The sequence below is a fragment of the Thalassolituus sp. UBA2009 genome, assembly GCF_002335285.1.
Classification (GTDB): domain Bacteria; phylum Pseudomonadota; class Gammaproteobacteria; order Pseudomonadales; family Oceanobacteraceae; genus Venatoribacter; species Venatoribacter alkanivorans.
This window is the reverse complement of the sequence record NZ_DDCJ01000067.1, coordinates 1-57,671: the sequence shown is the minus strand read 5'-3', so window position 1 is coordinate 57,671 and position 57,671 is coordinate 1. Positions and strand designations below refer to the sequence as shown.

The window sequence follows — 57,671 nt, the reverse complement described above, 5'->3', positions numbered from 1 at the left end:
CGAACCGGCGGAGTGCCCGGCGATGAAAGCACAGATATGTCGCAGCGATACGGGGATGTGAAGGTAACAATAATGGATTGCCACTGGTGCCTGTGGTCTGAAAATTGATCATGCGATCGAGTGGGGCGCTGTCAGGCACAAAGGCGGTAATGTCGCGACTGAAATCCGCTCGGGTCACTGGAGTTATGTCGGTAAATTGGGGCACTTGTCCCTGCGACCGGTAAAATGGGACGTCGTGATACACGTTATCAACAAATGTATTCAGCCATTGTGGAAGTTGACGATCATTCCAGTCGACGCTGCTGTTATTCAGTTTTCGCTCGTAGTCAGCCAGCAGGTTCAGGTCGTCGGAGGTCAGCTTATTGCCGCTACTATTGCGGTAGATTGGTGCCTGCGGATGTTCGCGAAGAAATTTGAGCATCCGGGCGCCGTCTTCGCTCAGAGTAGGATAACGTTCCGGGTCGAAATACGAATTCATTCCCGTGTCCACTTGTCGGCAGATTCTGCAGCCGCCTGCTTTGCGAGAGCTTCACGGATAGCCCGTGCGCGGGCTTCTGCTTCGCGACTTTCCTGCAGCAGACGATTGCGCTCAGTCGTGCTCAGGGCACTGAGACGATCTGTCGCTTGTGTAATACTTTCGCCAGCGGGGCGGTAGTCGAGACGCGCCAGAAGGAAACGCGCAAATTCTTCACGGCGATCACTGTCATTAATGTATTTGGTTGCCGTACAGACATCGGCGAGTTGCTGTATCGCCTTATCGAGCAGGGACAGCAGTGCATCGGCATCATGTAATGTGCTCTTAAACCACTCATCGTTCAGTACCCAGATGGCCAATGCTACCAACCTCAGTCGGTTGTGATCCTTTTCTGCATGACTGCCAATGAATCTCTGCAGTTGTTCAACAGTGGCCTGATGGCCGACCTGGCGGAGAATATCGTGCACCAGCGCGGCAACTGCGAGGTCGCCACGGCCATGCACCTTCGGATCATCCAGAAAATCTGCTGGTGTGGCAGATATCCGGCGCAACAGGTGTTGCAGATCTGGTCCAATGTTATTCACGCTGAAATCCTTGTCATTGAGTTCACCGGGATTATTCCGCGTTAAATTTGGCTGATGGGAGAGTAACTGAGCGCTGACCATAGTGCCGGTGGGAGAATTCACGGGCAAATTCGAGCAATTGAGCAAGATCTGTCACGGCATAAATCTCCCAACCTTGCTGATCCCGTGCCTTGCGCAGGTCGTTTGCGTAGGTGGCGTTCTGTGTTGTCCATTCGCGATACAGGTTCAGAGCCATGGTGCCGCCGGCACGGCCCTTTTCCAGAGCCATTGCAGCGATATCCCAACCGCTGTTGCCCCGCTCATCCTGATCAAACATGGTGGTGATACCGTCATCGGATATGTGCAGGATATGACAGTCGCGATCCTGGACATCACGCTGGGCAAAGGTGTCGCGCAGTTTGTGAATCGGAAACGCTGTAGCCCCTCCGAAATGGCCGGTTAATATACTCAGAATGCTGTCTTCGTCACGAACGAATCCTGTGGTGGAGATACACTGGTGTTTGCCGCTCCATAACGTGGCTTGCACGCGCGCTCCGCTGCGTAGAGCCGACAGACAGATAACGGCTCCCGCGAGAGCCATATAAGAAATACGTTGCTGCGGGGTTGGCATAGAGCCTGAGCTGTCGACATAGATATCCAGATCCACTGGGCGTGTCGCAGGTTCTGCACTCGCCACCATGCCATACCGGCGTTTCAATGTGGTAATTCCTGGCACTGGCTGTGGTGAATAGCTGAGGCTCTGTAGCCAGTCGATTTCGTCCAGAGCGTCACCCATCTCCCATACATCGAGTCCTTCCATCAGTGGCTCCAGAGTCTGTGGTGCCGCACGTTTAGGAAATGGGATCAGATAGGGTAAAGCGGCTTCGCGGTAGTAGCGGACAGCCAGTTCATGGTCGGTGAGCTTCAGGCCTGCTGCACGCAGAATTTCGCCATATTCGAACGGTTCCCGGCGTTGTCCCCGGCCGGGAATTATCTGTTCATCCCGTGGAGTGTCTGATGCTGCTTCTTCATCGGGTTCAATGCCTGTGATCAGAGGGTCTTCCGACGGGTGTAACTGCGGCACCTTTTCATCATCGTCAAAATCAATCAGACCTGTGGGTTCGCAGTCCTGACTTGCTGATTGAGTATCCATGAGTTGTTGAAGAGCTTTTTCCTGCGCTTCTTTTTCCTGCTCTGCCGCATGCAGATAGGGCAGCAGTAACGCGGCAAATCGCGCTCCACCGGTCAACCAGTCATTGGCGTACACCCGCACCAGACGCGCTCCCAGCCACGCATGAGTATTGAACAGACTGTCTTCGACCATTACGCCGAGCGCACCGCGATCAAGTTGCCATAAAACTTCGTAAATCCGCAGGTAGAGGGCCCATACTCTTGGCTTCCGTATAGGATCGTCATGATCGACCAGGCGTTGATAGATGGCGTGCATACGCAGCCCGCTTTGTCGTTGCAGGCGATCGTTGATCAGCAGGTCGGTATAGAGGTTCGCCACCATTGGCGCGTGTTGCTCAAGTGTTGGCAGGCCCTGGCGGATTCGTGCCAGCAGTCGATAGTGATCACTGGCGTTGGCCGGAGCTAATACATGGTGGCCGATTTCGTGGGCCAGAACCTCTACTGCATAATCTTCCAGTTTCAGCCTTTCTATGCCTTCGAGATCGACGACCACACTCTGATCGGATAGCCGGATCATGGCGAAACTGCTGGTTAATCCTTCTTTGGCTGCAGTTACGGACGATTGACAGAGGTTAGGATCAGACAAGCGCGTGAATTGACTCCAGACGGCCAGAGCCTGCGGCCATGCTGATTGCCAACGTTCCAACAGTGAAAGGGGCTTTGCAGATCCAGTCATAATAAGGGCACGATACTGATGGAAAAACTGTAGGGCGAAGTCAGTGCAGCAGTGTATGCATTCCAGGCCAGTTGTAACCCATCGGCAGGTAGCGGAATGACAATCGAAGAATTCGCATAGATCAGAGTATTGGCACTTAGCTTGGGTGATCTGCCTTCCCTTGCCGCATGTCCGGCACTGACAAATTCAGCTAGGGTCGCCGGTAGCAATACAGCACCAAAGCCATCGGCGATCAGCTGGAAACAACGGTCGCTGCTTTTGACGATAAAGCCATCGTTGGTTGCACGTACTTCGGGTGGCTCTGCAAACTGTCCTCCAAGCCCGGTGAACGCGCCTACCTCAAGAGCCTTGTCTGAGCGCGCTATCAGCCAGGGATTCTGTTCTGCAAGTCGCAGTTGTTCCTGCACGTCACGCTCTGGCGCCAAATCAAGCAGCGTGCAACCGATATGTGGAAGACGTGCTGCCGCTTGTAATGCAGGCAAGCGGAAGTGAGCTGCACCAGCGCGCCAGGCCGCGAGCACTCCGAGTTGCAGCAGATCATCGGGAGCGGTAAGGCTACTACCGTATTTTTTGAGTAGTTCCAGCCATTGATTAGGGCGGGCAGCGGGCAGAGCTTCGAGATTGAGCAGTGCATTGCACAAGGCGCTGATCAATCTCGAAGGGCGGTCAGCCATAGCCGATGTCAGGGTTGGTAGGGTGTCTTGCCATAACGCTGCGAGTAACTTCCCCCGGGGGTGAGCGCCTGTCAGTTCGCGGCCCACGAGATCCAGCGCAATGTCGAACGCCGAGCTGGCAAAAGCACCGCGGTTTGCCGCGTCGATACTGACGATCACCGGATCGACGCACTCTTGCAGAAACAGGCTGAATACATCGGTATTAAAACCGCGGTAGCGGTGGCGAGCTTCGGCGACCCGGGCATTAAACTGCGGCCTGCCAGCACGCAGCAGTTCAGCAAATTCGGTAGAAATACTCATCGTCGCAACTGCAGCCAATGCAGATAATTGGTGTAACGCTGGTGCAGATATTTCAGTTTGAGTAAGTCATCGTAGATATGGCCATAGAGCTTCCGGCCTTTACACCATTCTCCGACCAGTCGCTCGATTCTGCCTATTCTTGTCCGGACTTCACTTTCCGTGAGCCCATCTAACCCAGCAGAAAACTCGAGATCAAGTTGTTGCACCGGATCATCGTGATCCAGGCCCAGACGTTCAAATTCTGCATTGGAGAGATCAAACAGATGGCGTAGCCAGCTTATGCTGTCTGAACGGAAGGCGGCATTTTGAGGTAACGCGAAAAACGGTGCATCCAGGTCGGGCGTCAATTTGTCGTTCAAAACGAACGGCAGAATCTGACGCAGATCTTCGAGCTCGACAGAGGTGTTGCCGCGGAAATAGGCCAGCGACTTAGCGTAAATAATAAGCGTCATCAGATTGCGCACCGACAGGCCATTCAGGGTCTGGCAGCCGAGGTCTTTGAGACGGTCACGACCGTTATCGGCCGCGACCAGTTGTGCCCAATCGATGGCCGCTAATCGGGCAGTGTCTTTGGTCATGTACTCGAACTGAGCACCGGCGGCTTCTGACAATTCAAACTGACTGGAGAAAAACTCCAGACGGCGGCGCAGCGGTGGCGGCAGTTCGATCTTAAGAATATCCGCGTTCATCTGATCAATTTCGGCTTCAGTGAACACAATGTCTTTCGGAACCACTTCTTCTGGTCGCAATCCTTCTTCTATTCGCACCAGTAGTTCGCCAAGAAAGCGTGGATTGAACGCCAGTGCCTGTACTATCACATCAATACGGTCGCGCAGTGCCTCAATTACCTGATAGGTGCCGCCACCCTGATCGTCATTTGCGGTTAGATACCAGGCGGAATCCGGGCATTCGAAAACATGGTTCAGCACTTCGGCGTAGTTGTCGCCCATGACCGTTAGCAGTGCGCTCTGAGTGCGGGTTGGGATGCGGTTATATTCGTCGATGATCTTGACCCGCATGCCCAGCCAGTTGCGCCAGGCTATACGGATGTCTTCCATACGCTGGGCACCGACGAGATCCGCGGGTAGAGGATTTCCCAGCAGATCCGCGATCGTCATTTGTGGATGGCCGTGCTGCATGGCCCTGCGTACTTCTTTTACCGGGTATCCGGCGAGTACGCCCATGAGAATGGCACTGGCTGTTTTACCGCGCCCCGGACCGCCGACAAACAAACACTTACGCCGGGTAGCGAAGGTAAGCAGAGGGAGTAACACGTAACTTGAATAGCTCTGTGCTGACGGCAGTGTAAGGCGTCTTTTGCTGTCACCGACAATGAAACTCTGTGGTGGAGTGAGGTTATATTCAATGTCGTAGTGCGGACTGATGATCGCACTGTTCACAATCCAGAAATACGCCTGACGCAGCTTCTCATCCAGAGCGATGGCAGCTGGTGCCGGATCAAACTCGGATTGCAAAGGGCCCTGATAGAGATCCGCCACATCAAACTGCTTCGGTTGGGTGACTCGTTGCGGATTGGTGGGGGCAGCAGAAACGCGTTGGAAAATTTTGAAAGGCATCAACTATCCCTTTTGCGGTACTGTATTCGCATTTTCTTTTAAACAAGGATGATGCGTCAGCTCGCTTAGATTCGCAATTGGGCCGGAGAGTTATTGGGGCTGCATCGAGATATTTAAATTAAAAATTATCATCAAGTTTGACTCGTCAGGTTCTATTCATTTGCTAGATTTCATAAATATAATCAAGAAAATAAAAAGCCCCTGATGCGAGTTCTATGGGGGATTGCACTCGGTATATCAATGTACCTCGCCCTTCGGGCTGCTTCGCAGTGCAAAACGGCTGTCCAGCCTTTTTTGGAACCCAACTGTGGCAGGTGCAGAATCCCCGCTTCAGCAAGTAAAAAAGGCCCGGCGCTTTCGCGTCGGGCCTTCTCTATTTGTATGGTGGAGATGGCGGGATTTGAACCCGCGTCCGCCAATCCTCCACTAGAGGATCTACATGCTTAGCCGTCTCTATTGATTTAGTTCGTCACGGGCCGAGGGGCAGGCCGTTCAGAACGAGCTCGATTAAGTTTAACTCTTTGGCTACGAGCGAAGCCTCCAAGCGATCCTATAAGACGTCGCCCTCGTCCCCCGGCTATAGGAACCCGAGTTCGGAGGTAAGCGGGCTTAAGCCGCTAGTGCGTAAGTTTCGTCGTTTGCGACTATAACTATGTATAACGTTTATTTACGAGATCGCTATACACTCTCGGCATGCACCCATAGCTTTGTAATCAACGTCGAATCCTAATCATCCCCGAATTCGTCGCCTGACAACGTGCTCAGGTCTTAGTGTCTTATATGAGGACAAACCGGTGTTTTTCAACCCCTGCCTGTCCGCAAACAAGATAGGTGAGCTTACCACAGTTTCCTGACGGCTGTCAGCGGGTGGTGTGCTTCATGATCCGTTCTTTTTGTTTGGCCCAGTCGCGGTCTTTGGATGCATCGCGCTTATCGTGGCTTTGCTTACCTTTGGCCAGAGCAATTTCTGCTTTGACGTTGGGGCCTTTCCAGTAAATCGCAGTGCAGACGCAGGTGTAGCCTTTGGCCTGAATTTTCTGGTTCAGACGGTCGATTTCACGACGATGCATCAGCAGCTTACGTTCGCGCCGTGGCTCGGTAACGATATGCGTTGAGGCTTGTTTCAGCGGAGTGATCAATGCGCCGCTCAACCAGGCTTCGCCTTTGTGCATGACGATATAGGAATCAACCAGCTGACATTTGCCTTCGCGCAGTGCTTTTACTTCCCAACCGGTCAGCACCAGTCCGACTTCCAGTTTGTCTTCCAGGAAGTAATCGTGACGGGCTTTTTTGTTGAGGGCGATCGTGCCGCCATTCGTTTTGGGTTTTTTCTTGGTGCTCATGATCGCGAGTATAACTGACGAAGTGTAGAAAAGGCAGTAGCTGTCGTGTGGCTTTGGGTTGAGGCGAACGAGCAAATCCCGGACAATACGCCGAAATGAGGATTGGGTAAAAAGAACGATGAGCGCAGACAAACGCGGAATGCACGGGATTTGGGGTAATCGCTGGACATTTATTCTTGCCGCAACCGGATCAGCTGTAGGCCTGGGGAATATCTGGAAGTTTCCTTATATGGCAGGCGAGAATGGTGGTGGTGCCTTTGTATTGATGTACCTCCTTTGTATTCTGAGTGTCGGTATACCGGTGATGATGGCCGAGGTATTGCTGGGTCGCAAAGGTCGTATGAGTCCGATTAATACGATGCGGGAAATGACCAATAAAGAGAATGCTCCACATGCCTTTCGCGGCATCGGCTGGATGGGTGCCGTTGCGGGTTTCTTTATTCTGTCTTTTTACAGTGTGATTGCCGGGTGGACTCTGGCGTATGTGGGGAAAATGGCCAGCGGTGAATTTTCCAGCGCTACGGCAGAAGTTACCGGTGATGTTTTTGGCCAGTTGCTGAGCGATCCCTGGATGCTTACCGGCCTGCATACAATCTTTATTTTGATGACAGGTGCCGTGATTGCCCGTGGGGTTAAACATGGCCTTGAGAATTCTGTCCGTATTCTTATGCCGCTTTTATTCGTGATGCTTGTACTGTTGCTTGGTTACAGCATGACAACACCTGGTTTTTCGCAGGGGTGGAGTTTTTTGTTTAATTTTCAGACAGCGGCGCTTACATCCGATGCACTGGTCTCTGCTTTGGGACATTCCTTTTTTACCCTGAGTTTGGGCATGGGCGCCATCATGGCGTACGGCGCTTACATGCCTGCCAATGCGTCGCTGGGCAAAACCATATTAGCGGTTGGTGTTCTTGATACGCTGGTTGCTCTGACGGCCGGTCTGGTCATCTTCCCTATTGTATTTTCTTATGGGCTGGAACCGGATTCCGGTCCTGGTTTGCTGTTTCAGACCCTGCCTATCGCCTTTGGTAATATGCCGGGCGGAGCAATGATTGGTACGCTGTTTTTCCTGTTGGTACTTATTGCGGCCTGGAGCTCGGCCATTTCAATTGCGGAACCTGCCGTTGCATGGGCGGTTGAACGTGGCTGGGGTCGCCTGCGGTCAACCATCATTGTCTGTGGTTTTGCCTGGTTGCTCGGATTAGGAACGGTGATGTCGTTCAGTGATTGGAGCGGCAAGCAAATTTTTGTGACTGAAACCGTCAGTCATGCCGTGAATGCTGAACTCGTGGCAGAGGACGAAGCCGCGACAGAAGCGGAGGTTGTGAGTACAAAGTTTCATTGGTACGCCGATGTTAACGAGCTGAAAGCTGCAGCGGCCGAGGGTTTCGTTGTTAAGACCGAAGGTAAAACCTTCTTTAATGTGCTTGATTTTCTGACCACCAATCTGATGATGCCGCTTGGCGGATTGCTGATTGCGATCTTTGTTGGCTGGTTTATGACACGGGAATCGGTCGCTGCTGAAGCGCGTGTTAAAAGCCCGGTACTGTTTAATCTCTGGCGGTTTATGGTGCGTTACATTTCACCGGTCGCTATTTTCTTTATCTTTATAGAAGGCCTCGCCTGAGGCTTCGGAGCAGTTGGCGCGAATGACCAGTATTACGCGTAGTGCGTTGGTAATGTATAGCGCTGAGCAGATGTTTGATCTGGTCAATGATGTGCGTCGTTACCCTGAGTTTCTTAATGGCTGTCAGGCGACCGAAGTGCTGGCCGAGGGCGACGATTTTATCGAAGCCCGGCTGACCATCGCCAAGGCCGGGGTGAACCAAAGCTTCAGCACCCGTAACACGTTACAGCGTCCGCTGCGTATGGAAATGCGTTTGGTTGATGGGCCTTTCTCGCACTTTCATGGTGTTTGGCACTTTCAGCCGCTGTCGGACGAAGCCTGTAAGGTTTCATTGGATATGGATTTCAGTGTGGGCAATAAGCTGGCCGGAGTGGCACTGGGAGCGGTTTTTAAACAGGTCGCCAATATGATGGTGGATGCCTTTGTTAAGCGAGCAAAAGAAATTTATGGCTGACATGATTCGCGTTGAAGTGGCTTATGCTTTGCCGCACAAGCAAAAAATCCTCAGTGTTGAGGTAGAGGAAGGCACCAGTATGCTTGATGCTGTGCGCCAGTCGGGTATCGAAGCTGAGTTTCCGGAGCTGGTGCTGGCAGAGGCTAAATTCGGGATTTTTGGTAAAGCTTCACGGGCACCGGAAAGTGATGTGGTGCGTGAAGGTGAGCGTATTGAGATTTATCGACCGTTGCTCATTGATCCTAAGCAGGCGCGGGCTAACCGGGCGGCCAAAGCGCAGAAGTAAGTGTGATACACGCCAGTGAGCACAGACACATAGTATAAAAAAGCCAGGCGCTGCCTGGCTTTTTTATGGCTGAAATGGCTGCTCTCAGATGTCTGTCGGTACGGTATTCACTGACGTTTCTTCTTTTGGCAGCGTTTTCAGTTGATCTTCTTCTTTAAATCCCTGATCGGGCAGGGTGCCGGTATAGTGGGTGTAGTTACCCTGGGCATCAAAGTAGACACTGATGGTATAGTTTTTAATCACTTTATCGCGCTGTTCCAGAGTGTAAAGGTAGTCCCAACGCTGTTGCTCGAATGGATTGCGTACCACAGGATTACCCATAACATACGCCACCTGACGGGCATTCATGCCGGGTTTAAGCTGTTCCAGCATGTCGGCGGTGACGATGTTGCCTTGCTGCACGTTCAATTTGTAGACCCCTGGGAAGACACAGCCGGAAAGGGTTGCAAAACCGAGTAAAAGGGTCAGAATTGAGATTCGCATAATAATAGGTGTTGTCTCTTAGTGCGTTGTAGTTGCATTGTTGTTGCGTTGTGACTTAGACCCGCGATAATACCCGATAATTCAAGTTGCTGTGAAATATTCGAGGAAAGCAATGTCCGATCAGAACGTGGAGTTGCGTAAAGCAGGCCTTAAAGTCACTTTGCCACGAGTGAAAATCCTGAGCATTCTGGAAACCAATATCGACGCTCATATGAGTGCCGAAGATGTTTATAAATCCCTGATTGAAGCGGGTGAAGACGTTGGCTTAGCAACGGTTTACCGGGTTTTAACTCAGTTTGAAAGCGCAGGTCTGGTGACCCGTCATAACTTTGATGGTGGTCATTCTGTGTTTGAACTGGCGCGTGGTGAACACCATGACCATATGGTGAATGTTGATGATGGTACGGTGATCGAATTTACCAATGCGCAGATTGAACGTCTGCAGCATGAAATTGCTGAAGAGCACGGCTTTGATCTGGTTGAGCACAGCCTGGTGCTGTACGTTCGCAAAAAGAAATAAGCCTGTATTGTTGTGCATAAAAAAGCAGCCACTGGCTGCTTTTTTTATGCGTGTCGGTTAGCGCTTCTGTGTGTCAGTATCGCCGTGCTGGCACCTGTCTACCTGACCAGCGCCAACATTTCCTGCGCATGCGCCAGGGTCTGTTTGGTGATATCGACACCGCCCAGCATCCGCGCAATTTCCTCTGAGCGCTGTTTCTCACTCAGTTCACGAAGCTGGGTGTGGGTTGCGCTGTCACCACTGATTTTACTGACCTGATAGTGCTGGTGTGCTTGTGCAGCAACCTGTGGCTGGTGCGTTACACAGAGCACCTGGCTGTCTTTGCCGAGGGTGCGTAACAGGCGGCCGACTCGTTCAGCCGTACCGCCGCCAATGCCCACATCAACTTCATCGAAAATCAGGCTTGGCGTTTCGCTCACCGCTGCGGTAACTACCTGAATCGCCAGACTGATGCGCGCCAGCTCGCCTCCGGAAGCGACTTTGGCCAGCGGGCCACCGGGCATGCCGGGGTTGGTCTGAACAAAAAACGCAATCTGATCAATACCATGCTTATTGCCATGTTCGGCAGTGCCGCTTTCAACCTGCGTAATAAATCGGGCGCGGCCCAGGGCTAAAGCTTCAAAATGAGCTTCGACTTCGCTGTCCATGCGCGCGGCTGCCGTCTGGCGTGCGTTACTTAACTGTTGTGCCAGCGTACTGTATTCGGCTTGCAGTGCCTGCACCTGTTGTTCGAGTTCGGCCAGATCGTCGTCGCTGAGGTTCAGTCCGGCGAGTGCTTCTTCCTGTTCCTGCCAGTAAGCATGTAGTTGTTGCGGCTGAATCTGATGTTTACGCGCCATGCTGTAAAGATCGCTGAGGCGGCTTTCAACCTGCTGTAGCCGATGCGGATTGATATCGACCAGCTCCAGATAATGCTGCAATGAACGCCCGGCTTCTTCCAGCTGGATTTGTGCTTGTTTTAGCAGTTCGCGGGCTTCGTTCAGCAGTGGGTGCTGGTCATCAATGTTATCGAGCCGGGTAATGGCCTGATAGGCCAGTTGGGTTGCCGCCAGTTCGCCATTGTCGTCACCGTAGCAGGCGGCCATCGCGTATTGGCCGTTAAGCAACATATTCTCAGCATTGGCCAAACGCTTGTGTTCGGCTTCCAGCTCTTCGAGTTCGGTTTCGCCCGGTGCCAGCTGGCGCAGCTCTTCGACCTGATAGGTCAGCAGTTGGCGTTGTGCGGTGACTTCGGCGCTTTCTTCCTGCAGCATGGCCAGGCGTTTGGCATGTTGTTGCCATTCGGACCACACCAGAGAAACTTCGGTTGTCTGCAGCTGCAGGCCGCCAAAGGCATCGAGTAGCTGACGCGGGGTGTCTTTTTGCAGCAGACGCTGATGCGCATGCTGGGAGTGAATCTCAATCAGACACTGGCCGATGTCTTTAAGATCGTTAGCGGAGGCTGGGCGGCCATTGATATAGCCGCGTGAGCGTCCCTCGGCGGAAATAATGCGGCGCAGAATAATCAGGTCGTCATCGGTCGGAATATCGCGTTGCTGCAGCCATAGCCGGGCCTGTTCATTCAGTGTGAACGAGGCCGACACCTCCGCCTTCTCGGCACCGTTGCGGACGCAGCCGGCATCGGCCCGTTCGCCCAGAGCAAGCCCCAAGGCATCCAACAAAATGGATTTGCCAGCGCCGGTTTCACCGGTAATAACCGACATGCCGGGTTGCAGTTCGAGTTCCAGTTGGTCGACTAACGCAAACTGGTGAATGGACAGATGAGCCAGCATAGGGATGCTCCGTATCTGAATGGATATACAGTGTTTTTATATACAGTATCTGATTCTGTCAAGAGAATGTTGTTGCTCAGCCCTTGAATCTCATCCATTCGTCCCCCATATAGCGGACAGTTTCGAAAATAGTGACCGAGGAAAGATACATGTCGGAAGAGCAGAAAGTTCAAGAAGAACTCCAGGAGCAACTGGATACTGAAACCCTGGTGGATGCAGCGGATGCCACGGCAACAGATTCTGCTGATGATCAGACTGCCGCACTGGTGGCCGCAGAGCAGGAAGTGGTAAACCTGAAAGAGCAGGTGCTGCGTGTTCAGGCAGAAATGCAGAATGTCCGTCGCCGTGCTGAGCTGGATGTGGAAAAAGCCCACAAATTCGGGGTTGAGAAATTTGCCAACGAAATGCTGGCAACGGTTGATAACCTGGAGCGTGCTCTGGCGGCCGCCGTTGCTGATGATGAATCAACCCGGGCACTGCGCGAAGGTGTGGAAATGACACTGAGTGGTCTGGTCGCGGGTTTGGAAAAATTCAAAGTAGAAAGCGTTGATCCGGTCGGTTCTGCGTTTAACCCTGAATTTCACCAGGCAATGGCAATGGTTGAAAATCCGGATGCCGCACCCAATACCGTGATTGCCGTGATGCAGAAGGGTTACACCTTGCAGGGACGTCTGCTACGTCCGGCAATGGTCGTGGTGAGTAAAGGCGCACCACAAATCGACGAAAACGCCTGATTTTATTCGTGCTGTCCCTGCACTTACTCCCGCAGGGGCTGACGTGAAAATCTGATCCAGACAGATTTTTATTGTTACCGGGGGCCTTGAAAGCCTGTTTCCCGGACTTATATAGAAAGCAACACAAATACAACGGTTAATAGTTCACGCAGCGTAAGCTGCCATGAATGGAGAATTGAAAAATGGGTAAGATTATCGGTATCGACCTGGGCACCACCAACTCCTGTGTGGCAATCCTGGATGGCGACAAAACCAAAGTGATTGAAAACTCTGAAGGCGACCGCACCACACCTTCTGTCGTTGCTTATGCTGACGGCGAAGTACTGGTTGGCCAGTCTGCCAAGCGTCAGGCCGTTACCAACCCAAACAACACGTTGTTTGCGGTTAAGCGTCTGATCGGCCGCCGTTTCAAAGACGCTGTGGTGCAGAAAGATATTTCCATGGTTCCTTACAAAATCATGGAAGCGGATAACGGCGATGCGTGGGTGGAAGTCAAAGGCGAGAGATACGCGCCACCACAAATCTCTGCTGAAATTCTGAAGAAAATGAAGAAAACCGCAGAAGATTATCTGGGCGAGAAAGTAACCGAAGCGGTTATTACCGTACCGGCTTACTTTAACGATTCCCAGCGTCAGGCAACCAAAGACGCCGGTAAAATCGCTGGTCTGGAAGTTAAGCGTATCATCAACGAGCCAACCGCTGCGGCTCTGGCTTATGGTATGGATAAAGAAGGCGGCGACCGCACCATCGCAGTATATGACTTGGGTGGTGGTACCTTCGATATTTCCATTATCGAAGTGGCTGACGTTGACGGTGAAAAACAGTTCGAAGTACTGGCAACCAACGGTGACACTTTCCTTGGTGGTGAAGACTTTGACCTGCGTCTGATCGAATATTTAGCGGCTGAATTCAAGAAAGAAAGCGGCATCGATCTGCACAACGATCCACTGGCTCTGCAGCGTCTGAAAGAAGCCGCAGAAAAAGCCAAGGTTGAGCTGTCTTCTTCTCAGCAGACTGACGTTAACCTGCCGTACATCACGGCCGATGCGACTGGTCCTAAGCACTTAAACGTGAAAGTGACCCGCGCCAAGCTGGAGTCTCTGGTTGAAGAGCTGGTAACCCGCTCGCTGGAGCCTTGCCGTATCGCACTGAAAGATGCCGGCCTGAGCTCTGGTGAAATTGACGAAGTGATTCTGGTGGGCGGTCAGACCCGTATGCCACTGGTGCAGAAGAGCGTTGCTGACTTCTTCGGTAAAGAGCCACGTAAAGACGTGAACCCGGATGAAGCGGTGGCTGTTGGTGCTGCGATTCAGGGCGCGGTTCTGTCCGGTGATGTTAAAGACGTTCTGCTGCTCGACGTAACTCCGCTGACTCTGGGTATTGAAACCATGGGTGGCGTTGCGACTGCGGTTATTGAGAAAAACACCACGATTCCGACCAAGAAATCTCAGGTGTTCTCAACCGCCGATGACAACCAGACTGCGGTAACCATTCACGTGGTTCAGGGCGAGCGTAAGCAGGCGGCGCAGAATAAATCACTGGGTCGTTTTGACCTGGCCGATATTCCGCCGGCACCACGCGGTATGCCACAGATCGAAGTAACCTTCGATATCGACGCCAACGGTATTCTGAACGTGAGCGCGAAAGACAAGGCTACTGGTAAAGAGCAGTCGATCGTCATTAAGGCTTCTTCTGGTCTGAGCGATGAAGAGATCGAAAAAATGGTTGCTGATGCAGAAGCGAATGCGGATGCTGACCGTCAGTTCGAAGAACTGGTGCAGGCACGTAACACCGCCGATGGTCTGATTCACGCAACCAAGAAAACTCTGGAAGACGCGAAAGACAAGGTAACCGATGACGAGAAAACCGCCATCGAAAAAGCCATCGCCGATCTGGAAGCTGTGATCAAAGGCACCGATAAAGAAGAAATCGAAGCCAAGACTCAGGCTCTGACTGAAGCGTCCAGCTCTCTGGCTCAGCGTCTGTATGCCGAGCAGGCTCAGGCCCAGCAGGGTGGTGCGGAAGCTCAGTCCGGTAATCAGGACGATGACGTTGTTGACGCCGAGTTCGAAGAAGTTAAAGACAAGTAATTAACGGCTGCATCAGTCGTTAAGCGGACGCGGCAGTTTTCTTTCGGAAGCTGTCGCGTTTTGCTTTGTTATCACACCTCAGAAACGCCTGTGCGCGTGCTGGGTTTGTTCCTGTCGCCAGCGTTAATCAGCTTGTGGCGGCAGACAAAAAAACAGGTGAAGTATGTCTAAGCGAGATTATTACGAGGTTCTGGGCGTCAGTAAGGACGTCGATGGACCAACACTGAAAAAAGCTTACCGTAAGCTGGCGATGAAATATCACCCGGACCGTAATCCGGACGATAAAGATGCGGATGCCAAATTTAAAGAAGCAACCGAAGCTTACGAAGTGCTGGGCGATGAGCAGAAGCGCCGTGCCTATGACCAGTACGGTCATGCCGGTGTGGATGGTCAGGCTGGCGGCGGCTTTGGCGGTGGCGGTGCTAACTTCAGCGATATTTTCGGTGATGTATTTGGCGATATTTTTGGCGGCGGTGGCCGTGGCCCGCGTGGTGGCCCGCAGCGTGGTTCTGACCTGCGTTACACCATGGAGCTGACACTGGAAGAAGCAGTGCGTGGTGTGGAGAAGAAGATCCGCATTCCAACCCTGACCGCCTGTACTACCTGTGACGGCAGTGGTGCCAAGCCAGGCACCAAACCAAAAACCTGTAATACCTGTCATGGTGCGGGTCAGGTGCGTATGCAGCAGGGCTTCTTCTCGGTGCAGCAGACCTGTCCGAGCTGTCGTGGTCAGGGTACGCAGATCGATGATCCCTGCACCAGCTGTCATGGCCGTGGCGTAAAAGAAGAAACCAAGACCCTGTCGGTGAAAATTCCTGCTGGTGTTGATACCGGCGACCGTATCCGTTTATCCGGTGAAGGTGAAGCGGGAGCCATGGGTGGGCCGGCCGGTGATCTGTATGTGCAGGTCAGTGTGCTGGAGCATAAGCTGTTCCATCGTGATGGCCGTAACCTGTATTGCGAAGTACCGATCAGTATCGTCGATGCGGCACTGGGGGCTGAACTGGAAGTACCAACGCTGGATGGCCGGGTGAAACTGAAAATCCCGGCAGAGACCCAGAGTGGCAAACAGTTCCGTCTGCGCGGTAAAGGTGTGCTGCCGGTGCGCGGTGGCCCGGCGGGTGACCTGCTCTGCCGTGTACAGGTCGAAACACCGGTCAGCCTCAATGCTGAGCAGAAAGATCTGCTGATGAAGTTCCAGGCTTCTCTGACCGGTGAGAAACACTCACCACAGAAGAAGAGCTGGTTTGAAGGCGTGAAGAAGTTCTTTGAAGAAATCTGAGCGGCTTTAAACCCTGCAGGCGCAGCCTTAGGGCTGCGCCTCGCATCTCCTGCCGAATCGCTATATCCTTAGCGCCATTCTGAAATTCTGTCTGGGTATTTTTACATGACACGCATTGCAATTACCGGTGCTGCCGGACGTATGGGGCGGGTGCTGATCGAAGCAGTCCGTAATGCTGACGACGCAGAACTTGGAGCAGCCATCGTTCTGGCTGATGATCCGCTGGCGGGTGTTGATGCCGGTGCTATTGCTGGTTTGGGCGTTACGCTTAATGTTGCTGCGGCAACTTCTGTTGAAGCCGTGCTGGATCAGTTTGATGTGCTGATCGACTTTACCGCACCGGCGGCCACCATGGCCAATATCGAACTGTGCCGTAAGGCTGGTAAAGGTATTGTGATTGGTACCACCGGCCTGACTGACGAACAGAAGGCTGAGATGAAAGCTGCAGCAGCGGATATGAGCATTGTCTTTGCGCCAAATTATTCGGTTGGTGTGAATCTGTGTCTGAATCTGCTGCGCATGGCTGCTTCTGTTATGGGTGAAGACAGCGATATCGAAGTGGTGGAAATGCATCACCGTCACAAAGTCGATGCGCCATCCGGTACCGCATTGCGTATGGGCGAAGTCGTCGCAGAAACCCTCGGCTGGGATTTAAAAGAAGTGGCTGTGTATGGCCGTGAAGGTTACACCGGTGCCCGTCCGCAGAAGCAGATTGGTTTTGAAACCATCCGTGGCGGCGATGTGGTCGGTGATCATACCGTGATGTTTGCTACCGAAGGTGAGCGTGTGGAAGTGACGCACAAAGCACAAAGCCGTATGACCTTTGCCAAAGGTGCAGTGCGTGCCGCTAAGTGGGTCAGCACTCAGCCAAATGGTCTGTACGATATGCAGGATGTATTGGGCTTCTGATACCTTTCTGAATATAAAAAAGCCGCTCAATGAGCGGCTTTTTTATGGCTGGGGGGCAGGCCTCAGGCTTTAACGCCCAGCATATGATCGAAACCTCGCTCGACCATTTTTTCCATGCCGCGCGGTTTGCCGTTCGGATCAAATACCATCGATACCAGCATCTGGGCATTACCAAGCGCCCAGCGGGCACGTTCTTTCGGCGCCAGCCCCTGCTCCAGGATACCTTTCTTGATGCCTTTGTCGATTTGCTTGGCAATCAGCTCCAGTAATTTATTCTGGAATTCCAGATACTGTGGCCAGATTTCATCACGTACCGAAGCGCTCCATTCCAGCCAGACTTTAATGTAATCCGGGTTTTCTTCGCAGGCATTCAGGAATGCTTTAACGTGTGAACGGATGGCTTCCAGAGGGTTGTCTTCTTCTGCGTAAACGGACTCGGCCAGATTCAGCAGAAAGTTTTCTACTTCTTCCAGAACGGCTTCAACCAGAGCTTCGCGGGTTTTAAAGTAATTAAATACCGTTGCTACGGATACTCCACCGATCTCGGCAATCTCTGTATGACCGCCCCGGCCGATTCCGCGGCGGGCAAATACTTCAACAGCATTGGTTAATAATAAGCGCTTACGCTCTTCCGGTTGCAGACGACGACGACCATCTACGGCTACAGGCATGGGGCAGACCTCTTCATTTTGGTTTTAATTGTTGTTGTCCTTATTTTTTGACTTATCAGTCAGATATTTAATTGTTTAAAAATATCTTTAACTGTTAATAAGCCAGGCAGTAGTTTTCCCTCTCAATAGATAACAATGAAATGACTCATTTGATTCTGAGTGAAGTAATATTAAGTGTATATTTGTATGTTACAGAATGTAATCTTATGTAACTCGCTATTTAGTACCAGAGTTATCAGTAAATTTCAGGGGCCTTGTCTGGTGTTGCTGACCTTCGGGGAGTGCTCGTTCTGGCTTGCTTTTGGCTCAGCTTGCAGGTGAGGGATGGGGGAAATACGGAATGCGGCCGGCTGGTGCACTGTTAACGCACAATCCACCACCTTTAATGGACACAAGACCCTGTTTTCAGTATCATTTAGGGTTAGTTTATACACGCACTGCGGTGATCGTTTTTTGTCGCCGGAATCCGCTATCAGTCCATAGCGAGTCATAAGCGGGATGGAGTCAATTTGTCGCCATTCCGCTTTTTTACGACTGCAGATTCTGGTTCTGACCTCCTCCGGCCCGGTGCGGTAGTCTGCAAGTTTATTCTTTGTTCGGGGATTTAGCCTTGTCTACGCCAGCCATTCTAGCTCTTGAGGACGGCAGTATCTTCAAAGGTACCAGCATCGGTGCCGAAGGCCTGTCAGTGGGAGAAGTTGTTTTCAACACCTCCATGACCGGTTATCAGGAGATTCTGACCGACCCTTCCTACGCCAACCAGATCGTCACTCTGACCTATCCACACATTGGTAACTACGGTACCAACAGCGAAGATGAAGAATCCAATGGCATTTATGCCAAAGGTCTGGTGATCCGCGACCTGCCGCTGATCGCATCCAACTTCCGCAGTGAACAGGCACTGGATGTTTACCTGAAAGAGCGCAATGTGCTGGGCATTGCCGATATTGATACCCGCCGCCTGACCCGTATTCTGCGTGAAAAAGGCTCCCTTAATGGCTGCATTCTGGCGGCTGCAGATGCGCATTCTGAAGAGAATGTGGCGAAGGCGCTGGCCGAAGCCAAAGCTTTCCCGGGCCTGAAAGGTATGGATCTGGCGAAAGAAGTGACTGTTAAAGAAGCTTACAGCTGGACTCAGACTGACTGGACGCTGGGCAAGGGTTATGGCGAGCTGAGCGAACCAAAATTCAAAGTCGTGGCGTACGACTTCGGCGTTAAGCGCAATATCCTGCGTCTGCTGGCTGAGCGTGGTTGTGAGCTGACTGTTGTTCCGGCACAGACTCCGGCTTCTGAAGTGCTGGCAATGAATCCGGACGGTGTTTTCCTGTCCAACGGCCCTGGCGATCCGGAGCCTTGTGATTACGCCATCAAAGCGATTCAGGAGATTCTGGAAACCAATATCCCGGTGTTCGGTATCTGTCTGGGTCACCAGCTGCTGGCTCTGGCCTCCGGTGCCAAAACCATGAAGATGGGTCATGGTCACCACGGTGGTAACCACCCGGTGCAGGATCTTGAATCCGGCAAGGTGATGATTACCTCACAGAACCATGGTTTTGCGGTAGAAGAGAGCACGCTGCCAGCCAACCTGAAGGCGACCCATAAGTCGCTGTTCGATGGCACGCTGCAGGGCATCGCCCGCACTGATAAGCCTGCCTTCAGTTTCCAGGGTCACCCGGAAGCCAGTCCTGGCCCGCGCGATGTCGCGCCGTTGTTCGACCACTTTATTGATTTGATTGTTGCTGCCAAGGCCGCCCAATAACAGGACAGACTGAGTTATGCCAAAACGTACTGACATAAAAAGTATTTTGATCATTGGCGCCGGCCCTATCGTTATCGGCCAGGCCTGTGAATTTGACTACTCCGGCGCTCAGGCCTGTAAGGCTCTGCGTGAAGAGGGCTACCGTGTAATTCTGGTGAACTCTAACCCGGCGACCATCATGACCGATCCGTCGATGGCGGATGCAACCTATATCGAGCCGATTACCGTTGAAGCGGTTGCCAAAATCATCGAGAAAGAGCGTCCGGATGCACTGCTGCCAACCATGGGTGGCCAGACCGCACTGAACTGTGCGCTGGGTCTGGAAGCGGCTGGTGTACTGGAAAAATTCGGCGTGGAAATGATCGGTGCAAACGCCGACACCATCGACAAAGCTGAAGACCGTAACCGCTTTGATAAGGCGATGAAAAAGATCGGTCTTGAGTGTCCGCGCGCCGGTATTGCGCACAGTATGGAAGAAGCCCGCGAAGTACAGAAAACTCTGGGCTTCCCGTGCATCATCCGTCCGTCCTTTACCATGGGCGGCACCGGTGGCGGTATTGCTTACAACAAAGAAGAATTCGAAGAAATCTGTACCCGTGGTCTGGACCTGTCGCCAACCAACGAGCTGCTGATCGACGAATCCCTGATCGGCTGGAAAGAATATGAGATGGAAGTTGTGCGTGATAAAAACGACAACTGCATCATCATCTGTTCCATCGAAAACTTTGACGCCATGGGTGTGCACACCGGTGACTCCATCACCGTTGCTCCGGCACAGACCCTGACCGATAAAGAATATCAGATCATGCGTGACGCCTCTTTGGCGGTACTGCGTGAAATCGGTGTGGAAACCGGTGGTTCTAACGTGCAGTTCGGTATGGATCCGAAGACCGGCCGTATGGTCGTGATTGAGATGAACCCGCGTGTATCCCGTTCTTCGGCACTGGCTTCCAAAGCAACCGGTTTCCCGATTGCTAAAGTGGCGGCCAAACTGGCTGTGGGTTACACCCTGGATGAACTGCAGAACGATATTACCGGTGGTCGTACTCCGGCATCGTTTGAGCCGTCGATCGACTACGTGGTTACCAAAATTCCACGTTTCACCTTCGAAAAATTCCCACAAGCCGATGGTCGTCTGACCACGCAGATGAAATCTGTCGGTGAGGTAATGGCGATTGGCCGTACTCAGCAGGAATCTCTGCAGAAAGCACTGCGCGGCCTGGAAGTCGGTTCTACCGGTTTTGATCCGAAAGTGGATCTGAACGACGCCGGCAGCAAAGACAAAATTATCTCTGAACTGCGCGTGCCTGGCGCTGACCGTATCTGGTACGTGGGCGATGCCTTCCGTGCCGGTATGAGCGTTGACGAAATCTATCAGCACTCCGGTATTGATCCGTGGTTCCTGGTGCAGATCGAAGATCTGATCAAAGAAGAAGGCAATGTTGCGCAGAGCAGCCTGACATCAATGGATGCCGACCGCATTTTCCGTCTGAAGCGTAAAGGTTTCTCCGATGCGCGCCTGTCAGCACTGCTGGGCGTGACCGAAAAAACCTTCCGCAAGCAGCGCCAGAAGCTGGGTATCCGTCCGGTGTACAAGCGTGTGGATACCTGTGCGGCTGAATTCGCCACCGATACGGCTTATATGTACTCCACGTACGAAGAAGAGTGTGAAGCGAATCCGTCTGATCGCGAGAAAATCATCGTTCTCGGTGGTGGTCCGAACCGTATTGGTCAGGGTATCGAATTCGATTACTGCTGTGTGCACGCCGCACTGGCAGCGAAAGAAGAAGGTTACGAAGCCATCATGGTTAACTGTAACCCGGAAACCGTTTCTACCGACTACGACACATCCGACCGTCTGTACTTTGAGCCTGTGACTCTGGAAGACGTACTGGAAATCGTTGACCGTGAAAAGCCAAAAGGCGTAATCGTACAGTACGGTGGTCAGACTCCGCTGAAACTGGCCGACGAGCTGGAAGCCGCGGGTGTGCCGATCATCGGTACTTCCCCGGAAGCGATCGACCGTGCCGAAGACCGTGAGCGTTTCCAGCAGATGATCCAGCGTCTGGGTCTGAAGCAGCCGGTTAACGCCACTGTTACTTCGGCTGAAGAAGCGGTAATTAAAGCTGCAGAAATCGGTTACCCGCTGGTGGTTCGTCCATCTTATGTTCTGGGTGGCCGTGCGATGGAAATCGTCAACAACGAAGCCTCGCTGCGTCGTTACATGACTGAAGCGGTAAAAGTATCCAACGATTCTCCGGTACTGCTGGATTACTTCCTCGACCGTGCAGTAGAAGTCGATATCGATGCGATCTGTGACGGTGAGCAGGTTGTTATCGGCGGTATCATGCAGCACATCGAACAGGCCGGTATTCACTCCGGTGACTCCGCCTGTTCTCTGCCGCCATACAGCCTGCCGGCTGATGTTCAGGATGAAATGCGCAAGCAGGTTGCGGCGATGGCGCTGGAGCTGGGCGTTGTTGGCCTGATGAATACGCAGCTGGCATGGCAGGATGGCGAGATCTACGTGATCGAAGTTAACCCACGTGCTTCCCGTACCGTGCCGTTTGTGTCCAAGTGTATTGGTACCTCTCTGGCGGCGGTTGCGGCCAAAGTTATGACCGGCAAAAAACTGTCTGAACTGGGCTTTACCAAGGAAATTATTCCACCGTATTTCTCGGTAAAAGAAGCGGTATTCCCGTTCAATAAATTCCAGGGTGTTGACCCGATTCTTGGGCCGGAAATGAAATCCACTGGTGAAGTAATGGGTGCCGGTAAAACCTTCGGCGAAGCCTTCTTTAAGGCACAGCTGGGTGCCGGTGCCAAACTGCCGGACAGCGGTGTGGCTTTTGTATCGGTACGTGATGCCGATAAAGCCGGTGTGGTTGCCGTTGCTGAAGGTCTGATCGAGCGCGGCTTTAAACTGGTTTCTACCGAAGGTACCTGCAAAGTGCTGCAGGCTGCTGGTGTAGCCGTTGAGCGCGTGAGCAAGGTGACCGAAGGTCGTCCACATATTGTGGATATGATTAAAAATGACGAGATTTCTCTGATTGTGAATACCACCGATGGCCCACAGGCCATTGCAGATTCTGCCGACATCCGTCGCAGCGCGCTGCAGCACAAGGTGTATTACACAACGACTCTGGCCGGTGCTGAAGCCGTGGTTGAAGCGCTGCGTTCAGAGGGTCTGAAAGAAGTTCGTCGTCTGCAGGAACTGCATGCGACCATTTAATGGTCGCATTCAATTAGGGAGTCAGAATATATGCAAAAGTATCCAATGACTGTTGAAGGCGAAGCCTCACTGCGTGAAGAGCTTCAGCGCCTGAAAACAGTTGATCGTCCGCGCGTTATTGCGGCGATTGCAGAGGCGCGTGAGCACGGCGACCTGAAAGAAAACGCTGAATACCACGCCGCCCGCGAACAGCAGGGCTTTATTGAAGGCCGTATTCAGGATATTGAAGGTAAGCTGTCTAATGCTCAGGTTATCGATATTAAAACCATTCCGCATAGCGGAAAGGTTTTGTTCGGTACTACGGTGCGTATCATTAATGTGGATACTGATGCAGAAGTGGAATACCGCATTGTTGGTGAAGACGAAGCGGATATTAAAGCTAACCGTATTTCTATTTCTTCACCGATTGCGCGTGCGCTGATCGGTAAAGAAGAAGGGGATGTGGTTACGGTTCAGATTCCGAGCGGTACCGTTGAGTATGAAATTGACGAAGTAAGACACGCCTGATTTCTGCTTTTCAGTCCATAAAAAAACCGCGCAATGCGCGGTTTTTTTATGCCCTATTGGTAGCTGATCAGGGGCAGGGAATCAGCGGTAAATCATCAAAATCATCAGAGCCATCATCCCGCTCAATCGCACGCATCATTGCCTGCAATTTCTTCTGCGCTTCACGGCGTTTCAGTGCTTTGTTCCAGCGGCGGATCTGAACTTCGTTTTTTAATTCCAGTTCCGGTACCGGAGTTGGTTTGTTGTTGTCATCCATGGCAACCATGGTGAAAAAACAGGTATGAGTATGGCGCACGGTGCGTTGCTTAATATCTTCGGCGACTACTTTAATGCCGATTTCCATCGAGGTGCGACCGGTATAATTTACCGTAGCAAGGCAGGTGATGAGCTCGCCGATCAGAATGGGTTGTTTGAACAGAACGTTATCAACGGAGAGGGTCACGGCATAATGACCGCTGTAACGCATGGCACAGGTGTAGGCAACCTTGTCCAGCAGCTTGAGTAATTCGCCGCCGTGCATATTGCCGGAAAAGTTAGCCATATCCGGAGTGACGAGTACGGTCATCTCGGTTTGTATGATCTGTCCCACAAAGATTCCTCACTGAATGATAAAGCCAGTTTAACGGAAATCGATGCAGAGAGAACGGGGGAATATGTTCAGGATCAGACTCTGTCAACAATGACAGAGTCTGATCACTAATTATTTGAACGGGAGAAGAAAATCAGAAATTTTCGGTGGAGGTGAAAAGCCCTACACGCAGATCTTTGGCGGTGTAAATCTCACGGCCATCAACTTCCATGGATGCGTCGGCAATACCCATCACCAGTTTCTGTTCCATCACGCGCTTGATGTCGATACGGTAAGTCACTTTTTTCGCGGTTGGTAATACCTGGCCACGGAATTTCACTTCGCCACAGCCCAGTGCACGGCCACGGCCAGGGTTACCGCGCCAGCCAAGGAAGAAACCAACCAGCTGCCACATGGCATCCAGGCCCAGACAGCCAGGCATTACCGGGTCAGTTTCAAAGTGGCAGTCAAAAAACCACAGCGATGGATCAATATCCAGTTCGGCAATAATTTCGCCTTTACCGTAAGCACCACCTTCGCTGCTGATGTGCGCGATGCGATCCATCATCAGCATGTTAGGCAGTGGCAGCCGTGCATTGCCTTCACCAAACAGTTCACCGTGGCCGCAGGCCAGCAGTTGTTCACGGTTAAAGGAGTTTGGGTGAGTCATGCAGTTTCCTCTTCTGGTCTTGGTCTTTAGGGTCATTATAAGTATGCCGGTACACTGACATATTTACAGCATGATAGCCAATGAAGGTTTTTTGAATAAAAGGAATTAATGGGTAGTATTTCCGGCGCAGGTTGCGCCGGGAAACTGGTTTCTGATCAGAGTTTTTCGACCAGCAGACTGCCGATGGAATAACCGGCGCCAAAAGAACAGATCAGGCCTTTATCGCCAGCCTTGAAATCATCTTTATAGCGGTGGAAAGCAATCACTGAGCCGGATGACGCTGTGTTGGCAAATTCGTCCAGTACCACTGGTGCTTCATTACCTTCAGGCAGGCGGCCGAGGAGTTTTTTAACGGCAAACAGGTTCATATTAACGTTTGCCTGATGCAGCCACATACGTTTCAGTGAAGAAGCTTCCAGTTGGTTTTCGGTCAGCAGATTTTCAATAAAATTAGTGACCAGAGGCAGCAGTTCTTTGAATACTTTGCGGCCCTGTTGTTTGAAGGCGTAGCGGTTGGCCGGTACGTTTTCAAAGCAATAATCGGCGTAAGAGGCATCGCAACGGATATTATCCGAGTATTGGGTAAATTGTTTGGTGCTCAGAATGCGGAAAGTATGTTCTGACGTTGCCGTCTCGGCAGGCTCCAGAATCGCTGCGGTAGCAACGTCACCAAAAATAAAATGGCTGTCGCGATCTTTGAAATCCAGTCCCGGGGTGGTGAATTCCGGATTTACAAATAACACACATTTGGCGGTGCCGGCTTTTAATGCGGTGTAAGCATTGATCAGACCGAAGGTTGCGGATGAGCAGGCAATGCCCATGTCATAAGCAAAACCTTTAATTCCCAGTTCGCGTTGAATTTCAACCGACATACCCGGGTAGTCACGCTGGCGGAAGGTGCTGGATACAATGATCATATCAATGTCATCAGCGGTTTTACCGGCCTGTTCCATGGCTTCGCGTGCAGCAGCAACACCCATGGTAACCATTTCCGGGGTGGCGCCTTCCTGTGTCATCGGAAATACAGGGTGCATGATGTCCGGGTTGACGATGCCATCTTTGTACATGGCGTAGCGTGCTTTGATACCGGAAGCCTTCTCAATAAATTCGCTGCTGGACAGTGGCAGTGCTTCAGTTTCGCCGCTGGCAATGGCGTCCGCGTGCTCTTCGTTAAAGCGGTTTGCGTAGGCATTGTAGGCTTCTACCAGTTCATCGTTGGTGATGGTAAAAGGCGGGATGAACAGGCCGGAGCCGGAAATTACGATATCGGACATGAGCATTGAAACCTTACTTTTTTCGCTATTATCACCGGAACGGTCCGGTCTTCCAACTCCCCTTTGGTGTAAGCTTGTTAACACAGGTCTGATATGGGCAGTCAGGCCACGGATTTATCTTTCCTCTGCACTTATCCGGAGTATCCGGACGGAGTCATTAACATGGTCCGGCATTATCTGATTTTATTCCGCACGTTCTGGTTGGGTGGGTTATGGGCTTGTGCGTATGTGGTCAGGCCATTGCTGGAACACCGCGGCTTTTTTCCGCAGCACGGTATGGATGTCATGCATGTAATGGTAGGGCTTGGTGCGGTCAGCGGAGGGCTTATTCTGTTGTTGGGGTTATTGTTTCGTGCTCTCAGCTGGCGTCAGTTACCTGTGCAGCTGGTATTGATTATGACGTTTCTGTCACTGGTGTATTTCGCATTCATGCCATGGTGGAAGCTGCAAATGATACTGGTACATGCCATATCACTTTTAGGATTGGTCTGGCTGCTGATTGCGCCGCTAACGGTTATCCGCCGGGATGTTACGCCGGCGGAATGATAAAACGATCAGCGCTTCAGGTTGGACAGCTTTGGATTCGCTTTGGGGTTGCGACGCAGTAACAACGCGGTGTTACCTATCTGTTGCGGCATTTCTGCACCGGTGATGCGCAGAATTTCGGCCAGAACTTCTTTTTTTACATCGCGGTCACCGACCGACACTTTGATTTTGATCAGTTCGTGATCGTTCAGGGCGCGGTTCAGCTCGTCAATAACGCCTTCGGTCAGGCCATTGGCGGCAACGGTGACAATCGGATTCAGTGTGTGGCCGATGGCACGATAGGCCTTTTTCTGTTCGTTTGATAATGCCATATAGGTTCGGAAGCTCTGTAGTTCGGTAGTAAAGTGGTTCGGTGGTAAACTTACCGTTTTATACGGCGTAGACCCTTGGGCTTGTTTCCACGAGTTAAACAGACCCTAGTATACCTGACCTTGGAGCAAGTACCTGCATGGCGCGTTCAAAAACCAGTGCCGATTGGCTGAAAGAGCATGTTGATGACATTTATGTGCAGAAAGCACAACAGGATGGCTACCGCACGCGTGCCAGTTACAAGCTGATTGAACTTGATGAAAAAGACCAGCTCATAAAGCCCGGTATGACCATTATTGACCTGGGGTCGGCCCCGGGTGGCTGGTCACAGGTAGTTGGGCGCAAACTGAATGGCAAAGGCGTTGTTATTGCCTCCGATATTCTGCCTATGGATCCGATTGCTGACGTCGAGTTTATTCAGGGTGACTTCACTGAAGAGGCCGTTTTTAACGAATTGATGGCAATTGTCGATGGCCGCCCTGTGGACCTTGTAATCTCCGATATGGCCCCCAATATGAGTGGAGTAGCCTCCATTGATCAGCCCGGTTCCATGTATTTGGTAGAGCTGGCGCTGGATATGGCGCGACAGGTGTTACGCCCTAACGGTCAGTTTGTCGCCAAAGTGTTCCAGGGTGATGGTTTTGATGAGTACGTAAAGGATGTAAGACAATCCTTTACAAAAGTTTTGATTCGTAAGCCCAAGGCGTCGCGTCCGCGCTCACGTGAGGTTTACGTCGTTGGGAAAGGTTTCCGCGCTTAGCCATTGCTTGCTAAGCTAGACAGTTAAAAGAAGGGAAGTCGGGATGTGGCCCGACTCCGCAGCCAATGAGGTGGTGCCGGGTATGGCGAAGAATTTCATATTATGGGCGGTGATTGCAGCCGTTCTGATGATGGTGTTCAACAATTTCCAGAGTGTGGGCCGGGGTAAGGAGTATTCCTACTCTGAGTTCATTACTGCCGTGGAAAGCGGGCAGGTGGAAAAAGTTACCATCTCTGGTCAGACCATTTCCGGTGTTAACAGCGGTGGCGAAGCTTTTGAAACCATTCTGCCTGTCTATGATGACAAGCTGATGGATACCCTGCTGAATAACCACGTTCAGGTGTTGGGTGAAAAACCAGAGAAACAGGGTTTCTTCACGCAGTTGTTGCTGGCGTCATTGCCGATTCTGATCATCATCGCCGTGTTTATGCTGTTTATGCGTCAGATGCAGGGCGGTGGCGGCGGTAAAGGCGGCCCGATGGCTTTTGGTAAAAGCAAAGCCAAGTTGCTCAGCGAAGATCAGATCAAAACCACGTTTGAAGACGTCGCCGGCTGTGATGAAGCTAAAGAAGATGTAAAAGAACTGGTTGAGTTCTTACGTGACCCGGGCAAATACCAGCGTCTGGGCGGTAAAATTCCACGTGGCGTACTGATGGTTGGTCAGCCGGGTACCGGTAAAACCCTGCTGGCAAAAGCTATTGCCGGTGAAGCGCGTGTGCCTTTCTTCTCCATTTCCGGTTCCGACTTCGTTGAGATGTTCGTCGGTGTTGGCGCATCCCGTGTGCGCGATATGTTTGATCAGGCGAAGAAACAAGCGCCTTGTATCATCTTCATTGACGAAATTGACGCGGTTGGCCGTTCCCGTGGTGTGGGTATCGGCGGTGGTAATGATGAGCGCGAACAGACCCTGAACCAGTTGCTGGTTGAGATGGACGGCTTTGAAGTTAACGATGGCATCATTGTTATTGCTGCAACCAACCGTCCGGATGTACTGGACCCGGCGTTACTGCGTCCTGGTCGTTTTGACCGCCAGGTTGTTGTTGGCCTGCCGGATATCCGTGGTCGTGAGCAGATCCTGAATGTGCATATGCGCAAGGTTCCGGTAGCAGATGATGTGAATGCCTCCATTATTGCCCGTGGCACACCGGGATTTTCTGGTGCTGATCTGGCCAATCTGGTAAACGAAGCAGCACTCTTTGCGGCCCGTTCAAACCGTAATCTGGTCACTATGGAAGAGTTCGAGAAAGCCAAGGATAAGATCCTGATGGGTGCCGAACGTAAGACCATGGTGATGTCTGAAAAAGAAAAGACCAACACGGCTTATCACGAAGCGGGTCATGCTATCGTCGGCCGCTTGGTGCCGGAACATGATCCGGTTTACAAGGTATCGATCATTCCCCGTGGCCGTGCTTTGGGTGTCACCATGTTCCTGCCGGAAGAAGATCGTCATTCCATCAGTAAGCGCGGCATCGAAAGCAATATCTGCTCGCTCTATGGTGGTCGTATCGCTGAAGAAATGACGCTGGGTAAAGACGGTGTGACAACCGGTGCTTCCAACGATATTGAGCGTGCGACCAAATATGCCCGCAACTATGTCACCAAGTGGGGCTTATCGGAAAAACTGGGCGCGCAGTTATATACCGAAGAGGAGCAGAATGGTTATCTGGGTTCTTCCGGTGGCAGTCAGATGTCGCATCTGTCGGATGACACTGCACGTGTTATTGATGCCGAGGTAAAGGGCTTGCTGGATAGCTGCTATCAGCGTGCGGCGAAAATTCTGGAAGAAAACCGCGATAAACTCGAACTGATGAAAGACGCGCTGATGGAATATGAAACTATTGATGCGGATCAGATCGACGATATTATGGCTGGTAAAAAGCCACGTCCGCCAAAGTCCTGGGGGGATAATGGCTCTGGTCCTGCGGCACCGGCAGAAGAAAGCCGCGATATGGCCCGCGATGCCGATGATGATGCGGTGGGCGATCCGGCCGGCGAGCGCAACTGATTCGCTTGGCTTATGCATAACAAAAAGGCGGCGCAAGCCGCCTTTTTGTTTCTGTTCGTATTTTCATTTGTCTACAGGATCTCTGCGTGAAATTTGTTTGCGGTAATCGCCAGCTTGATCTTTCTGTTCCCCGGGTGATGGGGATTCTTAATGTTACTCCTGACTCGTTCTCTGACGGCGGCCGTTTTACTGTGCTGGATAATGCATTACGTCATGCAGAACAGATGCTGAGTGACGGTGCAGCCTTGGTTGATGTCGGTGGTGAGTCGACCCGTCCGGGTGCTGCACCGGTAAGCGAAGCTGAAGAGCTTGAGCGGGTCGTTCCGGTGATTGAAGCCATCGTGCAGCGTCTGGATGTGGCGGTTTCCGTTGATACCAGCAACGCGGAAGTTATTCGCGCAAGCGCTCAGGCAGGTGCTCATCTGATTAATGATGTGCGTGCACTGACAAGGCCTGGAGCGTTGGCGGCTGCAGCGGCTTCTGGTTTGCCTGTATGTCTGATGCATATGAATGGTGAGCCACAGGTGATGCAGGCAGCCCCGCATTATGATCGTCCGATTGAGGATGCAGTGGTTGAGTATCTGGCTCAGCGTATTGCGGCTTGTGAGGCTGCAGGCATTGGCCGGGAGAGGCTGTTGCTGGACCCGGGCTTTGGTTTTGGCAAAACCTTTGAGCATAACTTCCGGCTATTGAACCGGCTGGAGCGTTTGCATGAACTGGGACTGCCTCTGCTGACCGGGTTGTCGCGTAAACGTATGATTGGTGAAGCAACGGGAAATTCGGTTGCGGACGAACGGATTGCAGGAAGCGTGAGCGGTGCCGTGATCTGTGCTTTAAAAGGTGCGAAAATACTCCGCGTACACGACGTAAAACAAACAACAGAAGCATTGCGTGTAGTGATTGCCACACAGAGGGAAGGGCATGTCTAGAAAATATTTCGGCACCGATGGTGTCCGTGGTCGGGTGGGTGCATACCCTATTACCCCGGAGTTTGTTATGAAATTAGGCTGGGCGGCCGGGAAGGTTTTTGCTCAGCAGGGGAAAAGCCGTATTTTAATTGGTAAAGACACCCGTATTTCAGGCTATATGTTTGAGTCCGCACTGGAGGCCGGTTTGTCTTCGGCGGGTGTTGATATTGGTCTGCTGGGGCCTATCCCTACGCCGGGTATTGCTTATCTGACCCGGACATTCCGCGCTCAGGCGGGGATTGTTATCAGCGCCTCGCATAATCCGTATTACGATAACGGCATTAAATTCTTTTCCGGCAATGGCGAAAAACTGCCGGATGAAACCGAGCTGGCAATTGAATCCTGGCTGGATAAACCCATGAGCTGTGTTGAATCTGCTCAGCTGGGTAAAGCGGTGCGTATTAATGATGCCGCCGGCCGTTATATTGAATTCTGCAAAGGCACGGTCAGCTCACTGAATCTGCGTGGTCTGAAAATCGTACTTGATTGTGCTCATGGTGCTACCTATCAGATTGCGCCGGCGGTGTTTGCTGAGCTTGGTGCGACAGTTGTTACTATTGGCGCCAAACCGGATGGTCTGAATATCAACGAAGGCGTTGGTTCTACTGAGCCTGAAGCACTGCAGGCGCGGGTGCTGCAGGAGCAGGCGGATCTTGGTATTGCCTTTGATGGTGATGGTGACCGGGTGATGATGGTAGATCACCGTGGTGAACTGGTTGATGGTGATCAGCTGCTGTTTATTATCGCGACCCACGCCAAAAATCAGGGCCGTCTGAATGGTGGAGTGGTCGGTACGCTGATGAGCAACCTGGGGCTGGAGCTCGGGCTGAAAGATCTGGGTGTCGATTTTCTGCGTGCCAAAGTCGGTGACCGTTATGTGATGCAGATGCTGAACGAAAACGGCTGGCGCTTCGGTGGAGAATCATCCGGCCATCTGTTGTGTCTGGATGCCAACACGACCGGTGACGGTATTGTTGCCGCATTGCAGGTGCTGCAGGCACTGAAAGACAGTGGCACCTCTCTGCATGAATGGCAGAAACGCATGAGTAAAATGCCGCAGGTAATGATTAATGTGCAACGCAGCCGTCAGGCTGATGTGATGAGTCTGCCGGAAATTATTCAGGCTATTGCTGCTACCGAAGAAAAGCTCGCCAGTCGCGGTCGTGTCCTGCTGCGTCCGTCGGGCACTGAGCCGGTGGTTCGGGTAATGGTCGAAGGCGAAGACGCGGTACTGGTACAGACACTGGCTGAAGAGTTGGCTGCAGTGGTTGAACAGGCCCTGGCATAAGTCTGCTGAATTGCCCGGCGGGCGTGCTGTTGCTTGTCTCGCCGGGGCTTCTTAGATAGTATCTGCGCTCTTTGAATTTAGGGAGACGTCATGCGTCGTTTGTTGGTTGCCGGAAACTGGAAGATGAATGCCTCTGTGGCGATGACCCAGAGTCTGTTGTCGGAACTCCGCGCCGCTCAGATTGACCAGTGTGATGTTGCGGTATTTCCGCCGTTTCCTTATCTGACACAGGCTGGCGAACTGTTGTCAGGCAGTGACATCGCTTTGGGTGCGCAGAACTGTGCAGCTGAAGAGTCCGGTGCTTTTACCGGCGAAGTTTCCGCGCCGATGCTGGCCGATGTAGGCTGCGCCATGGCGCTGGTCGGTCACTCAGAGCGCCGCACTTTATATGGTGAGACTGACGACACCGTGCTGGCCAAAACCCGGCAGCTGCTGGACAACAGCATGACGGCGGTTGTCTGTGTCGGTGAAACGCTGGCTGAGCGTCAGGCGGGTCAGGCCGAGGCTGTGGTAGCTCAGCAGCTGAAGCTGTTACTGGAGCAACTGAATACTGCTCAGTGGCAACATATCATTCTTGCCTATGAGCCGGTGTGGGCCATCGGTACGGGTGAAACCGCTACGCCGGAACAGGCGCAGGCGATTCATGCGTTTATCCGTTCGCAGCTGCAGGTGCTGGGTGCGGACGTCGCACAGGCGACACGAATTTTGTATGGCGGCAGCGTAAAAGCTGCTAATGCTGCGGAGCTTTTTTCGCAGCCTGATATTGATGGTGGTCTGGTCGGCGGTGCATCGCTCGACGCCACTGAATTTCTGGGTATTTGTCGGGCATAAGGTAAATTATGGAATCCATTATTCTGATCGTTCATATCGTGCTGGCTCTTGGCATCATTGGTTTTGTGATGTTGCAGCAGGGTAAAGGTGCCGACGCCGGCGCATCATTCGGTAGCGGTGCTTCCCAGACTGTCTTTGGCAGCAGTGGCTCAGGTAACTTCCTCAGTCGTACCACCGCAATTCTGGCGACATTATTCTTCGTAACCAGTCTTGGTCTGGGTATTTATGCCAAGCAAAAAGCTGAAGGTTTCACTGATTTAGGAATTCCTAGTCAGGAAGTGATTGAAAAGCTTGAGAAAGATACCCCACTTGTGGAAGAATACGCGCCTTCCTCTGATGCTCCTGAACTGGATGCATCAACCTCTGATGAACCTGCCGTGGAAACCACTGGCAATTAAGGTAAATCAGTTTTAGTGCGGATGTGGTGGAATTGGTAGACACGCCATCTTGAGGGGGTGGTGAGCCTAGCTCGTGCGAGTTCGAGTCTCGCCATCCGCACCAATTTATTCCGGGAAAGCGAACATGGTTCGCTTTTTCTGTTTAAAGCGCCTATAATGCGCGTGCTTTTAGAGAGCACTACTAAAAAGCCCCTCGAGTCAGGGGCTTTTTAGTAGTTGCTTTTCAGAAGCGATTCACGCCGGCAATGCCATGTGTGAGTCTCACAGGAATCTGCGGTAAACGTGGATTCCGGTCTGCATAAAGCAGTAGCGGACTGGGCACAACGTTGCCCAGTTTTTGTTTGTGGTGGGGGTAGTTTTTGGCAAAAGATACGCAATTAGCAGAGCTGTTGGCACCGGTAGTGGAATCCATGGGGTTTACCTATTGGGGGCTGGAGTTTATTTCCCAGGGACGTCATTCCCTGTTGCGTGTTTTCATCGACCATGCCGATGGCATTCTTGTCGACCATTGTGCGGAAGTCAGCCGACAGCTGGGCGCCGTACTCGATGTAGAAGATCCGATCGCGCAGGATTACACGCTGGAAGTTTCGTCCCCGGGGATGGATCGTCCGCTATTCACACTCGAACAATTCCAACAATATGCCGGCCACATTATTGATGTGCGTCTGCGTATGCCCTTTGAAGGGCGCCGAAAATACAAAGGCCAGTTAATTGGTGTCGAGCAGCAAGATGTCGTACTCGTCGTTGACGATCACGAATATTTACTGCCGATTGAACTGATTGATAAAGCCAATGTTGTTCCACAATTCAAGGACTAAGGTTGCAGAGCGAGGCTAGAAGATGAGCAAAGAAATTCTCCTGGTCGCGGAAGCGGTATCCAACGAAAAGGGCGTTTCAAAAGAAATTATTTTTGAAGCAATTGAGTCAGCCCTGGCAGCGGCCGCCAAGAAGCGCTACGAAGATGAAGAAGCCACTATCCGTGTGGATATTGACCGTAAAACCGGTGATTACCAAACCTTCCGCAGTTGGTTGGTGGTCAGCAATGATGTGGTTCCGGGGCTGGGCGATGAGCTGACCCTGCAGGAAGCCCACGAAATCGATACCAATCTGCAACCTGGCGACACTTACGAAATCGAAATCGACAATCCTGACTTCGGCCGTATCGCCGCTCAGGCTGCGAAGCAGATTATCGTACAGAAAGTCCGCGAAGCAGAACGTGCGCAGATTGTTGATCAGTACCAGCACCGCGTTGGTGAGCTGATTAACGGTACTGTTAAAAAAGTGACACGCGATAACGTTATCGTCGATCTGGGTAATAACGCTGAAGGTCTGCTGCCGAAAGATCAGCTGATTGGTCGCGAAATTATGCGTATGGGTGATCGTGTGCGTGCCATCCTGCATGCCGTACGTCCGGAAAACCGTGGTCCGCAGCTGATGCTGAGCCGCACCATTCCGGAAATGCTGATCGAACTGTTCCGCATTGAAGTACCGGAAATTGCCGAAGAAGTTATCGAAATTAAAGGTGCGGCCCGTGATCCGGGTTCCCGTGCAAAAATTGCGGTAAAAACCAACGACAAACGTATCGACCCGGTTGGTGCTTGTGTGGGTATGCGCGGTGCGCGTGTTCAGGCAGTGACCAACGAACTGGGTGGAAACGAGCGTATCGACATCGTGCTGTGGGATGACAATCCGGCACAGCTGGTGATTAACGCCATGGCTCCGGCTGATGTTGCGTCGATCATTATGGATGAAGAAACCAACACTATGGATGTTGCTGTTGCCTCCGACAATCTGGCCCAGGCCATTGGTCGTGGCGGTCAGAACGTACGTCTGGCTTCCGAGCTTACCGGCTGGGAAATCAACGTGATGACCGAAGAAGAAGCATCCGAGAAACAGAATGAAGAAGCCTCCGGCTTTATCGAAGGATTTATGAAATCCCTCGATCTGGACGAAGACTTCGCCACCCTGCTGGTTGAAGAAGGTTTCACCACGCTGGAAGAAGTGGCTTACGTGCCAATGGAAGAGATGCTGAGCATCGACGGTCTGGATGAAGAAGTGGTTACCGAACTGCGCAACCGCGCTAAAGACGTACTGCTGACTCAGGCCATTGCTTCCGAAGAAAAACTGGAAAATTCCCAGCCGGCGGACGATCTGCTGAACATGGAAGGAATGGAGAAACACCTGGCACTGGTTCTGGCAAGTAAAGGCATTTGTACGATGGAAGATCTGGCCGAGCAATCCATCGATGACCTGTTGGACATTGAACAGATGACTGAAGAAAAAGCGGCGGAATTGATTATGACCGCACGCAAGCCCTGGTTTGAGGGCAACGACTAACCACTGCTCGGCATAGGAGAAACGTATGGCAGATGTAACAGTTAAAGAACTCGCCGACGTGGTAGGGACAAGCGTTGAGCGCTTATTGTCCCAAATGAAAGAAGCGGGGTTGCCACAAACCGCAGCCAGTCAGTCTGTTTCTGATGATCAGAAACAGTCTTTGCTGCTTTTTCTGAAGAAAAGCCATGGTGAAGCAGCGGCAACGCCGAACAAAATTACGCTGAAGCGTAAAGTCACCACGACCCTGAAAACGGGTCAGGGTGGCAAGAAAGCCGTCGCCATTGAAGTTCGTAAAAAACGCACGTATGTAAAACGCGAAGAGCTGGATCTGGAAGCTGAAAAAGCGAAAGAAGAAGCTGCACGTGTTGAAGCCGCCGCTCCGGTTGCTGCAGAAGCTCCTGCCGCTCCGGTTGCAGAAGAAGCTCCGGCAGCCGTTGTTGCTGAGGCCCCTGCCGCAGCAGAAGCGCCGGCCGCAGACGCTGCTGTTGCTGAAAAGCCAGCCGCTAATGCCAAGCCTGCCGCTAAGGCCAAGCCTGCTACCGTCGAAGAAGACGCAGCACAGAAGCGTGCTGAAGCTGAAGCTGCTCAGGCTCGTCAGGAAGAAAACCGTAAAAAGTCGAATAAAACCGTCGACAAAAAACGTGTTGATCTGCGTGAAAACAGCCGCTTCACCGATGGTGGTGAAGACGACCGCAACCGTTCACGTCGTGGCGGCAAGGGCAAGATGAAAGGTGGCCGTGGCCGTCAGCAGTCTGCCAATGAGCACGCGTTTACCCGTCCTACCGCGCCTGTTGTTCACGAAGTTGAACTGCCGGAAGCCATTACCGTTGCCGATCTGGCATCGAAAATGGCGGTTAAAGCCGGTGAAGTGATCAAGACCCTGATGAAAATGGGCGTTATGGCGACCATTAACCAGATTCTGGATCAGGACACAGCCACCCTGGTGGTTGAAGAAATGGGTCACAAAGTGACCAAGCTGATTGCCGATAACGCGCTGGAAGTGGCCGTTACCGAATCCGTTTCTTACGAAGGCGATGAACAGCCACGTGCACCGGTGGTTACCGTAATGGGTCACGTTGACCATGGTAAAACCTCGCTGCTCGACTATATCCGTCGTACCCGCGTGGTATCCGGTGAGGCCGGTGGTATCACTCAGCACATCGGTGCTTACCACGTAGAAACCGATCACGGCATGGTGTCCTTCCTGGATACTCCGGGACACGCCGCGTTTACTTCGATGCGTGCCCGTGGTGCTCAATCTACCGACGTTGTCATCCTGGTGGTGGCTGCGGATGATGGTGTGATGCCGCAAACCGAAGAAGCCATCCAGCACGCGAAAGCCGCTGATGTGCCGATCGTGGTTGCCATCAACAAAATGGATAAAGAAGCCGCCGACCCTGAGCGTGTGAAGAGCGAACTGTCCGCCCGTGACGTACTGCCGGAAGACTGGGGCGGTACCGTTCCGTTTATCCCGGTATCTGCGCACACCGGTCAGGGTATTGATGATCTGCTTGAAGCGGTTCTGCTGCAGGCTGAAATTCTGGAGCTTAAAGCGCACTTCACCGGTCCTGGTCAGGGCGTTGTGGTTGAGTCCCGTCTGGATAAAGGACGTGGTCCGGTTGCAACCCTGCTGGTACAGAACGGCACGCTGAAAAAAGGCGACATCGTTCTGGCGGGTACCTGTTACGGTCGCGCCCGTGCACTGCTGGATGAAAATGGTCAGCAGGTGAACGATGCTGGTCCGTCCATTCCGGTTGAGATTCTCGGCCTGAACGGTACACCGGAAGCCGGTGACAACTTCATGGTTGTTGAAAGCGAGAAGAAAGCCCGTGAAGTGGCTGAATTCCGTGAAAACAAAATGAAAGAACTGGTACAGCAGCGTCAGCAGGCAGCCAAACTGGATGCTCTGTTCAGCGGTATGGGTGAAGGTCAGGTTGCTAACCTCAACGTGGTTGTTAAAACCGACGTGCGTGGTTCGCTGGAAGCCATTGTGGCCTCCCTGCAGAAACTGGCGACCGACGAAGTACGCGTAAACGTCGTATCTTCCGGTGTTGGTGGTATCACCGAAACTGACGCGACCCTGGCGGTTGCCTCCGGTGCGGTTATGTTCGGCTTCAACGTTCGTGCGGATAACGCAGCGAAGAAAGTGGTCGAGAATAACGGCGTGGATATGCGCTACTACAGCGTGATTTACGATCTGCTGGACGACGTTAAACAGGCCATGGCTGGTCTGCTGGCGCCGGAACTGCGTGAAGAAATCACCGGTATTGCTGAAGTCCGTGATGTCTTCAACTCACCGAAATTCGGCCAGATTGCCGGCTGTATGGTGATTGATGGTGTTGTCTACCGTCACAAGAAGATTCGCGTACTGCGCGACAACGTTGTGGTCTATGAAGGCGAGCTGGAATCCCTGCGCCGCTTCAAAGATGACGTTGCCGAAGTACGTCAGGGTATGGAATGTGGTATCGGTGTGAAGAACTATCAGGACGTCCGTCCGGGCGACCAGATCGAAGTGTTCGATGTACGTGAAATTGCCCGTACACTCTGATCTGCACCAGCACCTGTAACGGGCCTTCGGGCCCCGACAGCAAAGCCCGGCTCCGTGTCGGGCTTTGCTGTCTCTGACAGACCAGCGTCAGAGCTGTACACATGCCTGACGCTGGGTAACAGAGGATTTAAATATGCCAAAAGATTACAGCCGTACCTCGCGCCTGGGTGAACAGATTCAGCGCGACCTGGCTCATATGATTCAGTTTGAGATGAAAGACCCGCGTCTGGGTATGGTCACACTGAACTACGTAAAAGTTGCCAAAGACCTGGGCTATGCCGACATCTACTTCACCGTGATGGGCGCCAAAGGCGAAACCGATGCCGAAATCCGCAAACAGACTTCAGCCATTCTGAACGATGCCGCCGGTTACCTGCGTAACGAACTGGCGCGTATTATGCGCACCCGCATTACGCCGCACCTGCGTTTTCATTACGATGAGAGCATGGATCGTGGTCACCATCTGACCGGCCTGATCAAGAAAGCGCTGGAAGAAGATAAAGCCCATCATCAGGATGATGCCGACTCATCTGACAATCAGGGCTGATACATGGCGCGTGGAAAAAAAGGCCGTGCGGTCAGCGGCATTCTGGTGGTCAATAAGCCGCTGGGACTGTCTTCCAATCAGGTGCTGCAACGGGTGAAATTTCTGTTCGGCGCCCAGAAAGCCGGGCATACCGGCGCGCTGGACCCGCTGGCAACCGGCGTACTGCCGATCTGCCTGGGCGAGGCCACCAAGTTTTCACAGCTGTTGCTGGAGTCTGACAAAGGCTACGACACCACCGCGCTGCTGGGCGAAATCCGCTCCAGTGGTGACGGCGAAGGCGAGGTGATTGCGACCGCCGAAGTGCCGCCGCTGACCCATGCTGAAGTGGAAGCGGTGCTCGATCGCTTCCGTGGCGCTGTCGAGCAGGTGCCGCCGATGTTTTCAGCGCTGAAGCTCGATGGCAAGCCGCTGTATGAGCTGGCACGTCAGGGTATGAGTGAAGAAGATATCCGTGCGGTCGCTGAGAAAAAGCGCCGTATCATCACCATCTATGAACTGCTGCTGCGCCAGCAGCGCGCCACCGAGCTGGATCTGTCGGTGCGCTGCTCGAAAGGCACCTATATCCGCACACTGGTGGAAGATATCGGTCAGGCGATTGGTTGCGGCGCTTATGTCAGTAAGCTGCACCGTACTCTCTGCGGGCCTTACCACGCCGGGCAGATGGTCACGCTGGAGCAGGTGCAGGACGCGGCCGAGCAGGGGCATGACGCACTGGATGCGTTACTGCTGCCGACCGAAACCGCTTTGCCTGACTGGCCGGAAGTGGCTCTGACACTGGCGGAAGCGGATAAAATCCTGCATGGACAGCCAGTCAGTACTGGCCTGCCCGCCAGTCCTTCTGTACAATTGTGGGCCGTTGAATCAGGCGTCCGGCAATTGCTTGGCATTGGCCGCATTGAAGAAGGCAAGGTAAAACCACAGCGTTTGCTGCAGGTAACTCTGCCCTAACCGGAAGTTTTGCTTCAACCGTCGCCATCAGGCGGCACGCATCTCACTGTTAATGTGCACGGTGACGATGATCATATAATCCCGGACTTCTACAGATGTCCGCGCACATTCATGGAGTAAGTAAAGATGGCATTAACTGCTGCTACTAAAGCTGAGATTGTAAAAGAGTATCAAACTGCTGAAGGCGATACCGGTTCTCCTGAAGTTCAGGTTGCACTGCTGACCCACAACATCGTTGGTCTGCAGAGCCACTTCAAAGAACACGGTAAAGATCACCACTCACGTCGTGGTCTGATCCGCATGGTTAACCAGCGTCGTAAGCTGCTGGATTACCTGAAGCGTAAAGATGCTGCCCGTTACACCGCACTGATCGGTCGTCTGGGTCTGCGTCGCTAAGATCTCAAGCTTGCAGCAAAAGCCCTACGGGGCTTTTGTTGTATCTGGCCAGTCAGGCTATCCTGTTCTGCTTCTGCGGAATAACAACTACCTGCCAAGCTGTGGTGCCAACCCCACTATTCACAGGAATGTGGTGGTGCTTCTAAATATTGGCTTTGCACACGCATCGTTCTGCTCCGGCAAGACAGCGTCTGTCAGAGCAGAGTTAATATTTAGAAGTACCGGCAGTCAGCAGGTTTATCGGTAAATTTAAGGAAATACGAATACATGAGCACAAAACCTGTTGCTAAGACCAAAACCTTTCAGTTCGGTAACGACACCATCACCCTGGAAACCGGCCGTGTAGCCCGTCAGGCCGATGGCGCAGTACTGGCAACCATGGGTAAAACCCAGGTGCTGGCCACTGTTGTTGCTGCCAAAAGCACTAAACCAGGCCAGGATTTCTTCCCGCTGTCTGTTCACTATCAGGAAAAAATGTACGCCGCCGGCCGTATTCCTGGTGGCTTCCTGAAGCGCGAAAGCCGCCCTTCAGAAAAAGAAACCCTGACTTCCCGTCTGATTGACCGTCCTATTCGTCCGCTGTTTCCGGAAGGTTTCATGAACGAAGTTCAGGTTATCCTGACCGTTATGTCTTCTGAAAAAGAAGTGGACCCGGATATCTGCGCCATGATCGCCACCTCTGCTGCTCTGGCAGTATCCGGTGTGCCGTTCAATGGTCCTATCGGTGGCGCCCGCGTTGGCTTCACTGAAGAAGACGGCTACATGCTGAACCCAACCCAGACCCAGATGCAGGATTCCCTGCTGGACATGGTTGTGGCCGGTACCAAAGACGCTGTGCTGATGGTTGAATCCGAAGCTCAGGAGCTGACCGAAGACGAAATGCTGGGTGCGGTATTGTTCGCCCACACCGGTTTCCAGTCTGCGATCACCGCCATCAACGAGTGGGTTGAAGAGCTGGGTGTACAGAAGTGGGACTGGACTGCAGAAGCCAAAAACACCGCGCTGTACGAAGCGGTTAAAGCCGAAGCGGCCGCTGGTATCGGTGAGGCTTACACCATCTCCGACAAAATGGCTCGCTACGCCCGTCTGGACGAAGTGAAAAAAGCCGCCGTTGAAAAACTGGCTGCTGGCGAAGGCGAAGAAGGTTTCTCCGCTGACGAAATCGCCGAAATGGTTGGCGAGCTGAAGTACGAAGTGGTGCGTAACCGTGTTATCGAAGGCCAGCCACGTATCGACGGTCGTGATAACGACACCGTGCGCCCGCTGACCATTGAAACCGGTGTGCTGAAAACCACTCACGGTTCAGCTATCTTCACCCGTGGTGAGACTCAGGCCATCGTTGTCACCACTCTGGGTTCAACCCGTGATGCGCAGATGATCGACTTCCTGCACGGTGCGAAAGACGATCCGTTCCTGTTCCAGTACAACTTCCCTCCATACTCTGTGGGTGAAGCTGGGCGTCTGGGCGCACCTGGCCGCCGTGAAATCGGTCATGGCCGTTTAGCCCGTCGTGGTATCCAGGCGATGATGCCTAGCCATGATGAATTCCCGTACACCATTCGTGTGGTATCGGAAATCACGGAATCCAATGGTTCTTCTTCCATGGCTTCTGTGTGTGGTGCTTCCCTGTCTCTGATGGACGCCGGTGTACCGATCAAGGCGCCTGTTGCCGGTATCGCCATGGGTCTGATCAAAGAAGGCGACAAGTTTGCCGTTCTGACCGATATCCTGGGTGACGAAGATCACCTCGGCGATATGGACTTTAAAGTGGCCGGTACTGACGAAGGTATCACTGCTCTGCAGATGGATATCAAGATCGAAGGTATCACCGAAGAAATCATGGAAATCGCTCTGGAGAAGGCCAAAGCTGCGCGCTTTACCATCCTTGAGCAGATGAACACCGTGATTGCTGAGCCACGTAAAGAACTGGCGGAAAATGCTCCGACCATGTCTACCATGAAGATCCCGTCTGACAAGATCCGTGACGTGATTGGTAAAGGTGGCGCGACTATCCGTGATATCACCGAGAAGACCGGTGCGTCTATCGACATCAACGACAACGGCGAAATCAAGATCTTCGCTGCTGGCAAAGAAGCATCTGATGCTGCCCGTCAAATGATCGAAGCCATCACTGCTGAAATCGAAGTAGGTACCACCTACACCGGTAAAGTCAGCAAGATCGTTGATTTCGGTGCCTTTATTACCGTTCTGCCTGGTAAAGATGGTCTGCTGCATATCTCCCAGATCAGCGAAGATCGCGTAGAGAACGTGTCTGACTTCCTGACCGAAGGTCAGATCGTTAACGTACACGTTGCCGATGTTGATCCTAAAGGCCGTATCAAGCTGACCATGAAAGGTATTGAGCAGCCTGCTTAATTCTTTCTGAGTTAAAAAAACCGCCCCGGTGCAAGCCGCGGCGGTTTTTTTGTGGCTGTCAGCGACGGAATGATTGATTTAAGGAAGTGTAAAGATTGATCGATTTGTTTAAAATACCGTCCGGTACAGAAGTACTCTCCAGGATAAATAAGAAGGATTATTATTATGACACGGTATATGTCGACCCTGCCGGTTGCAGTCTTTACGTTAGCTCTTACAGCCTGTGGTGGCAGCAGCAGCTCGGGCAGCAGCGATTCAGTTAAAGCAATTGATTACAGCGGCGCTGAAACCCAGGCCCTTCTTTCGACAGATAATCAGGACGATTTTGCTGCTTCCGCCGCAGAAATTCTTTCTGATCGTCTGCAGCGGGGAAGTACCCCCGATGTTTCTTTGCCAATTGGTGTTGTTGCTGAATCCGTTGATGCTGACAGGGTTGCAGAACAGGCAAAGAATGCACTGACGTTTGTTGAAGAAAAGTTAGCCGGTTATGGGTTGAATATTCCCGTTGCAGCGAGCTCTTCTGAAGTCATTAATGGTGACTGTGGTGGTACGCTGAAAGCATCTGGCAACGAAACCAGTGGTTCTATTGTTCTTTCCAATTTCTGTAATTATGACGGTGCTAATACCATTATTCTGAACGGCAAAATGTCGTTTGCTTATAAAGAAACCGCAACGGAAGAAATCGTAACGCTGGAAATGTCCAACTATTCTGTAACAGCTGATGGTGAAACACTGACAATGTCAGGTACCGCTGTTATGACCAATAATAAGTTTAACGACGACAACAGCTTCTATATCAGTGTTCGTGCATCCTTCGGCGGTGAGACGGTTCTGGTTGCAGGACGTGAAGTGTGTGTCAGCGATGTATGTACAGATAGTGACTACGTAGAGGCTGGCAATGGTCAGGTCTACCGTATTGATAATACCGTTGTAACCAGCAACATTAATTCTTACGACGTTAATGCTGTTTTCTTCCATCCTTCTCATGGTTCCGTTGAGCTGTCTGGTGATGACCTGACGCTTTGCAACGATGGTTCCATTGGTTCAGGGGTTATGTATCTGAGCGATGCAGATCAAACTCTTACTGTCACATTCTCAGCCTGTGGCGAGTACAGCGTTGAATTGATGAGCAACAACTTGCTCTGATTCCTTTTGATGGCGAATCATAACCATCATCAAACTCAGAGGACCGGATACCGCTTCGCGGTATCCGGTTTTTTATGTGTATTCCTTATTGCCTCTCCTCAGCTGCTGTCTGCCCACGAAGTTTATTTCCAGGCGGGTACCAGCCGTTGGTTTTATCAGGAATTTTCGCAGGATGGCTCTGAGCTGGATCGGGAGCAGGGTTATCTTCCTGCATTTGAAATCCGGGCAGATCTGAATATATCTGCCCGGTATTCTGTGCTGCTGGAATATGGGCAGCAGCAGAGGGAATTGTCATATATCGGTTATACCCAAACCGGTCAGCCTCACACGACAAAAACCGATGAGGCTCGTCAGCGTTACCGGCTTGGCGGGCAATGGTCTTCAGAACAGGGATTGCAAGCCTCGCTGGCCTGGCAGCAGCATGACTGGCAGCGGCGTATTCAGCCCCATAATACCGTTTCGGGTTTGAACGAATATTATCGCTGGTCCGGGCCGGTTGCTCAGCTCGGTTACCGCTGGGCTTTATCGCGCGGTGAACTTGCTTTGGCTGCGGAAGCCGGATACTGGCAGGATAGTGAGCTGATAGTTGATTTGCGGAATTCAGGGTTTGGTCGCCCGGCTCTTGTACTGCCTGCCGGCTATGAGTATGGGTTATTACTGAGTTATCGTTTTGCTTTGAATGAGATCAGCTTTATACAGCTGGGTCACAGTCAGCGGTATCGTTACTTTCCCCGTAGCAAGGCCACAAAACAGAGTAATGGCCTGAACATCATCAGCCTGCACGAGCCGGAAACGCAGAGTCATGAGCAGGAATACTGGCTGGGTCTGGGTTGGCGTTTCTGAATAATAAAATTATTTTCTGAGCCGAAGCCGGCCAGTTATATTCAATATCATTCCTTTTTTATCTTAAGCACTAATGCTTTAGATTTCGTAAAGAATATACGTTGCTCTGTGTTTCAGTCGTTTAATTACCACTCAGAATCTAAGCCATATTTCTGATATTTATAGACTGAAAATCCGCTCACTGACCCGGATAGATAATGTTCATTGTCATTGTCTTTAAATGATCAATCGCTCCATCCTTTTGGAGGATGTTAGGGGAGCGATATTGGTGTATTTCTAAAGCCCCGTGGTTACCTCTTTATGGTTTTTACCGTAAAGGATTACAAATGGAGCTGTAAATGAAATATATCCTGCCAGGAATACTGACTGTACTTTTCTTTATTAATCCGGTTATCGCGTCGGCTAATGCCAGTGACGCACGGATGGTCGCATTTTTTCCTGTTGAATCTGAAGTCTGTCCTACTGGTTGGAGTGAATATAAACCAGCCAAAGGCTATCTGATTCGTGGCACCGACAATACAAAACTGATCGGAACCCGCAAAGGTGATGCTATTGCTGACGCCAAAGCCCCCCTTCATCGTCATAAAATACAGGCTGATCTCCCTCTGGCAAGAGAAGGGCTGGGTTTAATCAGTGGTCCCCACGCGAGGGTAGACAACAGTAGCGTTAATGTTAATGGCTGGAGTGATACCTCTGACGGTGCGATGCCCTATATCCAGTACCTTATTTGTCAGGAAGACGTTCTCAAAGCCGGAGAACCATCGCAGAGTATTTTCCTCCCGCGCAACACCGTGCAGTGGTTTACCGGCAGCTCTTGTCCTACAGGTTGGGCACTGTATGAACCCTTGATTGGCAATAAAGGACGTACTGCGTTGCCCTTGCCAAGGGATGCAGTGGCAACCAGTGTTGCTGCTGTGGTTGATGAAGACCCGAACTGGGTTAATCATGCGCATAAATTATTTTTTAATATGCCGGGTAAAGAAAACAACATCAGCCTTGAAGTTAACCACACGGATGATCCTTATTTTTTAAACCCCTTTCATAAAACCGATGTGGCCAAGTCATCTCTGCGGGAAATTGAGCGCCTGAGCGATGATGCGGTCCGCACCGATGTTCCCGCAAAATCGTTTGAAATTCTGATGCCCTATGTCTATCTGCGTCCCTGTCATAAAGAAAGCAATACCGTTAATGTGGCTGAACTTCCGGCCGGTATGGGAGTATTTTCAAAGAGCTTTTCCTGCCCAACGGGACTATACAATGTCGCGTCTTCCGCCGGTCGTTTTCTTGTCGGATTGCCTGAGCAAAAGCCGGGTTCAGAAAAACCTCTAAGTGGCACAGCATTCGGAGCTGAGCCATTAAAGTCAGAAGGAAAGCCGGAGCATTTCCACCGAGTTGATATTCCTGTTTCCCTGAATACCTGGGATATGGATACCTCGACTTTTCTGCCCTACAAAGATCATTTGAAGGGACTGAGCAAAGGCTCTTCGAAAGTAGAAGGAAAGACCGAATACGCGTCGATGATTTTCTCTTATGTACAGCTTAAGTTTTGCAAGGTTCAGGAATAAACGGATATTACCCACATAATCAGGGCCTGTTGCAGCAGGCCCCTGCAAGGAGCCAAGCCTATGAATCCCGCACATTCAGTTTATAAATTACCGCTATCTATTAATGCCAGCGTCGATACCATGATGGAGCATCTTGCTATCAAGCGGACTCCGGTAGCTGCCGACTCGCGTAATAAGCTTATTGCTATTCACCGTTCTCAGGATAATGACATTCGCCATAAAACCGATCTTATCGGTGTACGCCAGCAGCCTCATCCGGATTTAAAAAATGCCACTCAGACTATTCTGATGCATTACTTTGAAGATGATACCAGCGCCTCAGGCTGGTCACATGAAGAAACTCCGCTGGAAGACGTTTATGATCCGGGCAGTAAAGAAAAGCTGCTCAGCGGTGTGCGTGAGCTGAGCGGTTTTCATCAGAATGGCATTACCTATTTATTTGTTCAGTATCAGTCACCGTCATCGCAGAACAGCTACAGCGTTAAAATCCTCTGGTCAGTTATGGAGAATGGTCGGCCCGTCTGGCAGGAAAAAAAATGGGATCACAGAGGAGATGATGCACGTTCCGTACTGTCCTCGGTTCGTCAGCTGTCCATTCATCGCCGCAATGACGGACAGCACATTCTGTACGGAGTTACCCGCGGATTTGGCGATCCGGAGTTAGCGCGCGGAGAAGAAGAATTCTTCATGATTATTCCGCGGAAACCGGCTGATCTGTCGGCAATCACTCATCAGGATATTGCCTTTGATACCCTGCACGACAGCGATCATGAAATTCCGAATTGGGATGGTATTGAAAATGCCAGTATCTATCAGCTGGCAACACCATTGGACGGTGAAGCTGATAGTGATGAAAACCGCTACACATTGCTGCGGTTGCGTAACGGGAAAATTGAATTCCACACTACCAGAGTATTACCTGTCAGCCGCTTTTATGCGCAGCCACGTTTAAGTTTTGACCGTGGTTCTGTACTGGTTGACAGTCAGGGTGTCGATTTATCTTCAGCCCGAATTTTTTCTGTTCCTGCCGGACCTGAGGATGCCCTGCTGGTTCATCAGCCTTCTGGTGATCTGGGGATTCTGGAAAACATTCACTCAGCCCAACCGGGTTATCGTTCGCTTCTGCAGGAGGCAGGCCCCGCTGACATTGACCGCTTAAGTATCGGTGTCGTAGGGCATCCGGGGAGCACTGATGCCAGCCTTGCCATTTTTGCGACACCGGCAGGTCAGAATACGCTGTGGCTGTTACGTCTGGATGCCCATGCGTCTCAGAGCTCCTGGGTATGTCTGGGTGATCAGGTCAGCGACATTGCCTGTCCGAGAATTATGCCTGACGGTGCGGAGCTGTTTCAGGTTTCGCCGCAGGCCGGAAAAATAGAGTTCAAGCGTCAGCATCCCCAGACTTACAGCTGGACGACCAATGAGCTTGCCGTAGCCACCACCGATTTAACCGGAGTAACCCCGATAAATGCGCACGTCGTTGATATTGAGGTTACAGATGCGAACTTTATTCCCTGTCCACACCGGGAAATTACATTAACCAGCGATACCCCTGGTCTGCTGTATATCGATGGTGTGACCTATCGCGTGGGACCAAGACTGCCGTTAACTCTTACCAGTAATGGTTATGGTCGTATCCGCGGCGTTATTCCGGCTGATGGTTTAAAAGCGCCGGTATTTACAGTGAATACGGCGGATGCTGCGGCCATCAGGGTTTATCCTAATGGCCGTCTCAGTGAACGTCTTGCCGGTAATGCCAAAGGCTTTAATGTCAGTAAAAGTATTGCCGAGCTTGCTCCGGCGGAGCACCGCACAGCGGTTAATCAGCTGATTAAGAGCTATGGTGATGCAGCCAGCAAGTCTAAGCGGGGAGTGAACTGTGACGGAACGCTGCGGAAACAGTATCGGCTCAGCTCTCAGGGGAATGGTTTGTTTGTCGATGAAACCTCAGCCGGAAATACACTGAGTGCCGTACCGCTGGAGGGGTTTGCCGGAGATATCCTGAATCATATCCGCCAGGGATTTAATGATATTAAGCAAATGGTGGTTCGGGTTTTTGATGCCAGTGTTGAATTCCTGATTCAGACCGGTAATGAAATCCTGAAATTTACCAACAGTGTGTTTGACAGCATCGTAGATGGTTTTGAAGCTCTGGCAGACTTTCTCTCAGAGGTGTTCGAAAAACTGGGCGACGTGGTAAAGGATATAGGGAAAAAGATCCTTGATGCCGTCAGTTTTGTTTTTGGTGGTAAGGATGTCTTTGCTGCCAACGATGCTTTACAAAGTACTATCAAATCCGGATTCATGACAACTTCTTCCAATCTTGTGAAGCTTGGGACGAGGATGAACTCGGAGTATCAAAGGCATATTGACATTATTGATGAACACCTTGATTCATTGATCGATCAGTCGCAAAAAGCAAAAAATGTACGCTCAGCAAGTGCTGAGCAGGGGATGTCTTTTGGCGGGGTTGATATTCCTGCACCTTCAGCTCTGGTTAAAACCAACAGAGCGGGTAGTGACATTATGGGCGGAAATCAGGGTAAGTTTGATGAAGCGAGTCCTGATGTCAGTACAGAGAAAACTGAAGCGGATGTAATCAATAATTTACTGAAGAAACTCCGCTCAAACTATGAAAAAGATGTGGCTGGAGTGATTCGAGACATCGGCGATAAACTCAGCTCGGACAGCTCGTTTCTTGAAAAGCTGAGTTCCATGCCACTGGAGATTATCCGGTTATTAAAAGGCGTTATAAAAACAATCGCTAAGCTTGCAGGAGACGTTCTTGAAGCGGCTGTTAAACTGATTGATATTCTTCTTTCCCGTTTGTTTGAGGCATTTGAAAGTAAAATTGATATTCCGGTTCTGAATACGCTGGTCCAGCTTTGGTCTGGCGATAATGAACGGAAGCTTTCTTACTTTGACATTATTACCTTACCATTTGCTTTTATCGGTACTGCTATCTGGAAAATTGTTTCAGGAAAAGCAATTGTGACATCCGAAATGAACGAGGAATATATACCGTGGGTCGATAACCTTCCTGTGGTAATGGATTTCTCTTCAGTCGGGGGACCCAGGAAGAAAGTTAAACACAGATCGCTTGGTGCTGCCGCTGTTTCTGATGAATCCACAGATCCTTCGGACAGTTTTAAGAATATCTATGGTTTTCTGGAGATAATGGCCGCACTGACTATTATTGCTGCACTTGCCGGTATTCTGGTTGGAATGACGGCCCAGCCTGTTGCAACGGTTGCAGAGATTACCACCACAAGTTCCGGTCCGGCAGGAGTCGTTGTTATGATTATGACACTGATACCGGTATTGCTCGTTCTTACACAGAAAATTGTTACGCTGTTTTATGAAATATATGAGGGAATACGTATTCCATCTGGCGAGTCTGTAAGTGCGGATGAGAAGGCTAAAAATACTGGTCTGGTAATATTGATATTTGCCATTATCGCCGTTGCAATGCTGATCGCTATTATCGGTGTTGTCGTCAAAATAATACTCAAAATACCAGGCTACGTTGTAAATACGATACTGAATGTATTATCGATTATCGCCGGTGTTGGCTTGCTGGGATACGCTGTCTATAACATCGTCGAGCATGCGATTTCCCATGGTAACAATGGCAACGAAGAGCATTTGTGGGGAATTGGCCTTGAAGCTGCTTCGGGGGTTGGCAGCCTGATTTCTATCGCGGCAACGATCTGTGTGATCATTGCCAGTAATCTGATAAAAGGTGAGGTTATTTCCGGAGCTGTTATGACGGCAGTGGCGGTTGGTCTGCAAACGACCTCAACCATTATCTCAAAAGGAGCAACCATTATAGAGGGCGGGCGTACAGCTGAGGCTCTGGCTAAGGGCAGGCCTAAATCAGAAAACTGAGTTCTTTGCGGGGCTCAGTTCAGGCCTGAATATCAATAAAGCGACCGCGACGGGATGTGCCGTCGCTTGCTGAGGTATTCAGGAATGCCTGTATTTCGGGACGCTGCGGATCACTGACCAGACTGCGTGTGCTGATACCGGGACTCTCGCTGTCCTCGTCACGTACAGGCAGATATTCCGCTGTTGCTGTAGTTGTTGCGGTTGTTATGGCTGCTGCTTCAGCGGCGGGGGTACGCGGATTGCTGTCAGCCTGAGTACGGGAACGCTGACTGTCATCCCGGCTGTTAATTCGTGCTGTCTTTTCAACAGCCTCCGCTGCCAGACTGTCCGGCTTTTTCGCCAGGGCAGGTGCAGAAGTGCCAGAAGCCTTCAGCGGACTGACAGGGCTGCTGTTATAGCCAGTTAAGCCGGATGAAGGCAGGATGTTCATGCAGGAAATCTCACAGATTCTGAGCGCGTAAGAGCTACTATAGCGGCAGATTTATGCAGCGTCAGATGTGTGGCTGATTTAATCGGCGGAATATCCTGTCACGATCCCCTGTGAGCGTAGCGCTACCGGATCGTGACAAAAATATGCCGGATTATCACCTTATAAAAGCGTCATTAACCCGTTCTTTTATCGCCTCAGGCGGTTTCACCCGGCAGGCAGAACTCACCTTTCATATAGGCAAAGCAACGTCCGGCAATCAGCACCCGATCGTGTTCCAGCTGTAGCATGGCATCTCCGCCACGGGCCGAGCACTGCCAGCCGTTGAGCTGGGTTTTGCCCAGTTTTTCGCTCCAGTAAGGGGTCAGCGTACAGAATGAGGAACCGGTTACCGGATCTTCATCCAGACCCTGACGCGGAGCGAAGAAGCGGCTGACAAAATCATAGCCTTCGCTGTCACTGCGGGCGGTTACCATAACCGCAAAGGTTTCTAACTGGCTGAGCAGTGCCTGGTTGGGGCGGCAGTTGCGCAGAGCCTGCTCACTTTCCAGCTCAACCAACATATCGCGGGCATTACAGATGGCGACCACCTTCTGACCAAGGGCTTGTTCCAGCTGTTGCTGCAGCAGCGGATTGTTAATCATCTCTCCCGGGCGCGCCGGAAAATCCAGCTGTAGCATAGTATTGTCGCCGCCATTACTGCGCAGTGCGCGCACGGTCAGATTGCCGGCTTCCTGAGTCGAGAATGGGATAATCTCGCGCAAATCCTGCAGTTCATTACGGATAACCCAGGCGGCCGCCAGTGTCGCATGTCCACAAAGATCCACTTCTGTCGTCGGAGTGAACCAGCGGATATGGTAAATACCGTCGCTGTTTTTAACGAAGAAGGCGGTTTCAGACAGATTGTTTTCGGCCGCAATGGCCTGCATCTGCTCCTCATTCAGCCACTCTTCCAGCGGTACGATGGCGGCAGGGTTGCCACTGAAACCGTTAACAGATTGGCGGATAAAGGCATCAATTTTGTAAACAGAATAACGCATGGAGGCTTACCGGCGATGAGTGTATTACCGATAGTAACAGGCGTATCAGCGATATGGGAGAGACAAGTTGCTATAAAATAATGGCAAGCAGCCGGTTTTCCCGGCTGCTTTATCAGGGATTAATCCAGCAAAGCAATATCCAGATATTCAGGTACTTCCACCTCCCAGTTAAACTCGTCTTTTAAATGCCGGCGCATGGCGTCGGCGGCACAGCTTTCACCGTGAGTAATAAAGACTTTGCGTGGCTTGCCGGGCATTTTCTTCAGCCAGTCCGATATTTCCACATAATCCCCATGGCTGGATAAAGCCTGGAGGTTGGCTATCTCAGCCTGAACCTGACAGTACTGGCCATGAATTTTAATATGATCAGCCCCCTTGGTCAGACTGTCGCCACGGGTACCGGCTGCCTGATAACCAAGAAACAGAATACTGTTACGCGGATCAGATACCAGGGCCTTCAGATGGTGAAGAACACGCCCACCGCTGGCCATGCCACTGGCGGAAATAATAATGGCCGGTGTTTTCTTTTCCACCAGAGCGATGGATTCTTCGGTGGTTTTTACATAGATGGTCATATCATCCATACGGCTGCAGTCGTCTTCTGTCAGTTTATGCAGATCGTGATGACTGAAGAAAATAGAGGTCGCACGGATTGCCATCGGGCTGTTCAGATACACCGGCAATGATGGAATACGTTGCTGATCACGCAGGCGCTGCAGGTAATGTAAAACCAGCTGCGCACGTCCGACGGCAAAAGCCGGCATTAATACAATACCGCCGCGCTTATAGGTGCGGTTAATCACGTCGGCAATGGCTTCCTCGGCATCAATCTCTTCGTGGCGGCGGTCGCCATAGGTTGATTCCACCACCAGATAATCGGTTGCCGGAAGTGGCTGTGGCGGATACATAATGGCATCGTTACTGCGGCCGACATCACCGGTAAACGTAATGCTTTTTCCCTGAAATTCCAGACGGATAGAGGTCGCGCCAAGAATATGTCCGGCGGGAATAAACTGCGCGGTCATACCGCCGGGAAGAGTCAGGGTTTCTCCCTGAGGAACATCTTTAAATTGCTTCAGAACTTTGCGTGCGTCTTCTTCGGTGTAAAGCGGTTCTGCCGGATCATGCTTTGAAAATTTCTTTTTGTTGGCATAACGCGCATCTTCTTCCTGCAGAAAACCGGCATCCGGAAGCAGTACTTTGCAGAGTGCATGAGTAGCTTCGGATGAATAAACCGGGCCGTGAAAACCGCGTTTCATCAATGCCGGTAAAAAACCGGAGTGATCGATATGAGCATGGGTAAGTAATACGGCATCAACCTGGTCGGCCGGAAAAGGCAGCTCATTCCAGTTGCGGCGGCGGACATTTTTTATTCCCTGAAATAAACCGCAGTCGATCAGAATTTTGTAGCGATCATATTTAACCAGATACTTGGAACCGGTAACGGTACCGGTAGCGCCGATAAACTGAACCTGAAACGGACTCTGCATAGGGATATTCCTTGCGGAACACGAGGTCATTCTTTAACAGGCAAGGCACCGCAGTGACGGTTTTTTACCCACGAATTTCTCAGTGTTTCCTTTATCATGAGTGAAGTGAAAAATCATTCTGGCAGATACAACGAAGCATGGGAAACGCTGTCAGAGCAATCGTTGATTTACCGCAAGGTGATGGGCTGCGCACGGGCCTACACTGCATACTGCTAAATAGGGTGTATTTATGGATACTCAGCTCGACTTCTTACATCTGCGACGGCTCGGAATTAACACGCATCAGGAGCCGGTGGTTTATATGCGTCAGGATTGTCAGGTGGCAATTTCAGAGGGATTTTATGCGCATAGCCGGGTAGAAGTGCACTGTGGCGAACAGAGCGTTATCGCCACTCTGGTTCTGGTGTGCAGCGATTTATTATCCCACGAAGAAGCCGGCCTGTCGGAAGCCGCATGGCACCGGCTGGATTGCCCTGCCGATGGCGTGCCGGCGCGCTTTCATCATGCCCGTCCGGTCGAGTCTATGTCTTTTGTACGCGGGAAACTCTACGGTCAGCGCTTCAATGCCGAGTCTGCAAAAGCCATTATCGAAGATATCAAAGCCGGCCACTACAGCGATATTCAGCTGTCAGCCTTTGTTACCGCCTGCGCCGGCGACCGCCTTGACCTTGATGAAACCATTGCCATTACCCGCGCAATGGTTGGCAGTGGCCAGCGCTTTGACTGGTCATCCGACAAAGTGATGGATAAACATTGCGTGGGCGGTCTGCCAGGTAACCGTACCACGCCGATTGTAGTCGCCATTGTGGCTGCCAATGGGCTGCTGATGCCAAAAACCTCCAGCCGTGCCATTACTTCACCGGCAGGAACCGCCGACACCATGGAGAGCATGACCACGGTAGCGATGAGCTTCGGGCATATGCGTGAAGTGGTTGAGCAGGAAGGTGGCTGTCTGGCATGGGGCGGTTCGGTCAGCCTCAGCCCGACTGACGATATTGTTATCCGCGTAGAGCGGGCACTGGACCTCGACAGCGAAGGCCAGCTGGTGGCTTCAGTCATTTCCAAGAAAGTCGCAGCGGGTTCCAGACAGGTGCTGATAGACATTCCTGTTGGCCCAACCGCCAAGGTGCGTTCGCAATCCATGGCGCAGACCTTAAAGCAATTGCTGGAAAAAACCGGCGCGGCACTGGGATTGGATGTGCGCACGGTTATTACCGACGGTAATCAGCCTATTGGTCGTGGTATAGGTCCTGCGCTGGAAGCGCGGGATATTCTGCAGGTGCTGCGCAATGACGGCCATGCACCGCAGGACCTGCGGGAAAAATCCCTGCAACTGGCCGGTATTCTGCTGGAAATGGGCGAAAAAGCCGCTGCCGGTCAGGGCTATGCTCTGGCGCAACGCACGCTGCTGGATGGCAGTGCGATGAAAAAGTTCGAAGCCATCTGTATGGCGCAGGGCGGTTTCAGCGAACCACCGGTCGCCGAATTTACCCATTGTATCCGCGCCCCGAACAGCGGTGTGGTTGCCTACTTCAATAACCGCTTTATTGCCCGTCTGGCATCCCTTGCCGGAGCACCGAATGCCAAGGCCGCTGGTATTGAATTGCATGTGACGCTGGGTGATGAGGTGGAAGCCGGAGCGCCGTTATTTACCCTGCATGCAGAGGCACCGGGTGAGTTGGCGTATGCGCTGGATTTTCTTGATGGCCATACCGATGTTATCCGCATCGAAGAGCAAATGGTTTAAAAAACAAAGGAGCCGGAGAACCTCAGCGTTCACCGGTTTCCTGATAATAAAACGACAGGCAGAAATATTATGACAACACATCTCCTCTGCCTTGACGGGCATGAGTCGCTGGCGGAGTCGCTGGCGCAACAACTCAGCAAGGCAGGTACAGAAACCCGGCTGCTGGCTCTGGAAAGCCGGCATTTTCCCGATGGTGAACTCTATTTTAATTTGCCGGATATTATTCAGGGTGACGATGTTATCGTACTTTGTCAGCTGCACCAGCCCAGCGATAAGGCTCTGGCACTGTGGTTTATGGCACGCCATCTGCGCGAATTCGGCGCGCGCCGAATTGGTCTGGTAGCGCCTTATCTCGCTTATATGCGTCAGGATATCCGCTTTCAGCCGGGTGAGTGTTTAACTTCAAAATACTTTGCTGAGCTTATTAATCAGAATTTTGATTACTTAATTACCATTGATCCGCATCTGCATCGTTACCACAGCCTGAGTGAAATTTATTCCATTCCGGCGCAGGCCCTGCATGCCACCGACAGCATCGGCCAGTACCTGAAACAGAATGTGAATAAACCACTGGTGATCGGCCCGGATGAAGAGAGTGAGCAATGGGCAAAAGACGTCGCCCGGATAGCCGGATGTGATTATCTGGTACTGCGAAAAACCCGCAGTGGTGACCGTGATGTCGCCATTCATATACCGGATGTACAAACCTATGCCGGTCATCAGCCGGTTCTGGTGGACGATATTATTTCAACCGGTCGTACCATGCTGCGTACCGCCGATGAACTGATTGCGCAGGGATTGAATAAGCCACTGTGCATTGGCGTGCATGCGGTGTTTGCCGAAGGCGGGCCTGGTGTTCCGTCGGCCGATGAAGAAATGCGCGCCGGTCCTATCGCCGGCATTGTTACCTGCAACTGCATTCCTCATGCGACCAACGGCATTGATATCAGCCCGTTACTCGTGCCGGCCATTCAGAATATGCTGACTGTTGCGGCTGCTTCAGGAGAGACATTATGAGTCTGAATCTGTATCAGAAACTGAGTGAACGCTATAAAACTCAGGAAATCGAAGCGGAAGCACGCAGTCATCGTGAATACGATAAAGACTTTGCCGCCTGGGCCGCCGGGTGTGGTGTTATTAAACATACCGCAGCTACCCAGTTACAGGTATTTGAGCTGGCGACCACCCTACTGGAAGCCGGTCTGATTGAACATAAAGCAGAATGCTACCGCAAGCTGACGGCTCTTGATCAGCTGACCAATCAGGCAATGTGGCTGGTTGTGCATATGACCTACGCCAAACATGTTTTTCTCGATGGCCGCGATTTAACCGCCGATGATTTTAAACGTGATCCGCAAGGACATACCGGTGGCTCGCTGAATATGGTTTCGGCTTATGCTGCGTTGCTGGCTGTTAACAGTTTAACCGGTCAGCACCGTGACTGGCTGATGGGGCAGGGCCACTGTGTCGCGGCCATTGATGCCGTGCAGTTGTTATCCGGTACTGCCTTGCCGGAACGGAAAAAACAATATCCGTTAACCGATGAAGGCTTAAGCCGTTTCGCACAGGATTTTTATAATTACCGTGTACGCGCCGATGGCAAACCTTTATCGCCACTGGGCAGCCACGTTAACGTTAATACTGCCGGGGCAAAAATCGAAGGTGGTTATTTAGGTTTTGCCGGTTTGCAGTATGTGCATCAGCCATTACCGGGCGAGCGCCTGGTCGCTTTTTTAAGTGACGGTGCCTTTGAAGAACAGCGCGGCAGCGACTGGGCGGCACGCTGGTGGCGGGCAGAAGACAGTGGTCTGGTCAGCCCGGTGATGATCGCCAATGGCCGCCGTATTGATCAGCGCACAACGGTGGCGCAGCAGGGCGGCAGTGCCTGGTTTATGGAGCACCTGAGTAATCAGGGATTTGCGCCTTTTATTATTGATGGCCGCGATCCGGCTGCCTTTGTCTGTGCTATTTATTTTATGGAACAGCATTTAAGCCATGCTGCTGCTACCGTTGCCAGTGGTGCCGCGAGCTATCCGCTGCCTCTGCCTTATTGTATTGCCGAAACTATTAAAGGCTACGGTTTTCCCGGAGCCGGAACCAATGCCGCCCACGGTTTACCATTGGGCAGCAATCCGCGTCGTGATAACGAAGCACTGAATTTTTTCCATCGTGGTGCCAAAGCATTGTGGCAGGAAGAAAATCAATGGCGTGCTGCGGTGGCCGAATTAACCCAGCCAAAAACACCGCTGCAACCGGTTGCAGTAACCATTAACCGCCATGACCCGCACTGGTTAAAAGAATCACTGGCACCAATGGCTGCCATCGATAATTACTTTGTCGATCTGGTGGAAGTGAATCCGCACTTACGGGTGCGTGTCGGAAATCCGGATGAATTGCGTTCTAACCGTATGAACCAGACGCTGGATTTATTAAAACACCGCGTCACCGATCCGGAAGAAGGCGTCGCCGAAGCGGTCGACGGTTGTGTTATTACCGCACTCAATGAAGAGGCCGTGGTCAGTGCCTGTCTGGCCAATCAGTCGGGCCTGAATATGGTGGTTTCTTACGAAGCCTTTGCCACCAAAATGCTGGGTGCCTTACGTCAGAGTATTATTTTTTCCCGTCATCAGAAAGAAGCGGATGAGCCCGCTTCGTGGTTGGGTATTCCGGTTATTTCGACGTCGCATGTCTGGGAAAACGGTAAAAACGAACAGAGCCATCAGGACCCTAGCCTGGCCGAAAGCCTGCTGGGAGAAATGGCCGATATGGCGCGTGTGGTTTTCCCGGCCGACGGTAATTCTGCGATGGCCTGTTTAAAAGCCTGCTATGGCGATCTGGGTACTATCTGGAATCTGGTAGTTCCCAAATCCACCATGCCAGCCGTGTTTGATGGCAAACAGGCCGCTGCTCTGGTACAGGACGGAGCCATCTGTGTACGTGGAAATTGTGCTTCAGATCTGCAGCTGGTGGCCTGTGGTGCATTCCAGTTACAGCAGGCATTAAAAGCGTCTGACCGGTTAAAAGAAAAAGGCGTGGCTCACTCGCTGATTTATCTGCTGGAGCCGGGTCGCTTCCGTATTGCGCGTGATGAATTTGAGCAGAATATTCAGGCCGACCCGCAGGTGCTGGATTCATTATTCCCGGCGCGGGTACAGCAGCGGGTGTTTATGGTGCATACCCGTCCGGAAGTTATTCTGGGGCATTGCCGTATGCTGGATCTGGGGCCGCAGCGCACTGTTGCACTGGGTTATGTTAATCAGGGCGGCACGCTGGATACCGAAGGCCTGCTGTTTGCCAACCGTTGTACCTGGGCGGATGCCCTGGCAGCGCTGGCCAGACTGAGTCAGCGTGATCCGCTGGAATGGTTAAGTGCAGAAGAGTGGGCCGCTATTCGCGGCGAAGGTGATCCGTACGATGTGATTAAGCATCCGTATCCGTAAATATTCCTACGGATTTGGTGGGGCAAAAGGGAAGCATGGTTTTCCTTTTGTCCCACCGTTTGGAGTGTCATGGTATCACTCCAGGCTGAAGCTTCATCGATTACTGTTTTCAATCGGAAGCGCCTTTCCGGGGCTCCGCCCCTGGCCCCCTATAAGGAGAGGGATCTCCTTACGATCCTCTCTTTTCTGCG

At 51.8% G+C, this 57,671-nt stretch carries 48 protein-coding genes, 1 tRNA gene and 1 other RNA gene (1 of these 50 running past the window's edge); 33 read left to right on the top strand and 17 right to left on the bottom strand.

Going from position 1 to position 57,671, the window contains the following annotated elements; all coding sequences use genetic code 11:
- The 7 genes from B3P58_RS08055 to smpB all read right to left on the bottom strand — a co-directional run.
- On the bottom strand, positions 1–478 hold the start of the coding sequence (locus B3P58_RS08055; protein WP_286716868.1) for an AMP-binding protein. 869 nt of this gene lie to the left of the window's left edge; the window shows 478 of its 1,347 coding nt (coding positions 1–478); the start codon lies at positions 476–478; its stop codon lies beyond the left edge, outside the window.
- Positions 475–1,059 (bottom strand): hypothetical protein, encoded by a 585-nt coding sequence (locus tag B3P58_RS08050; protein WP_286716867.1) that lies wholly within the window; start codon positions 1,057–1,059, stop codon positions 475–477. The genes B3P58_RS08055 and B3P58_RS08050 overlap by 4 nt, the downstream gene beginning before the upstream one ends.
- A 31-nt stretch (positions 1,060–1,090) precedes the next feature.
- A complete protein-coding gene (locus B3P58_RS08045) occupies positions 1,091–2,746 on the bottom strand; it encodes a hypothetical protein (protein ID WP_286716866.1) in 1,656 nt (551 codons plus the stop codon).
- 155 nt (positions 2,747–2,901) lie between these two features.
- A complete protein-coding gene (locus tag B3P58_RS08040) occupies positions 2,902–3,879 on the bottom strand; it encodes a hypothetical protein (protein ID WP_286716864.1) in 978 nt (325 codons plus the stop codon).
- Positions 3,876–5,456 carry an AAA family ATPase gene (locus B3P58_RS08035; protein ID WP_286716863.1) on the bottom strand — a complete coding sequence of 527 codons (1,581 nt, stop codon included), beginning with the start codon at positions 5,454–5,456 and terminating at the stop codon, positions 3,876–3,878. The genes B3P58_RS08040 and B3P58_RS08035 overlap by 4 nt, the downstream gene beginning before the upstream one ends.
- Before the next feature lie 382 nt (positions 5,457–5,838).
- Positions 5,839–6,194, bottom strand: a transfer-messenger RNA (tmRNA) gene (gene ssrA, locus B3P58_RS08030).
- A gap of 122 nt (positions 6,195–6,316) precedes the next feature.
- Positions 6,317–6,799, bottom strand: a complete 483-nt coding sequence (gene smpB, locus B3P58_RS08025; protein WP_145466151.1) for an SsrA-binding protein SmpB — start codon at positions 6,797–6,799, stop codon at positions 6,317–6,319.
- Positions 6,800–6,917: 118 nt separating this feature from the next.
- Here smpB and B3P58_RS08020 point away from each other — a divergent pair, with 118 nt between their 5' ends.
- Genes B3P58_RS08020 through B3P58_RS08010 form a run of 3 tightly spaced genes read left to right on the top strand, consistent with a single transcriptional unit; the run spans position 6,918 to position 9,166 of the window.
- Complete coding sequence (locus tag B3P58_RS08020; protein WP_286716860.1) at positions 6,918–8,426, top strand: sodium-dependent transporter; 1,509 nt, start codon at positions 6,918–6,920, stop codon at positions 8,424–8,426.
- Positions 8,427–8,448: 22 nt separating this feature from the next.
- Positions 8,449–8,880 carry a type II toxin-antitoxin system RatA family toxin gene (locus tag B3P58_RS08015; RefSeq protein ID WP_260974974.1) on the top strand — a complete coding sequence of 144 codons (432 nt, stop codon included), beginning with the start codon at positions 8,449–8,451 and terminating at the stop codon, positions 8,878–8,880.
- Positions 8,873–9,166 carry an RnfH family protein gene (locus tag B3P58_RS08010; protein ID WP_260974973.1) on the top strand — a complete coding sequence of 98 codons (294 nt, stop codon included), beginning with the start codon at positions 8,873–8,875 and terminating at the stop codon, positions 9,164–9,166. The genes B3P58_RS08015 and B3P58_RS08010 overlap by 8 nt, the downstream gene beginning before the upstream one ends.
- Before the next feature lie 84 nt (positions 9,167–9,250).
- Here B3P58_RS08010 and B3P58_RS08005 read toward each other — a convergent pair whose 3' ends face one another.
- Positions 9,251–9,568: an outer membrane protein assembly factor BamE gene (locus tag B3P58_RS08005; RefSeq protein WP_260975244.1), complete on the bottom strand. Its 318-nt coding sequence runs from the start codon at positions 9,566–9,568 to the stop codon at positions 9,251–9,253.
- A gap of 193 nt (positions 9,569–9,761) precedes the next feature.
- Here B3P58_RS08005 and fur point away from each other — a divergent pair, with 193 nt between their 5' ends.
- Positions 9,762–10,169: a ferric iron uptake transcriptional regulator gene (gene fur, locus B3P58_RS08000; protein WP_145466140.1), complete on the top strand. Its 408-nt coding sequence runs from the start codon at positions 9,762–9,764 to the stop codon at positions 10,167–10,169.
- A 98-nt stretch (positions 10,170–10,267) separates the two neighbouring features.
- On the opposite strand, the gene recN is transcribed toward fur, so the two are convergent.
- Positions 10,268–11,941 (bottom strand): DNA repair protein RecN, encoded by a 1,674-nt coding sequence (gene recN / locus B3P58_RS07995; RefSeq protein ID WP_286716856.1) that lies wholly within the window; start codon positions 11,939–11,941, stop codon positions 10,268–10,270.
- 149 nt (positions 11,942–12,090) lie between these two features.
- On the opposite strand from recN, the gene grpE reads away from it, so the two are divergent.
- The 4 genes from grpE to dapB all read left to right on the top strand — a co-directional run bounded on the left by grpE (position 12,091) and on the right by dapB (position 16,956).
- The gene (gene grpE / locus B3P58_RS07990; RefSeq protein WP_260974971.1) at positions 12,091–12,675 is read left to right on the top strand and encodes a nucleotide exchange factor GrpE; all 585 of its coding nucleotides are present in this window, start codon (positions 12,091–12,093) and stop codon (positions 12,673–12,675) included.
- Positions 12,676–12,857: 182 nt separating this feature from the next.
- Positions 12,858–14,765, top strand: a complete 1,908-nt coding sequence (dnaK, locus tag B3P58_RS07985; protein WP_286716852.1) for a molecular chaperone DnaK — start codon at positions 12,858–12,860, stop codon at positions 14,763–14,765.
- Positions 14,766–14,928: 163 nt separating this feature from the next.
- Positions 14,929–16,047 carry a molecular chaperone DnaJ gene (gene dnaJ / locus B3P58_RS07980; RefSeq protein ID WP_225693271.1) on the top strand — a complete coding sequence of 373 codons (1,119 nt, stop codon included), beginning with the start codon at positions 14,929–14,931 and terminating at the stop codon, positions 16,045–16,047.
- A gap of 105 nt (positions 16,048–16,152) precedes the next feature.
- A complete protein-coding gene (gene dapB, locus B3P58_RS07975; RefSeq protein WP_286716850.1) occupies positions 16,153–16,956 on the top strand; it encodes a 4-hydroxy-tetrahydrodipicolinate reductase in 804 nt (267 codons plus the stop codon).
- Positions 16,957–17,018: 62 nt separating this feature from the next.
- Here dapB and B3P58_RS07970 read toward each other — a convergent pair whose 3' ends face one another.
- Positions 17,019–17,627, bottom strand: a complete 609-nt coding sequence (locus B3P58_RS07970) for a TetR/AcrR family transcriptional regulator (protein WP_145466128.1) — start codon at positions 17,625–17,627, stop codon at positions 17,019–17,021.
- A 610-nt stretch (positions 17,628–18,237) separates the two neighbouring features.
- Between B3P58_RS07970 and carA the strand changes: the two genes are divergently transcribed.
- The 3 genes from carA to greA are packed head-to-tail and all read left to right on the top strand — an operon-like array spanning position 18,238 to position 23,125.
- Positions 18,238–19,386, top strand: a complete 1,149-nt coding sequence (gene carA, locus B3P58_RS07965) for a glutamine-hydrolyzing carbamoyl-phosphate synthase small subunit (RefSeq protein ID WP_145466126.1) — start codon at positions 18,238–18,240, stop codon at positions 19,384–19,386.
- A gap of 16 nt (positions 19,387–19,402) precedes the next feature.
- Positions 19,403–22,618, top strand: a complete 3,216-nt coding sequence (carB, locus tag B3P58_RS07960) for a carbamoyl-phosphate synthase large subunit (RefSeq protein WP_145466125.1) — start codon at positions 19,403–19,405, stop codon at positions 22,616–22,618.
- Between the two features lie 30 nt (positions 22,619–22,648).
- Entirely contained in the window at positions 22,649–23,125 is a 477-nt protein-coding gene (greA, locus tag B3P58_RS07955) for a transcription elongation factor GreA (protein WP_222428427.1), read from the top strand.
- Between the two features lie 67 nt (positions 23,126–23,192).
- Here greA and B3P58_RS07950 read toward each other — a convergent pair whose 3' ends face one another.
- The 3 genes from B3P58_RS07950 to B3P58_RS07940 all read right to left on the bottom strand — a co-directional run bounded on the left by B3P58_RS07950 (position 23,193) and on the right by B3P58_RS07940 (position 25,637).
- Positions 23,193–23,690, bottom strand: a complete 498-nt coding sequence (locus tag B3P58_RS07950) for an acyl-CoA thioesterase (RefSeq protein ID WP_186435787.1) — start codon at positions 23,688–23,690, stop codon at positions 23,193–23,195.
- A 157-nt stretch (positions 23,691–23,847) separates the two neighbouring features.
- Complete coding sequence (gene fabA, locus B3P58_RS07945) at positions 23,848–24,363, bottom strand: 3-hydroxyacyl-[acyl-carrier-protein] dehydratase FabA (RefSeq protein ID WP_145466121.1); 516 nt, start codon at positions 24,361–24,363, stop codon at positions 23,848–23,850.
- A gap of 155 nt (positions 24,364–24,518) precedes the next feature.
- Positions 24,519–25,637: a beta-ketoacyl-ACP synthase III gene (locus tag B3P58_RS07940; protein ID WP_286716847.1), complete on the bottom strand. Its 1,119-nt coding sequence runs from the start codon at positions 25,635–25,637 to the stop codon at positions 24,519–24,521.
- A gap of 162 nt (positions 25,638–25,799) precedes the next feature.
- Here B3P58_RS07940 and B3P58_RS07935 point away from each other — a divergent pair, with 162 nt between their 5' ends.
- The gene (locus B3P58_RS07935) at positions 25,800–26,183 is read left to right on the top strand and encodes a hypothetical protein (RefSeq protein WP_286716845.1); all 384 of its coding nucleotides are present in this window, start codon (positions 25,800–25,802) and stop codon (positions 26,181–26,183) included.
- 8 nt (positions 26,184–26,191) lie between these two features.
- Here the strand turns inward: B3P58_RS07935 and B3P58_RS07930 are convergent, their stop codons facing one another.
- Positions 26,192–26,494 carry a YhbY family RNA-binding protein gene (locus B3P58_RS07930; protein ID WP_145466115.1) on the bottom strand — a complete coding sequence of 101 codons (303 nt, stop codon included), beginning with the start codon at positions 26,492–26,494 and terminating at the stop codon, positions 26,192–26,194.
- A gap of 137 nt (positions 26,495–26,631) precedes the next feature.
- On the opposite strand from B3P58_RS07930, the gene rlmE reads away from it, so the two are divergent.
- The 18 genes from rlmE to B3P58_RS07840 all read left to right on the top strand — a co-directional run bounded on the left by rlmE (position 26,632) and on the right by B3P58_RS07840 (position 49,336).
- Complete coding sequence (rlmE, locus tag B3P58_RS07925; protein WP_145466112.1) at positions 26,632–27,252, top strand: 23S rRNA (uridine(2552)-2'-O)-methyltransferase RlmE; 621 nt, start codon at positions 26,632–26,634, stop codon at positions 27,250–27,252.
- Positions 27,253–27,334: 82 nt separating this feature from the next.
- Positions 27,335–29,257, top strand: a complete 1,923-nt coding sequence (gene ftsH / locus B3P58_RS07920) for an ATP-dependent zinc metalloprotease FtsH (protein WP_286716947.1) — start codon at positions 27,335–27,337, stop codon at positions 29,255–29,257.
- 86 nt (positions 29,258–29,343) lie between these two features.
- Positions 29,344–30,186, top strand: a complete 843-nt coding sequence (folP, locus tag B3P58_RS07915; protein ID WP_286716842.1) for a dihydropteroate synthase — start codon at positions 29,344–29,346, stop codon at positions 30,184–30,186.
- Positions 30,179–31,513, top strand: coding sequence for a phosphoglucosamine mutase (gene glmM, locus B3P58_RS07910; protein WP_286716840.1), 1,335 nt, complete (start codon positions 30,179–30,181; stop codon positions 31,511–31,513). Before folP ends, glmM begins: the two co-directional genes overlap by 8 nt.
- A 90-nt stretch (positions 31,514–31,603) precedes the next feature.
- Positions 31,604–32,344, top strand: coding sequence for a triose-phosphate isomerase (tpiA, locus tag B3P58_RS07905; RefSeq protein WP_286716838.1), 741 nt, complete (start codon positions 31,604–31,606; stop codon positions 32,342–32,344).
- Between the two features lie 5 nt (positions 32,345–32,349).
- On the top strand, positions 32,350–32,742 hold the full coding sequence (secG, locus tag B3P58_RS07900; RefSeq protein ID WP_371736700.1) for a preprotein translocase subunit SecG: 393 nt from the start codon (positions 32,350–32,352) through the stop codon (positions 32,740–32,742).
- Positions 32,743–32,759: 17 nt separating this feature from the next.
- Positions 32,760–32,845 (top strand) — tRNA-Leu (locus B3P58_RS07895).
- A 256-nt stretch (positions 32,846–33,101) separates the two neighbouring features.
- Positions 33,102–33,560, top strand: coding sequence for a ribosome maturation factor RimP (rimP, locus tag B3P58_RS07890; RefSeq protein ID WP_145466102.1), 459 nt, complete (start codon positions 33,102–33,104; stop codon positions 33,558–33,560).
- A gap of 22 nt (positions 33,561–33,582) precedes the next feature.
- On the top strand, positions 33,583–35,079 hold the full coding sequence (gene nusA / locus B3P58_RS07885; protein ID WP_145466101.1) for a transcription termination factor NusA: 1,497 nt from the start codon (positions 33,583–33,585) through the stop codon (positions 35,077–35,079).
- Positions 35,080–35,104: 25 nt separating this feature from the next.
- The gene (infB, locus tag B3P58_RS07880; protein WP_286716835.1) at positions 35,105–37,627 is read left to right on the top strand and encodes a translation initiation factor IF-2; all 2,523 of its coding nucleotides are present in this window, start codon (positions 35,105–35,107) and stop codon (positions 37,625–37,627) included.
- A gap of 133 nt (positions 37,628–37,760) precedes the next feature.
- Positions 37,761–38,174, top strand: a complete 414-nt coding sequence (gene rbfA, locus B3P58_RS07875; RefSeq protein WP_145466097.1) for a 30S ribosome-binding factor RbfA — start codon at positions 37,761–37,763, stop codon at positions 38,172–38,174.
- A 3-nt stretch (positions 38,175–38,177) separates the two neighbouring features.
- Positions 38,178–39,122 carry a tRNA pseudouridine(55) synthase TruB gene (truB, locus tag B3P58_RS07870; protein ID WP_286716834.1) on the top strand — a complete coding sequence of 315 codons (945 nt, stop codon included), beginning with the start codon at positions 38,178–38,180 and terminating at the stop codon, positions 39,120–39,122.
- A 126-nt stretch (positions 39,123–39,248) separates the two neighbouring features.
- Positions 39,249–39,518: a 30S ribosomal protein S15 gene (gene rpsO / locus B3P58_RS07865; RefSeq protein ID WP_145466093.1), complete on the top strand. Its 270-nt coding sequence runs from the start codon at positions 39,249–39,251 to the stop codon at positions 39,516–39,518.
- A gap of 267 nt (positions 39,519–39,785) precedes the next feature.
- A complete protein-coding gene (gene pnp, locus B3P58_RS07860) occupies positions 39,786–41,894 on the top strand; it encodes a polyribonucleotide nucleotidyltransferase (protein WP_145466091.1) in 2,109 nt (702 codons plus the stop codon).
- Positions 41,895–42,071: 177 nt separating this feature from the next.
- Positions 42,072–43,040, top strand: a complete 969-nt coding sequence (locus B3P58_RS07855) for a hypothetical protein (RefSeq protein ID WP_286716832.1) — start codon at positions 42,072–42,074, stop codon at positions 43,038–43,040.
- A gap of 288 nt (positions 43,041–43,328) precedes the next feature.
- Entirely contained in the window at positions 43,329–43,883 is a 555-nt protein-coding gene (locus B3P58_RS07850) for a hypothetical protein (RefSeq protein ID WP_286716831.1), read from the top strand.
- Positions 43,884–44,221: 338 nt separating this feature from the next.
- Positions 44,222–45,448 carry a hypothetical protein gene (locus tag B3P58_RS07845; protein WP_286716830.1) on the top strand — a complete coding sequence of 409 codons (1,227 nt, stop codon included), beginning with the start codon at positions 44,222–44,224 and terminating at the stop codon, positions 45,446–45,448.
- Positions 45,449–45,508: 60 nt separating this feature from the next.
- Positions 45,509–49,336, top strand: a complete 3,828-nt coding sequence (locus B3P58_RS07840) for a hypothetical protein (RefSeq protein WP_286716829.1) — start codon at positions 45,509–45,511, stop codon at positions 49,334–49,336.
- Positions 49,337–49,355: 19 nt separating this feature from the next.
- Here the strand turns inward: B3P58_RS07840 and B3P58_RS07835 are convergent, their stop codons facing one another.
- The 3 genes from B3P58_RS07835 to B3P58_RS07825 form a co-directional block, all read right to left on the bottom strand.
- A complete protein-coding gene (locus tag B3P58_RS07835; RefSeq protein WP_286716828.1) occupies positions 49,356–49,766 on the bottom strand; it encodes a hypothetical protein in 411 nt (136 codons plus the stop codon).
- Positions 49,767–49,960: 194 nt separating this feature from the next.
- The gene (locus B3P58_RS07830) at positions 49,961–50,803 is read right to left on the bottom strand and encodes a PhzF family phenazine biosynthesis protein (protein ID WP_286716826.1); all 843 of its coding nucleotides are present in this window, start codon (positions 50,801–50,803) and stop codon (positions 49,961–49,963) included.
- A 119-nt stretch (positions 50,804–50,922) separates the two neighbouring features.
- On the bottom strand, positions 50,923–52,293 hold the full coding sequence (locus B3P58_RS07825; RefSeq protein ID WP_145466078.1) for an MBL fold metallo-hydrolase: 1,371 nt from the start codon (positions 52,291–52,293) through the stop codon (positions 50,923–50,925).
- Positions 52,294–52,522: 229 nt separating this feature from the next.
- Between B3P58_RS07825 and B3P58_RS07820 the strand changes: the two genes are divergently transcribed.
- The 3 genes from B3P58_RS07820 (at position 52,523) to B3P58_RS07810 (ending at position 57,480) form a co-directional block, all read left to right on the top strand.
- On the top strand, positions 52,523–54,040 hold the full coding sequence (locus B3P58_RS07820; protein ID WP_268866359.1) for a thymidine phosphorylase family protein: 1,518 nt from the start codon (positions 52,523–52,525) through the stop codon (positions 54,038–54,040).
- 69 nt (positions 54,041–54,109) lie between these two features.
- Positions 54,110–55,057, top strand: coding sequence for a ribose-phosphate pyrophosphokinase (locus B3P58_RS07815; RefSeq protein ID WP_286716822.1), 948 nt, complete (start codon positions 54,110–54,112; stop codon positions 55,055–55,057).
- Positions 55,054–57,480, top strand: a complete 2,427-nt coding sequence (locus B3P58_RS07810; protein WP_286716821.1) for a xylulose 5-phosphate 3-epimerase — start codon at positions 55,054–55,056, stop codon at positions 57,478–57,480. The genes B3P58_RS07815 and B3P58_RS07810 overlap by 4 nt, the downstream gene beginning before the upstream one ends.
- Positions 57,481–57,671 lie beyond the last annotated feature (191 nt).

Excerpts from the sequence above, each read along its gene's own strand:
- B3P58_RS08045 (WP_286716866.1), bottom strand. The coding sequence starts at position 2,746 with ATGATCCGGCTATCCGATCAGAGTGTGGTCGTCGATCTCGAAGGCATA.
- B3P58_RS08040 (WP_286716864.1), bottom strand. The coding sequence starts at position 3,879 with ATGAGTATTTCTACCGAATTTGCTGAACTGCTGCGTGCTGGCAGGCCG.
- B3P58_RS08035 (WP_286716863.1), bottom strand. The coding sequence starts at position 5,456 with ATGCCTTTCAAAATTTTCCAACGCGTTTCTGCTGCCCCCACCAATCCG.
- smpB (WP_145466151.1), bottom strand. The coding sequence starts at position 6,799 with ATGAGCACCAAGAAAAAACCCAAAACGAATGGCGGCACGATCGCCCTC.
- B3P58_RS08020 (WP_286716860.1), top strand. The coding sequence starts at position 6,918 with ATGAGCGCAGACAAACGCGGAATGCACGGGATTTGGGGTAATCGCTGG.
- B3P58_RS08015 (WP_260974974.1), top strand. The coding sequence starts at position 8,449 with ATGACCAGTATTACGCGTAGTGCGTTGGTAATGTATAGCGCTGAGCAG.
- B3P58_RS08010 (WP_260974973.1), top strand. The coding sequence starts at position 8,873 with ATGGCTGACATGATTCGCGTTGAAGTGGCTTATGCTTTGCCGCACAAG.
- fur (WP_145466140.1), top strand. The coding sequence starts at position 9,762 with ATGTCCGATCAGAACGTGGAGTTGCGTAAAGCAGGCCTTAAAGTCACT.
- recN (WP_286716856.1), bottom strand. The coding sequence starts at position 11,941 with ATGCTGGCTCATCTGTCCATTCACCAGTTTGCGTTAGTCGACCAACTG.
- grpE (WP_260974971.1), top strand. The coding sequence starts at position 12,091 with ATGTCGGAAGAGCAGAAAGTTCAAGAAGAACTCCAGGAGCAACTGGAT.
- dnaK (WP_286716852.1), top strand. The coding sequence starts at position 12,858 with ATGGGTAAGATTATCGGTATCGACCTGGGCACCACCAACTCCTGTGTG.
- dnaJ (WP_225693271.1), top strand. The coding sequence starts at position 14,929 with ATGTCTAAGCGAGATTATTACGAGGTTCTGGGCGTCAGTAAGGACGTC.
- dapB (WP_286716850.1), top strand. The coding sequence starts at position 16,153 with ATGACACGCATTGCAATTACCGGTGCTGCCGGACGTATGGGGCGGGTG.
- B3P58_RS07970 (WP_145466128.1), bottom strand. The coding sequence starts at position 17,627 with ATGCCTGTAGCCGTAGATGGTCGTCGTCGTCTGCAACCGGAAGAGCGT.
- carB (WP_145466125.1), top strand. The coding sequence starts at position 19,403 with ATGCCAAAACGTACTGACATAAAAAGTATTTTGATCATTGGCGCCGGC.
- greA (WP_222428427.1), top strand. The coding sequence starts at position 22,649 with ATGCAAAAGTATCCAATGACTGTTGAAGGCGAAGCCTCACTGCGTGAA.
- B3P58_RS07950 (WP_186435787.1), bottom strand. The coding sequence starts at position 23,690 with ATGACCGTACTCGTCACTCCGGATATGGCTAACTTTTCCGGCAATATG.
- fabA (WP_145466121.1), bottom strand. The coding sequence starts at position 24,363 with ATGACTCACCCAAACTCCTTTAACCGTGAACAACTGCTGGCCTGCGGC.
- B3P58_RS07940 (WP_286716847.1), bottom strand. The coding sequence starts at position 25,637 with ATGTCCGATATCGTAATTTCCGGCTCCGGCCTGTTCATCCCGCCTTTT.
- B3P58_RS07935 (WP_286716845.1), top strand. The coding sequence starts at position 25,800 with ATGGTCCGGCATTATCTGATTTTATTCCGCACGTTCTGGTTGGGTGGG.
- B3P58_RS07930 (WP_145466115.1), bottom strand. The coding sequence starts at position 26,494 with ATGGCATTATCAAACGAACAGAAAAAGGCCTATCGTGCCATCGGCCAC.
- rlmE (WP_145466112.1), top strand. The coding sequence starts at position 26,632 with ATGGCGCGTTCAAAAACCAGTGCCGATTGGCTGAAAGAGCATGTTGAT.
- ftsH (WP_286716947.1), top strand. The coding sequence starts at position 27,335 with ATGGCGAAGAATTTCATATTATGGGCGGTGATTGCAGCCGTTCTGATG.
- glmM (WP_286716840.1), top strand. The coding sequence starts at position 30,179 with ATGTCTAGAAAATATTTCGGCACCGATGGTGTCCGTGGTCGGGTGGGT.
- tpiA (WP_286716838.1), top strand. The coding sequence starts at position 31,604 with ATGCGTCGTTTGTTGGTTGCCGGAAACTGGAAGATGAATGCCTCTGTG.
- nusA (WP_145466101.1), top strand. The coding sequence starts at position 33,583 with ATGAGCAAAGAAATTCTCCTGGTCGCGGAAGCGGTATCCAACGAAAAG.
- infB (WP_286716835.1), top strand. The coding sequence starts at position 35,105 with ATGGCAGATGTAACAGTTAAAGAACTCGCCGACGTGGTAGGGACAAGC.
- rbfA (WP_145466097.1), top strand. The coding sequence starts at position 37,761 with ATGCCAAAAGATTACAGCCGTACCTCGCGCCTGGGTGAACAGATTCAG.
- truB (WP_286716834.1), top strand. The coding sequence starts at position 38,178 with ATGGCGCGTGGAAAAAAAGGCCGTGCGGTCAGCGGCATTCTGGTGGTC.
- rpsO (WP_145466093.1), top strand. The coding sequence starts at position 39,249 with ATGGCATTAACTGCTGCTACTAAAGCTGAGATTGTAAAAGAGTATCAA.
- pnp (WP_145466091.1), top strand. The coding sequence starts at position 39,786 with ATGAGCACAAAACCTGTTGCTAAGACCAAAACCTTTCAGTTCGGTAAC.
- B3P58_RS07855 (WP_286716832.1), top strand. The coding sequence starts at position 42,072 with ATGTCGACCCTGCCGGTTGCAGTCTTTACGTTAGCTCTTACAGCCTGT.
- B3P58_RS07845 (WP_286716830.1), top strand. The coding sequence starts at position 44,222 with ATGAAATATATCCTGCCAGGAATACTGACTGTACTTTTCTTTATTAAT.
- B3P58_RS07840 (WP_286716829.1), top strand. The coding sequence starts at position 45,509 with ATGAATCCCGCACATTCAGTTTATAAATTACCGCTATCTATTAATGCC.
- B3P58_RS07835 (WP_286716828.1), bottom strand. The coding sequence starts at position 49,766 with ATGAACATCCTGCCTTCATCCGGCTTAACTGGCTATAACAGCAGCCCT.
- B3P58_RS07830 (WP_286716826.1), bottom strand. The coding sequence starts at position 50,803 with ATGCGTTATTCTGTTTACAAAATTGATGCCTTTATCCGCCAATCTGTT.
- B3P58_RS07825 (WP_145466078.1), bottom strand. The coding sequence starts at position 52,293 with ATGCAGAGTCCGTTTCAGGTTCAGTTTATCGGCGCTACCGGTACCGTT.
- B3P58_RS07820 (WP_268866359.1), top strand. The coding sequence starts at position 52,523 with ATGGATACTCAGCTCGACTTCTTACATCTGCGACGGCTCGGAATTAAC.
- B3P58_RS07815 (WP_286716822.1), top strand. The coding sequence starts at position 54,110 with ATGACAACACATCTCCTCTGCCTTGACGGGCATGAGTCGCTGGCGGAG.
- B3P58_RS07810 (WP_286716821.1), top strand. The coding sequence starts at position 55,054 with ATGAGTCTGAATCTGTATCAGAAACTGAGTGAACGCTATAAAACTCAG.